Origin of the sequence: Fulvivirga sp. M361, assembly GCF_007097395.1 — a bacterium.
Lineage (GTDB): Bacteria > Bacteroidota > Bacteroidia > Cytophagales > Cyclobacteriaceae > Fulvivirga.
The window spans coordinates 1-57,545 of the sequence record NZ_VKDC01000040.1; the positions used below are offsets into that span (position 1 = coordinate 1).

Genomic DNA, 57,545 nt, shown 5'->3' on the forward strand with positions numbered 1-57,545 from the left:
ACTAGATTTGAAGTAGTACACACAACACTAAGTTAACCCTTAGTCATCAAAAAGGCCGACAGCTTCTCGCTATCGGCCTTTACTTTCTTTACCATAAAAAGAAGGTGACTTTTGAGACACCCTCCCTCTTAGTTCAAAACCGCAGAACGTCATTATAATATCTGAGCGGTGTGATCTTTCGTTTTTACTTTTTCTATTATATTAACGATCTTTCCTTCTTCATCAATTACAAAGGTCTGTCTGGCGGTACCCATATATTTTTTTCCATACATGGATTTTTCTACCCAGGTGCCGTACTTTTCATGCACCTGCTTTTCTGTGTCTGCCAAAAGCTTGAAGGGTAAACTTTGCTTTTCTATAAAGCGCTTATGTGATTTTTCATTGTCAGTACTTACACCTAATATTTCGTAGCCTTTGTCCTGGAAAGTGCTGTAGTTGTCTCTTAAATTACAGGATTCAGCCGTACAGCCTGGGGTATTATCTCTTGGGTAAAAGTAGATCACTACTTTTTTTCCTTTGTAATCAGAGAGCTTTACCGATTGACCGTCCTGGTCGTTTACCTCGAAATCGGGTGCTGCATCACCTACTTTTAATGCCATGGTTATTACTCTATTTTAGTTGAATATTCAGTTACGTTATTAACATTATCAGTGACTTTTAGTTTGACCTCCCCTGTAAATGGCTTTGACTTGTCCAGTTTTTCTGACCATATTAATGATCTTTTGTAATCATAATGCATGAGTACCCATGTGTTATTAACACTACATTCATATTTTTTTAAGCCGGATAACTCATCGTTTATTTTGAATTTAATACTATTAGCATTGACAGCTATTGGTGTTATCATAGGAGGTATGGTATCCATGGCAATTGTATATTGACCAAAGTTCCTGGTTTTAAAACTGATCTTGCCATTGTTCCAGCTCCCACCTGCAAAGCCTAACAACTCCCCGGAAGAACTGATGCCAAAAACACCCGCCTTACCAGGTTTAGCGTAGTTTTGTGTAGGTTTTAGTATTACGTTTATATTGCTTCTCAGAGGATTGGTCGGATCACCGATCTCAAAGACTTCCTTTTGTAATGTTGAGTCATAGCGATAGCCTGCTTTAAGGTATATCGTATCAAAGAGTGATCTTTTGTAAAACTCGATATCAGCTTTTTCACTATAAAAAGTATATGCTGATCCAGATGGTATCATGTCTTTAAAGTTAAGGCTTTTATAAAAGTCGCCTTTTTCTATACTAGTGGGTACACCCTTTCTTAAATCCCAAAGATAAACCTGCTGTGACGCGTCGGTACTATAGGCCTGATCTATGATTTTAGGCTGTGGGGCATAAAGTATAAGCTGGGATGAATCTTTTACACGGGCACTTACCATCAGTGTATTGTCAATCACCTGGAGTGGTATTTTATTTTGAGCTGTTTTGAGAGTTACATCAGTCCTTTCTTCTCCTATCAGTTGTAGGGTGATATAGCTATTATTGCCATAAGTGTCTTTCATGGATATTTTAAGCTCATGTTTGCTGCCGGGTACTATCTTTAATTTTCCTTTTAAATTATTCGTAGTGTAGAATTTAAGCTTATTGCCGTCATCGATATAAAGTTTATGAAATCGATTTCCCGTAGTGGATAATACATGATAGTTCATGTGCGCCAAAATATTACGCTGCTCACTGAAAGCGAATTTGTCAATTTGTTGATGAAATATACGTTCGCCATCCAGCTCCATTTGGATGGTGTTTATACCGCATCGGAAGCGTGCATTGTCCAGCTTATCATGAGCCAATAATTCCACGCCGATTAACCCCGATAAATGTATTGGTCTATCCAACACGTAATTGTTGCCTGTTCTGCGTAGTGTATATTCTTTTCTGCCAAACTGCCCTTCAATTCTCCCATTCATATCCATCGTTTTGACTGCTATTTTCTGTGCTACCGGCGGTATATGATCCTGTATTTCACTAAATCCGTAACTTAACGGATTGAGAGGGCGCTGGTACTTATCCCGTAGATCAAAGTGCAGATGCGGGCCTCCTGACGACCCACTGTTACCCGAAAGTGCAATGGTATCTCCTTTGTTAACGGGAAACTGACCTGCTCTGAAATAAAGGTTGATTTTAGGAGATTTTCTACGGTATTGCTCTTGTCTTACATAATCGGCTACAGGGCCTTTGAATTTATCCAGATGAGCGTAAACGGTTGTTTGACCATTTGGATGCATAATGTACAATGCATTGCCATAGCCTGTTGGAGAGATAGATGCTCTTGAAATATAGCCTGTTGCTGCCGCATGTACGGCCAGGCCTATACGCCCTTCGGTACGGATATCGATACCGGAGTGGAAATGCGTGCTGCGCAACTCACCCATTGTGCCGGCAAGCGTATTTCTTACCCCTGGTTTGATAGGGAACAGGTAATAATTTTCTGCAAGGTCAAGGTCTTCACTTAATTGACCAAGTACCACATGATTAAAGCAAACTAAAAACAATAAATAGGCAACTTTACTTGATCTCACACTCCAGTAATTTTTCATCTTCAATATACGCCTCAAGTTTCTGGCCAATTTTTACCGGGCCTACTCCTGCAGGTGTACCTGTAAAGATCAAATCTCCCTTTTTTAAAGTGAAAAAATTCGATGTGTAAGAAATAATATGATCGAACGGGAAAAGCATATGCCCCGTATTGCCCTTCTGCCTGATTTCTCCATCTATCAGCAGGCTGAAATTAAGGTCTTTGAGATTTTTGAAATTGCTTATATCCTGAAAATCAGAAATAGGCGCTGAACCGTCAAAGCCTTTTGCAAGTTCCCAGGGAAGTCCCTTTTCCTTTGCTGTTTGCTGTAAGTCGCGTGCTGTAAAATCTATTCCGATCCCAATTTCATCATAATATTTGTGTGCGAATTGCTCCCGGATTTTTTTTCCTTTTTGATTGATCTTTATCACCAATTCAACTTCATAGTGGATGTTCTTTGAAAAATCCGGATAATAGAAAGGATTGTTCTTTCTGAGAATGGCCGTATCAGGCTTGGTGAAGATCACCGGCTCAGAAGGCTTTTCATTATTTAATTCACGGATATGCTCAACATAATTCCTACCGATGGCCAGAATCTTCATGCAGGTTGGTTTTTGTTAACTTTATTATTATGAAGTAAATGTGTTACACAAAAGTGTTATAGATTTGTATTATTTAAAATAGAATTACGTTTAATTCTGAAAAAAAGTCAATCATGTTTAGAAAAGCCATAATGCTCTTGTTTTTAGGTGGGATGATGTACGGTTGTGCGAAAGTGCCTGTAACCGGTAGAAGACAACTTAACCTGGTGTCGAACTCGGAGATACTGCCGTTAAGTTTTGATCAGTATGCGCAGGTATTGAAGGAAAACAAGCTTTCCGATAACAAAGAATGGACTGCTATGATAAAAGAGGTAGGTAGAGACATTCAATTAGCTGCTGAACAATATATGAGGCAGATTGGAGCGCAAGATCAACTCGAAGGCTATGATTGGGATTTTAATCTAATTGAATCAGAGACTGTTAATGCCTGGTGTATGCCTGGAGGTAAAGTGGCGTTTTATACAGGCATTATGCCTATTTGCAAAACAAGAGATGGTGTAGCTGTTGTTATGGGGCATGAAGTAGCACATGCTATTGCCAATCACGGCCGTGAGCGTATGAGTCAGGGGTTGGTTACCAATCTGGGATTAGGTACGGTAGGAGCAGCTATGGGTTCAAACCCAACGCTTACTCAGCAGGTATTTATGCAGTCAGTAGGTGTGGGTTCTCAATTGGGGATGTTAAAATTTTCTCGTACACATGAGTCGGAAGCAGATAAGATAGGGCTCATTTTTATGTCAATAGCAGGATATAATCCAAAAGAAGCGCCTGAGTTCTGGACAAGAATGCAGGCCAATGCAGGAGGCGATAGGCCCCCTGAGTTTATGTCAACTCACCCTAACCCCGAGACAAGGATACAGGACCTCAATGCAGCCATACCGGAGGCCATGAAATATTATAAGAAGAAATAACAGACGGGCCGTCCTTCAGAACGATCAGCTAACCTGGCCTTCTCTGACAATACAAACCTCAAATGAGCGTAAACCACGAAATTTTGAGGTTTTAGTCTGTCTTTCGTTCATACTTTACTTTGGATGACTATGATATCAATCTCCCGTGTCCGGTCTCAGTACCTGATACGCTAGGCACTATGCCCTTTCCTCTATGCTCTTACCCTCCCAGGTTGGATAAAGCTTTTAACTTAATTTCAGTTAGCCGTCGTTTAGTATCCTGGGGAAAATCACCATTCATCATCCAGTCGTAGTAACTGGGTTCTTTTTTGAGTACTTCAGCTACGGGCTTATGGCGATGTTTCCCAAAATTGAAGACAGCTTCCCCCTGATTATTTAGCATGATCCTGCCTGCCAGATCTACCATGTTAGAAGCAGTAAGTTTGTGAAGGCTTTCTATATCATTGGCTACTACTCCCACTTTTTTCCCTAAGTTATCAAAGACCTCCTGACCATCGTAACGTACAACCTGCGCTTTAAGCACTTCGGCTGTAGCGAGTGTGTCGGCTTCCGCACTGTGTGCATCATCGAGTGTTTTATCACAATAAAATTTGTAAGCAGCTGAAAGCGTCCGTTTTTCCATCATATGAAATATCTTTTGAGCATCAACTACTTTTCGCTTGGATACATCAAATTCTACTCCAGCCCGAAGAAACTCTTCGACCAGGAGAGGAATGTCAAACTTTAGTACATTAAAGCCTGCCAGGTCTGAGCCCTCCAGAAATTTGGCCAGGCTCTTGGCCACGTTTTTGAAGGTTGGGGCATCCTTTATATCGTCATCATAAATACCATGGATCAGGCTGGTTTCTAAAGGTATGGGAACGGTTGGGTTGACCTTATTTGTTTTTACGATTTGCTCGCCATTAGGCATTAATTTCACTACGGATATTTCTACTATCCGATCTTTTACAATGTTAGTACCTGTAGTTTCCAGGTCGAAAACGGTAAGCGGATTTCGTAAATTTAGTTGCATGATAGGTTTTTTTAAGCCAGGTTAGAACGGGTGTTGTTTAATCAATTATATGCTTGAGTTCATCAAAGTCCAGATTGTCAAAAGTACCTGATGACATCATAAGCAGGTTTTTGTCTTTCCAGTTTTGATCTTTAAGATAGCCAATAAGTGCTTCTCTGTCATCAAATACTTTTAAATGACGTTCATCAAAAGCAATGGTAATGTCTTCTTTAGAAATAGGTGCCAATCCCTTGTGGGTCAAAGTGTCCGGGTTAAAATAGACTACAGGGCGATAAGATGCTCTCATAGTACCTTTGTATTCACTTAAAAAGTCTTTGGTCAAACTACTGAAAGTATGCAATTCCAGACATGCCACCAGGTCCCGTTCCGGATATTGATCGCGTAACGCTCTCGTGGTAGCTTTTACTTTGGAAGGGGAGTGTGCATAGTCTTTAAACAGGATGGAGTCCTCATTTTCTTTTACCAGTTCCATCCTTTTTGAAGCCCCTTCAAAATTTGATATTGCTTCATAGAATTGATCCGTTCGAATGCCAATTTTAGATAGCACCGCCATAGCTCCGCTAATGTTTTGCAAGTTATGCTGACCAAACACTTTCAATGGAATGTTCATGTCATCATGTAGTAAATAAGTAACACCATTTTCGATAATATGTGGATGGGTTTTATAAGGTAACCCGCTCACATCGGTACGCTCTTTACTACCTATCAGGGAGGTCATTGCATCTTCTTCACAATAAACGATGGCACCTGCTTTTGGAGTGGCATCAGCAAAAGCATCGAATTGTTTGACGTATTCATCCTCGGATGGAAATACGTTGACGTGGTCCCAGGCCACACCAGAGATCAACCCGATGTGATGATGGTATTTAAGGAACTTAGGTGTCGGGTCAATAGGAGAGGACAAATATTCGTCACCTTCTATGATGATCAAAGGAGCGTCAGATAATTGCACCATAGTGTTAAACCCTTGAATAGATGCACCGACAGCATAGTCAAACTTTCTGCCAAAGTAGTTTAATACGTGCATGATCATAGAGGTTATGGTAGTTTTACCATGGCTTCCGGCAATGACCACTCTATGTTTATCCAGAGACTGCTCGTATATGAATTCAGGGAAAGAGTAGATCTTTAGGCCTAATTTCTGTGCTTTGAGCAGTTCGGGATTATCCTTTCGGGCGTGCATCCCTAATATGATAGCATCCAGTTGATCATGTACTTTGTCCGGATGCCAACCGTTTTCAGGAGGTAACAACCCTACAGCTTCTAATTTTGATTTTGAAGGTTCAAACAACTCGTCGTCTGAGCCCGTTACTATATGCCCTTTATGATGCAGTGCAATTGCCAGGTTGTGCATAATGCTACCGCCAATAGCTATGAAATGAATGTGCTGAGGTCTGTTGTCCATGATGCTGATTTTGCGCGCCAAAAATACTGGAAAAAAAGTAAAATTTAATTCGTACTTTGATTGTTGATATATATGTGGATAACATATTTTTTTGTTGATATCATTTCTATTTTTCAACAATTGAGTCACATGACTTTTATGAAAAATGTGGAAAAGAGTAGCGGGTTCTGGTGTTTTTTGGTAGTATCAACAGCCAGCGTTAGTTTCTGTAAACAACACTGCAGATACCGGTGTAATACACAGGATTTTATTGTACATGAATTTCTTTTTAGGTTTGGAAATTGATTGAGAAGTAGTACCGAGAGATTGCCCTATGGAAAATAAATCAGCGCCTTTGCGAGTTGGTCATAAGTCGAACAGATTACATAAAGAATTAACGGAGGGACTAGGTAAAGTCCCACCCCAGGCGCTTGATTTGGAAGAAGCGGTGTTAGGAGCGCTCATGCTTGAAAAAGATGCACTTTCTACCGTTATCGATATTCTGAAACCCGAGAGTTTCTATAAAGATGCCCACCAGGAGATTTACCGATCTATTGTAGAGCTTTTTAATAATTCAGAGCCGGTAGATATGCGGACCGTAGCGGCAAAACTCCGTAAAAATGGTCAGCTGGAATTTACCGGTGGTGCTTACTATATTGCTGAATTAACCTCAAAAGTGAGCTCTGCTGCCAATATTGAGTACCATGCGCGTATTGTGACGGAGATGGCGATCAAGCGTGAACTTATTCGTGTAGCTTCAGAAATACATCATGATGCCTACGAAGATACCACTGATGTCTTTAACCTGCTGGATAAAACGGAGTCAGCGCTTTTCGAGATATCTGAAGCGAACATCCGTAAGAATTACGACAACATGCGTTCGTTAATGGCGCAGGCTATTCAAGAGTTAGAAGAGCGCAAGAACCATAAAGATGGATTAACAGGGGTGCCAAGCGGTTTTACAGCACTGGACCGAGTTACCTCAGGGTGGCAAAAATCAGATCTTGTCATTATAGCGGCCCGTCCTGGTATGGGTAAAACAGCCTTTGTGGTTTCTGCCTTACGTAATGCAGCGGTAGACTTCAATCATGCCGTTGCTATATTTTCATTGGAGATGTCATCCGTACAGCTGGTGAACAGGTTGATTTCTGCCGAAGCTGAGTTGGAAAGTGAGAAAATCAAAAAAGGAAACCTGGCTGAGTACGAATGGCAGCAACTTATCCACAAAACAAATCGGTTGAGCAACGCGCCGATCTTCATTGATGATACTCCGGCGCTTACCATTTTGGAGTTACGAGCTAAATGCCGTCGATTAAAAGCACAACATGATGTGCAGCTGATCGTGATTGACTACTTGCAGCTTATGTCGGGTGATTCTTCCAAAGGAGCGGGTAACCGGGAGCAGGAAATTGCTTCCATTTCCCGAGCCTTGAAGGGTATAGCAAAAGAGTTAGATGTACCTGTCATCGCACTTTCGCAGTTGAGTCGTGCCGTGGAAACCAGGGGGGGAGATAAACGTCCACAGCTATCCGATCTTAGAGAATCGGGTTCCATTGAACAGGACGCAGATATGGTAATGTTCCTGTACCGGCCGGAATATTATGGTATCACTGAAGATGAAAGCGGTATGCCCACACAAGGAGTGGGTGAGGTGATCATCGCTAAACATAGAAATGGCTCTCTGGAGAATGTGGCGCTTAAATTCATAGGTAAATTCACTAAATTCAGTGATTTGGATACGATGGGCTTTTCAGGAGGAGAGTTTCCATCCGGAGGAGGTATTCCATCAGAGTTTGATGATACCGGTACCATTACGTTAGGAAGTAAGCTCAATGAGAGCGAGCAAGGTACACCTGATGCCGGATTTGGACAAAGTAGTCCGGAAGATGATGAGGACGCACCTTTTTAATTATACAGGAAAGCCTGTTTTCTTTACTATAAACTATTTTCAGGTATCAGGGAATGACACAAAGTCCTGATACTTATCATGTCTGAAGTGTCATTAGCATTGTTTGTGGTATTCAATTATTTGATAATCATATTTTTATAAAATATCAATTAAAAAAATACTTCAAGACGTAATGTATATTGCTAGATAGGCTAAGTAAGTTTCTTTATTTTTATTGAAGAGTAGTTTAAACAATTAAAAGCAAAGATCTTGAAAGCATTATCCCTCGTTGAAAAAGGTAAAATTGAGATTGTTGATAAGCCAAAACCTACGTTAAAAACCGGACAGGTATTGGTTAAGGTTTTAGCAGCAGCGTTGAATAAAAGAGACCAGTTTATTCGGGAAGGAAAGTACCCTGGGATTAAGGTGGGTACTACACTCGGTTCCGATGCTGTGGGTATGGTGGAATCAGTGGGTGATGAGGTGGACACCTCGTGGATAGGGAAGACAGTTATGATCAACCCTAACATCAAATGGGGAGATAATCCGGAGGTACAATCACGTGAATATTCTATTCTCGGGCAGCCTGATGACGGGACTTTTGCGGAATATGTGGCGGTGGAGGAAAGTCGTATTTATGAAAAGCCCGGCTATCTTAATTTGACGGAAGCTGCTGCATTTCCGCTCGCAGGGCTAACGGCTTACAGGGCCTGCTTTCATCATGGTCATATCACCGCTGACAAAAACGTTTTGATTTCCGGTTTTGGTGGTGGAGTAGCGCAGTTTGCATTTCAATTTGCAGTGGCAGAGGGTGCAAGGGTCTATGTCAGTTCGAGTAATGAAGAAAAACTTAAAAGAGCTTTAGACATGGGGGCTGTCGGGAGCTTTAATTATAACGAGGAGTGGAATAAAAACCTATGGCAAACACGGGGAGGCTTTGACCTGGTCATTGACAGTGCAGGAGGAGATCAGATCAACCAGTTCATTAAAATGATGCGTCCGGCGGGGCGGATTGTTTTTTATGGTGCTACCAATGGGTTACCTGCTAACCTGGACCTCTATCGAATGTTCTGGAATCAGATCACGTTACAAGGCTCTACCATGGGAAGTGATCAGGAGTATGAAAAGATGCTGGACTTTATTGAAGATAAAAAAATAAAGCCATTAATAGACTCGGCCCGCCCGTTTGACGAAATAATTTCGGCATTTGATGACATGGCAAATAATTCGAAACTTGGGAAATTAGTAATTGAATTGTAACTATAAGTATTGGTATGTAACTTCCTGATATTAAATTATATATATTTTAAAATACTAAAAATTTTAGTATTTTAAAAATGATGTTTTGCCATAAGTAACCGCTTTGTATGAGGTAGGTGTCTTGCCCTTATTTAATCATCAAATAGAAATTCATTATAGGCATTTTGCAATTCACGTAAGGCGAGTGAATTACCTTGGGCCCTGGCCAGTTGTATCCCTTTTTTGAAAGTGCTTTCAGCTTCATCGTCCCTGTCAAGCTCAATATAGAGGTTTGCACAATGATAATAAGTAGGTAAATATTCCGGGTGTTGCTCCAGGAGTTGTTCATAATACTGTTGCGCTTTTTCAGGAGAATTTGTCCTATATTCGGTAGCAATTGCATACAGGTTGAAAGGGTCATTTGGGTCGTTTTTAAGGTACTCTAAAAGAAGGCTTAAGCGTTGCGAATTCATCTGAGATACAATTTTTATTTGCTCCATTATTCATTATCTTCACGGCAAAAATAATCTGATTATTAGAAGTTTTTTAACCTTTTTTATTTAATGAAGATATTAGTTTGTATCACGCATGTCCCTGATACTACTTCTCGGATAGCATTCACAGATGGCGATAAGAAATTTGATTCTAATGGGGTTCAATACATTATAGGGCCTTATGACGATTATGCATTGGCAAGAGCGGTGGAATTAAAAGAGCAGTTAGGGGGATCGATCACTGTATTGAATGTTGGAGAAGCGGAAACAGAGCCTACCATTAGAAAAGCTTTGGCCATAGGAGCTGATGATGCCATTCGGGTAAATGCGGAACCTGCAGACTCTCTTTTCGTAGCTAAGCAAATTGCCGCACAGGCTAAAGAAGGTGGATACGATCTGATATTGATGGGCAGAGAATCCATCGACTTCAATGGTGGTATGGTTCATGGTATGGTCGGTGAGATACTTGGGATACCGTCCATCTCTCCCGTAATGACACTGGATATAGAAGGCGATAGTGCCAAAATGTCAAGAGAAATAGAGGGGGGTAAAGAATACATAGAAGTTAAAATGCCTTTTGTGGCTGGATGTCAGGAGCCTATTGCAGAATGGAAAATACCGAATATGCGAGGGATCATGTCGGCAAGGACGAAGCCTTTGAATGTCATTGAACCAGTGGATAACGAAACAGGTACCCAGCTGGAGAATTTTGAGCTTCCTCCTGCTAAGGGAGCTGTTAAAATGATTGACCTGGACAATGTTTCCGAGTTGGTCGGTCTTTTGAAAAATGAGGCGAAAGTAATTTAATTTAGGGTAAGATTTAAAACATTAGAAATGGCAACACTTGTTTTTGTAGAAAGTGCGGACGGAAAAATTAAGAAAACCTCATTAGAAGCCATAGCTTATGCTTCCGGTATGGGAGGGGAAGTCGTGGCATTAGCACTGGGGTCAGAGACTGCCCCGGCAGCATTAGAGGCGCTAGGTAACTATGGTGCCAAGAGCGTATTACATGTAGCGGATGAACGTTTAAATGAAGGTGTGATACAGGCGTATGCAAGTGCAATTAGTCAGGCTATGGATAAGGCATCGGCTGATACACTTGTGCTGGCTAACTCTTCCCTGGGTAACCCTGTGTCAGCCAGAGTTGCCATAAAACAGAATGCCAGCCTGGTATCCAATGTAACAGAGCTGCCGGATACGTCTGTTGGATTCAAAGTAAAACGAAGTATTTATACCGGAAAAGCTTTCGCAGTGGTTGAGCTTACCAAGGGAAAAAAAATACTTGCCATCAAAAAGAATGCTGCCGAAGCGAAAGAAGTGGGAGGAACTGCTTCTGTTGAGGCTTTTACTCCTGAGCTTGGAGATGCTGATTTTGGGGCAAACATTACAGGTGTAGACAAAGCGACCGGAGAGGTGCTCCTACCGGAAGCAGAGATCGTTGTTTCAGGAGGCAGGGGATTAAAAGGCCCTGAAAACTGGGGTATGATAGAAGAGCTTGCTTCAACGTTGGGAGCGGCGACAGGATGTAGTAAGCCCGTTTCTGACATCGGATGGAGGCCACATCATGAACATGTTGGGCAAACTGGTGTTAAAGTAAGTCCGCAGTTGTATATTGCTGTTGGAATTTCAGGGGCGATACAGCATTTAGCCGGAGTGAATAGTTCAAAATATATAGTAGTAGTTAACAAGGACCCCGAAGCTCCTTTCTTTAAGGCCGCCGACTACGGTATAGCGGGAGATGCATTCGAGGTAATCCCTAAACTAACAGAAGCCTTGAAGGCAGCACAGTAAATCCGTGGAGAAGATAAAGCTAGAAATATTAGGCCTTTCATCGAGTCAATCACAATCTGGTTCGTTTGCATTGGTATTAGGAGAAACCGAAGGTAATCGTCGTTTACCCATCATCATAGGCATGTTTGAAGCTCAAGCTATCGCTATTGAAATTGAGAAGATCATACCTAACCGGCCGATGACCCATGATCTTTTCAAATCGTTTGCGCATAGTTTTGACTATAAAGTGGAGGAGATCATAATCTCTGATTTGAAAGAAGGAGTGTTTTTTGCCAAGATTATCTGTAATAACGGTGACAAAACGATTGAGGTAGATGCTCGTCCGTCAGATGCTATAGCCATAGGGTTGAGGTTTGACTCACCAATTTATACCTATGAAGCAATATTAGCCGAAGCAGGGATTGTACTTACAGATGAAAATGAAGATGAAATTGCCGAATTAAAAAGTGAGGTAAAAACCGAGCAAGCCCCGACTAAGAAGAAAGCGGATGATCTCAAAAACCAATCAGTAGATAAGCTTAATGAGCTTCTGAAAGATGCGATTGATAATGAGGATTATGAAAAAGCCGCTAAAATCAGAGACGAACTGAGCAGGCGCAACTAGCCCCTGGTTATCAGAATCAATGGATTATATCAGAGGGATAATCGGTCTGGCCTTTTTAGTAGGGGTCGCCTATCTGTTCTCTGCGAATAAGAAAAAGGTAGACTGGCGATTGGTTTTGGTGGGCCTTGGTTTACAGATCATATTTGCCCTCCTTATCACGAAAGTAAGTTTCGTAGCCTCAGGCTTTGATTTTATCAGTGAAAAGTTTGTTAAATTCCTTAGTTTCTCAACAGATGGCGCCAAGTTTCTATTTGGTGATCTGGCTACCAACAAGCTTGGATTTATATTCGCCTTTCAGGTGTTGCCAACCGTGATTTTTTTCTCAACGGTTTCTGCGGGTCTTTATTACCTGGGTGTTTTACAAAAGATCGTTTTTGGTATAGCGTGGCTTATGGCTCGTACAATGAGGTTAAGCGGGGCAGAGAGCCTTTCCGCCGCAGGTAATATTTTTTTAGGACAGACGGAGGCGCCATTACTCGTGCGTCCGTTTGTGAAGAACATGACCACCTCAGAGTTAATGTGCCTTATGACGGGTGGTATGGCTACCATAGCAGGTGGTGTTTTAGCAGGCTACGTAGCGTTTCTGGGTGGTGATGATCCTGTAGAAAGGGCCAAGTATGCTGCCTATCTACTCAGCGCTTCTATTATGAACGCTCCGGCTGCCATAGTACTGGCTAAGATCATTCTGCCGGAGACCAGGCAGGATGAAATAGATACAGAGCTTAAGGTAACGAAAGATTCACTTGGCGTAAATCTTATTGATGCGCTGGCCAGGGGAGCGGCAGACGGGCTTAAGTTAGCCCTCAATATTGGAGCGATGTTACTGGCGTTCATTGCTGTGATTTTTGCACTTAACTGGATATTGGTAGATGGTATAGGTTCCTGGACCGGACTAAATGCCTATGTAAGGGAAAGTACCCATGGAGTATTTGAAGGATTTTCACTTGAATATATTCTAGGTCAGATATTTCGCCTGTTTGCCTTCGTAATGGGTGTGGAGTGGTCAGAAGCTATCAAGGTAGGTAGCTTGTTAGGACAAAAGATCGTGGTCAATGAGTTTGTGGCTTACCTGAGCCTGGCAGAATTTAAGCAGGCCGGTGTGCTGGGAGAAAAGGCCATTGTCATTTCAACATATGCCTTATGCGGTTTTGCTAACTTCAGCTCCATCGCCATCCAGATAGGTGGAATAGGAGGTATGGCTCCCAGTAGGCAAGGTGACCTCTCACGGCTTGGGTTTAGAGCATTACTGGCAGCTACCTTGGCTACCATGATGACGGCTACTATTGCCGGGGCTCTGTTTGGATGACTTCAAGTTTAACTTGTGGCGAAAAGAATAGTTATACTACTTTATCTTTTATAATGTGGTAATTTGATACGCTTGGGTGTACTTTAAGAATCGAGTCATACAGCTTTCTGGCTATATTCATTACGAACAGTTATTACCCACATGAACAATAATCACTGCAATTGTTTAAGTGATGTCCAGATACTATTGGTTCATCAACAAAATTGGAATTCAGGTGATGAAATGAAGGAGTTGCAAAACATGTTTTACATCCCTGCATTGATATCTTATTCAGCTAGGAATTAAAAAAAAGAGGCTTTGTGATGAGAAAGCCTCTTTCAAACAAGATATGATTAGTGTTTATTTAGTCAGTAGATATCAGCACTGTCCTGTAGGTTTGTATATCTACTTTTGGTATGCTAGCTCCAAATTCACGGTTAATCAAATCGATCAATTCATTGGTTACTATAGCATTGCCTCTTGGGTTAATATGTACTCCATCAGTAGAAAAAACACCACTAGGTCTAAAATCAGGAGAGTGTGGAATTCCGTCAACCACAATTCCTACTTCTCCATCACTAAGACCTACCAGGTCTAAGAATAGTGGGTTAATATCATACAGTTTTAATCGATCGCTATTCTGTGCTACTAAGGTTGCAATGGTAGTATTGAAGGCGATAGCTCTTTCTGTAATTGTCGTAATTTCTTCTTTAGTTAAAACGAATTCATCACCCAAAGGGGTGGCAGGAGAGATACCTGTGCCTTTAGGGATTTCTTGTGAAGCAGGAAAAGGAAGAAGTTCACCGGTTCCAGGTGTTGGGTCTATGTTCCGCACTTTAGGAATGACCAGCATGTTACCCATATCGTCAATCGGTACTGCTGCATCAGACAGGCTGAGGTCCTCTATTACCAGAGGATAATTATCAAGGTCCGTATTAAGAGTTGGTCTTAATAGAGCTGCTTTTTGTTCATCACTTAAACCAGGGTTTGCCTGTACTCCCATATTCCAACCATTGATCGCGGTGTTTAACTGTGTAAGTCCAGCGCTTAATTCAGCTCTGGAAGCTTCAGGGACGGATACGACCCGAGGTACTGCCTGAAAAAATGGAATAGTTGTTACTGGAGGAATGTTGATGACAATCCCGTTTGCTTCAGTATTTGAGAGTAGTGTATTGATCAACGATTCATATTGAGCGTCAAAAGCTGTCGGAGAAGTAAAAATTGCTTCATTTGATGCACCGGAAATCGCATAACCCAGTACATCATTGTTACCTATCCAAAGTGTAAAAAAAGTAGGCTGCCGGGTGATGGCGTCACCTAGGATGGTAGAAACACCTGGATTGGAAGCAAACCTGGCATATAAACCGTTGTATAACGGATTTCCTTCGGCAGGTCCGCCAGTTGCCGGAGAAAGTACCTGGCCTAATAAAACACCAGGTACTCCAAAATTATTTAAAGTACCTTTATCACCAGTGAAAGGTGTAGGAAGTTCGCCATCCTCCAGTGCTTTTGGGCCAGCGTCTGATGTGCTGGGGTCATTATCGAGGTCTAAATCCAGTACCAATCGTCCCCGGATAAGGCCCATGCCCAAGTCAGAAAAAGCACTGTTAAAACCATTGTTAGAATTAATATCAGGTTGATTGAATGCTCCACCACCCACTCCCTCAACACGAAACTGACCGGCTAAGATATTCGGGAAGGAGTTTTGCTGTCCATCCGTATAGAGTGCATTATCCATAAATCCTGCTGTCAGTGAATTACCTATGGAAACATAAGTCGTAAAGTCAGCAGCACCAGACTCCCCTGTCGGAATTTCTTCCCCAGGTAATGGGTTATCTGCTTTTCGTTCGTCTATTAGGTCCTCTTCTGAGTCACATGCATTGAATGCTAAACTAACAGCCGCAAGTATGAGTATGTAATATATTTTTTTCATTTCAGTACAAGGTTTGAATTAGTTTAAAAATTCATCGAAGGTGATGGAAATATAGTATAATGCCCCAATTCTCGGATTAGCAAAGGAAGTAGTATAACGTTCATTAAGAACGTTAGATCCTCCTAACTTAACGATGGACTTCAAATCAGGGATTTTGTAGCTGACTTGTGCGTCGAGTGTTCCAAATGCAGGTATCACACCTGTTCCAATGGCGGATGACCATAAGAAGGCATCTTGCCAGCGATAGGTGACATTAAAGCCTAATTTATCTGTAACTTTTCTATTGGAAAAGGACAGATTGAAACGTGTTTCAGGTGTATTGAATTGTACTTCCAACCCTTGTTCTTCGAGTTTATCTTCATCTAATAATTTATTGTAGGAAAAGTTACCACCCAGAGAATATCCTTTTGGCAATGCATATTCAACCCCTATGGCAAACCCTTGCACGTCGATTTGCTCGTCTGAATTCACGTCAAAACCATACCTTTGAAGTGGTACAGAAGCATCTGTAATTTCTTGTGGTGTGGCAGGTGCACCATCATATAAAGGTGTTTGGCCTGGTGAAGGTTCAAAGTCCGGATCGGCAAACCGTCTGGCATGAGAGAAGTCTACCTCTGTAATAAAGTCGTTGTATCTGCTGAAATAGTAATATGCGTCTACCAAAACCCTATCGTTGATCAGGCCTTTATAGCCAACCTCATATGTGTTTACTTTTTCAGTTTCGAAGTCAAAATCATCCCATATCACCAGGTCATTTACATTTCCTGATGCTCTAGCGGCATTTACACTTTCAGTTGTATATACCGTATTGGTCCGGAAGTTGAATTGGTCTACTAAGGCTGAGTTACTCCCTACTAGTCTTCTGGTTGTTACGTCCAGATTGATAAATTGATCTTGGGTAGTCGGTATGCGGAAGCCACGTTGAAAAGACGCTCTGAAATTATGTCTTCCGGCAGCAGTGAATACCCCTGATATTCTGGGAGAGAACTGACCTTCGAAATTCTCGTTTTTATCATAGCGAATAGAACCGGTCAGGTCTAGTCTGTCATCTAAGAGTTTTTTTGTAATCTGAGCGTAACTACCCCATTCAGTGATAGAAAACTCATCGCCTCTATCAATATTTTCCAATGCAAATAGTGTTCCACCGGATTTCAAGTTATACTGCCTGAAGTTAGCGCCGACAACAATTTCAGCCCAATCAATTTGATTAGAGAAATTATACATGCCTTCAAAATGATTTAAACTGGTTTCGTCCAGAAACTGTGCCCCACCCTGAGAGATGGGAGTATTCCTGAGTTGATCAAATGCTTCGTTGTATTCTGCAGAGCCAACTTCTAGTCGGGCTGCTTCAGAGGCCTGAAAGGCAGTTGCATGAGCCTGATCTATTGACGCTCCCAAAAGCCTGGCACCTGCAAAGCCTTGAATATAGGCTGGAATAGATGTCTGTATATTGAGTAATGTGGCAAGGGTGTTGGCAGCATAACTGTCACCTGCATCCTCTCGTGTGGTGTAGGCCCGAACAAAGAAATTACTACCTCTCACTTCCGCCTTACCTGTCCAAATGGAGAAGTCATCCAATACGAATCTGTCATTGGCAGTATAAACTGTACTTCCGAATCCTATATTATATTGAACCAATGCTTCTATTTCATCATTGATCCTATAGTGAAGTGCACCTCCAAGTTTTAAACTTTCTGTTTCATTATCAACCAATTCACTTTCAGTAAAACCTCTAACACTAAAATTACCTCGAGCATCTGTAGGAAGTAATGCTTCTGCACTGCTTCCCTGCCCCAGAGCACCTATGTTTAAAACATTGTCTCCATAGACACTTACGCCATTGTAGGTGGTGACATTATCTCTATAACCATCCACTGTAGGGTCAAACTCTACACTCCTTTCCACAATGCCTGATTGATCTCTATAATCTACAGACCTCCAATCCTGGGCATTAAGCCAACTTGCCGTCACTTTAAAGGCAAATTTGTTATTGAAGGCCTTGGCATATCTTAATTGGTAGCTATTGTATAGGGACATATCATCATCTTCTTCATCTACATGGTTTACACCTAATTGGGCCTGAACCGTCAACCCCTGATAGTCAAAAGGGCTTTTACTATTCATAAGAACAATTCCCTGAATAGCGTTAGGGCCATAAAGTGCTGAAGCCGCTCCGGGCAGTATTTCCACACTTTCCAAGTCTACATCACTTATACCTACAATGTTTCCAACCGGGAAATTTAGTCCCGGGGCCTGGTTGTCTATACCATCGATCAATTGGACCGATCGTGTATTACCATTGGCGCCGAAACCGCGTATATTGATCGAGTTAAATGTAAGACTTTGGGTACTTACGTCAATACCTTTCAGCGACTTGATCTGGTCATAAAAGTTGGGTGCGGCTGCTTCCCGGATGGCCCGGATATCCATCTTTTCAATGGAAACCGGTGATTCCAAAATGTTTTCTTCCACTCTGGAAGCTGAAACCACTACCTCCTGACCTAACAGCGATTGTTCTGTCATAGCAATTTCCAGACCGGTGGTTGCACTATTGGTAATCTCCAGTTCCTGTGTTTCAAAGCCTATAAATGAAAAAACCAAGGTTAGGGGAGGGGCCTGGTCCACGGACAGTTTAAAGTCTCCCGTTGCGCTGGATATAGTGCCAACTACTTTGCCTTTAACAACAATATTGACTCCGGCCAGTGTTTCGTTGTTACTTTCGTTGATGACCTTACCTGAGATGGATGTACCCTGGGCATGAACAAGCCCTATGGAACTACACCAACCCAGTAGCACGAAAGCTACATAAGTAGATATCTTCTTCATAGTGTGGAGTTTGATTTGGTTTAAGTCTTAAAATTGTCAATAATCTATGAATCTACGAGAATTTTACAATATTTAGTAGGCATGCATACTTTTTCTTTCCAGATTTATGGAAACGTTTGCATTAGAGGGTGTGTTTTTTGATTTAAGACTTATTGTTTATTGTATTCGCGTTGTAAGTGTTCTGCCAGCTTTTCGCAGAGATCATTCATTTGATTTGACATGAACTCATCACCTGTACTATTGAGAATGCTTTGGGCCATGCCACCCAGACAATCTACATAAAATCGTTTCATTTCATCTACAGGCATGTCTTTTGTCCATAGATCAATGCGCATGGTATTTTTCTGCAGGTCATCCCAAAGTGCCACACTTATTGCTTTGGTTTCGGACGGGCCATCTTCGGGCTTTTCTGTAGCATCCCAATGGATGGTATCCGGGACGTTGTCATTATCTAGTTCTATGGTAAGGTTTATTTCTGATTTTTTCATCATGTTATGTTTTAAAAAGTGTGTATATTACAGGACGCGGTTTAAGGTTCTGCGTATTCTGTGAATGCGAGATACCGGAATGCATTTTTCCGGCTTAGTGTATTACAAAGTTTTAGCTAATTCAACAAAAAAACTAATCGCTTCGGGATTTTTGAGCGCGTCTTTGTTCATGGATTTATCGATATCCAGTCCCATTAGTATTTTCTTTACAGGCATTTCCGTTTTTTTTCCACTGATGGTATAAGGAATATCGTTAACCGCTATAACTTCATCGGGAACATGACGCGGTGTGTATTCTTGCCTGATGGTATGTCCTATCTTTTTGATCAATTTATCATCAAGTATCTCACCGGTCTTCATTTTCACAAACAGAGGCATGTAGAATTCACCGCCTTCTTTTTCAATACAAACTACCAAACTGTCTGCTACTTCTTCAACTTTGTCTACTGCTCGATAAATTTCACTCGTACCAATACGTATGCCACCCCTGTTTAACGTGGCATCAGATCTTCCGTAAATGATAAGCCCCTGATGGTTTGTGATCTTTACCCAGTCACCATGCCGCCATAGACCATCGTATTTTTCAAAATAACTGGAATGATATTTTTCTTGGTTACTGTCGTTCCAGAAATAAATGGGCATAGAGGGCATAGGTGCTGTAATCACCATTTCTCCTACTTCGTTATTTACTGAATTACCGGTTTCGTCCAATGCTTCTAGTTTACATCCCAGCGCCCTGCATTGTATTTCTCCCACATACACGGGCCATAAGGGATTTCCCCCTACAAAAGCGCTGCATACGTCTGTACCTCCACTGATTGAAGTTAGCCAAACGTCAGATTTCAATTTTGAATAGATCCACTCAAACCCTTCGGGAGGAAGAGGTGAACCGGTGGATCCTATGGAAAGCAGCGAAGACAGGTCATACATTTTCGAAGGTTCCAATCCTTCTTTCATGTTGGCAACGATGTATCCGGCGCTGGTGCCCAGGTGATTAATCCTGATATTTTCTGCCAGTTGCCATAGTGCATCAGTTTTGGGCCAGGCAGGACTTCCGTCATAGAGTACCACAGTTCCTCCTGTTAAAAGTGCGCTTTGAATATAATTCCACATCATCCAACCTGTAGTAGTATACCAAAAGCACCGCTCACCTTTCTTAATATTATTGTGAAACGTGAGATATTTCAGATGTTCCATCAAAATACCACCTTGGCTATGCGTGATAGCTTTTGGTGCACCTGTGGTTCCTGAGGAGTATAATACCCATATGGGATGCTCGAAGGGTACTCTGGTAAATTCAATAGTGCTATCCGAGTGGTTATTTACAATGATATCTTCCCAGGTTACTGTTCCTTCTATTTCCTCAGCATCGATCATATCAATTATAATGACTTTTTCAAGGCTGGGCAGTGCTGAAATGACTTGTTTTACTACCTCGCTTTTGTTAAAGACTTTACCACCGTATTGATAGCCATTAACAGCTACTAACACTTTTGGATCAACCTGAGAAAAGCGATCTATCACTGAACTTACTCCAAAATCAGGAGAGCAGGATGACCAAACAGCACCAAGTGCATTAGTACCCAAAAAAGCAGTGGTGGCTTCAGGCGTATTTGCGAGGTAGCCTACCACCCGGTCTCCGGGCTGTACTCCCAGTTGCTTTAAATACTGTTGGAAAGCGCTTACATTATTTTTCAGAGTAACCCAACTTAACTCTTCCGGTTCATTACCCTCTGTTTTATGAACGATGGCAGGGTATTGATCATTCTCATTACGGAAAACATGTTCTGCATAATTCAATCTCGTGCCCTTAAACCAATGATAATCCGGCATCTTAACACCTTCCAATACATTGTCATACTCACCTTCATAGATGATATTGAAATACTCCCACTGGCTTTGCCAGAACGCGCTTACTTTCTCTACTGACCATTGCCATAAGGACTGATAATCATCGAAGCTTAACTGTTTGTTTTTATTTAGCCATCGGATGTAATCGGATAAATTGGTATCGCCTTTGGACGCTGCTGAGGGGGTCCAGATGGGCTTTGCTTGTTCAAAAGACATAAGCTAATATTTTTTGAGAAGTGTTAAGGCGTCGTTCTTATCCTGAACCAATTGCTTTTTTAAAGCTTCTATATCTTCGAACTTAATCTCTCTCCGGATCATTTTTTTAAAATGAACGTAGATGTTATCGCCATAAATCTCTTTTTCAAAATCAAAGATATGAACTTCAATGGTTTTCACCTTACCTCCAACCGTGGGTCTGAAGCCTATATTCAACATTCCTTTCCAGACCTTGTCTTCATGTTGGATTATCACTGCGTAAGCGCCATCAGCAGGAATTAGCTTGTGTTTAGAGTCGATTTCGATATTGGCTGTAGGAAAACCAATCATACGTCCAATTTTTTCACCTTTTACCACCCTGCCTCTAATGCTGTAATCTTTACCAAGCAATGCACTGCTTTTTTCTACTTCTCCGGCCAGTAAAGCAGTACGGATCTTTGAAGAACTCACTCCAATATGTTCCACCTCGTGCTTGGGAATTTCTTCTACCTGAAATCCATAGGTGGATGCATTTTTCTTTAAATGCTCAAAGCTACCCTCACGGTTTTTACCAAAACGATGGTCATAACCAATGACCAATTTTTTTGTGCCTATCCGGTCTACCAAAATCCTTTTGATGAACTCTTCTGATTTAAGTTGTGAAAACTCTTTGGTGAAAGGGATCCTAAGTAAATGATTTACTCCCTGTGCCCTTAGCAAATCAGCCTTTTCCTCGAAAGTGTTAAGAAGTTTAAGCTCATTTTGTTCAGGATATAACACCAATCGTGGATGTGGCCAAAAGGTGATCAAAACGGTTTCACCATTATTTTTTATCGCAATTTCATTTAGTCGTTTTAGTATTTTTTGATGTCCAAGATGTACTCCATCAAAAGTTCCACTGGTCACCACTGCAAAGGGTAGCGGTTTAAAATCTTCTATACCATGATAGATATTCATACTGTTTTTATATCTTCAATACGCTTTGCATCTTCTACTCTGAACTCACCAATACGTGTCCGTCTAAGCGTAGTTAAATGTGCACCCACGCCCAATAATATGCCAAAATCACGTGCAAGGCTTCGAATGTACGTACCCTTAGAACAAACGATTTTAAAAGATACATAAGGCAATTCAATGGAAGTGATCGTAAATTGCTTAATTTCCACTTTTCTTGATTTTAATTTTAACTCCTTACCTTCCCTGGCACTTTCATACGCACGTTTTCCTTTTACTTTTATAGCGGAAAAGGCAGGAGGGACCTGGTCTATCCATCCTTCAAATTGACCAGGTGCTTTGAGTATGGACTCAGTAGTTAAACCACTGATATCAGTTTCTGAATCTACCTCAGTTTCCAGATCAAATGATGGAGTGGTTTTTCCCAGTAGAAACTGACCGGTATATTCTTTTTCCTGTCCCTGGTAATGTTCTATTTGTTTTGTTTTTTTTCCGGAACATACAATGAGTAAACCTGTAGCGAGAGGGTCCAGCGTGCCTGCGTGACCTACTTTCTTTACTTTAAGCTTATTCCTAAGTTTTTTAACCACATCAAAGGAAGTCCATTCCAGCGGCTTATCTATGAGCATCACTTGCCCGGGGTCTTGTGGTGCAGCGTTTGGGTCCATTAAAGGAGTGTGATTGTAAAAACCAATGCCGATACCGCAAAGCAGTAGATCGCAAAATAGATGAGCTTCCCTCTTTTTACAATGCTGATCATCCATTGGCAAGCTACTACTCCTGCAATGAATGCGGATATGAAACCAATAATTAAAGACATAGCCGGGATATCTGTATTCATTTCCGGTGTTTTAAAATAATCAATGGCTTTTAGTAAGGAGGCCCCCAGGATGGGAGGTAGAACCATAAGGAAAGAAAAACGAGCAGCTTCTGTTTTTTTTACCCCGAGCAATAATGCAGTAGCAATTGTGGCCCCTGACCTGGAAATACCTGGAAATATGGCGGCTGCCTGTGACAGTCCTATAAGGAACGACCTTCCAAAGGATATTTCCTTTTCCTTTTGTCCAATAAAATAGGTCAATAATAATAATACACCTGTAATACATAACATACCTGCTACCAATAGTACCTTACCTGTAAAAAGTGCTTCTATTCTATCTTCCAGGAGAATACCAACAAATGCTACAGGGATCATACTTAGAGCTATTTTGGCAATGAACCGGGTAGATTCATTCCATTCAAATTTGAAAAGGTCTTGGGCTAAAAGTGCAACATCTTTCCTGAAGATGACTAAAGTGCTTAAGGCCGTAGCTCCATGTACGATAATTGAAAACAGTAAATTGTCAGAGCTATTTACGGACAAAAGATGAGCACCAAGCTCAATGTGTCCGCTGCTGCTAACCGGTAAGAATTCTGTCAAACCCTGAACAATACCCAGGATGAGTGCATCAATTACACTCATTTTTATTGTTTGGGATTATGAAGTATGGCCACTATTTCAATGATGAAGCCAGCCATGACGACGATTGGCCCCAGTGTCAGACCAAGGAAACCAAAACCAAAAGGCTCAGAATCAAGGCCCATAATGACAAAACCAATTATCAATGTAATCAGTCCACCTAACATGAGCATATAGTTCCTTTTCCCGAAAGGGAGCTTCTTATTTTTTTCCATTTTAATAAAGTTGATCTAAAGACAGTTTTAAGTATTTGTTTATGGCTCTGTAGGTACTGCCAAACCCGATAATAGCACCGAGCAAAAGTAACGTCAGGGATAAGATAAAAAGCATTTTGTTATCCTGCAATGAAGCAAGATCTTCAATTTTGCTGTTGGCAAAGTTGAGTAATAAAAACAGGCCCATTGAAGCGACAATTCCCGCTAATGCACCATGTATTGATGAACGCACAAGAAAGGGTCTTTTGATGAAACCAGGTTTAGCACCTACTAATTGCATACTTCGAATAAGAAATCGTTGAGAAAAAAGAGCCAGCTTAATGGTATTATTAATTAATATAACGACAATAATCAATAATATGACTGCAAAACCGATTAGTACGAAGCCTATTTTTGTTACATTCTGATGGATTGATTTTACCAGACTTTCTACGTACACCACCTCAAAAACCCCGCTCATGCTCTCAATTTCTTCTTTAACCAAGGCCAGCTTTTCCTCACTTTGATGGTCAGGATGTATCTTTATAGTGTAAGCATCGCGTAATGGGTTTTCACCTAAAAAGTTCGTGAAGTCTTCCCCGGTATCTTCAATAAAGGTTGTTGCCGCTTCCTCCTTCGAGACAAAGCTTATCTGTAATTCTTCATTTTTTAGCCCAATGTACTCTTTGGCTGAGAGGGTCTTCTGTATTTGTATCCTTTGATTGTTGGAAACGTTTTTATTAAGGTATATCTGAACTTCGATATTCTCCTTTATTATAGCGGTCAGCTTACTGGTGTAAAGAAACAGAAGCCCGAATAATCCTATGACAAACAGTGAGAGAAATATGCTGAAAACTACACTGACATATGGGTAACTACCTAAGGTCTTTTTCTTTCGATACTTTTTTTCCACACAATCGTATTTATCTGTCAAATTTAGTAATTAAAACCAAATTCATAGGACGGTGGGATATAAAAGAAAAGCCCTTGTTTAAAAGGCGGAAAAACAAGGGCTTTTTATCAGATTCGGTAAGCAGTTAATTCATTCCTCGTGCTTCCTTTAATTTCATTATGAGCGACCTGTCCTTGACAGATTCAAGACGTACAATTTTTTCTTGTGTATTATCCAAGGAATAATAATTATTCTGGAAATAAAGGAACAGTGTTTTATCATTTCTAGGATTGAATTCAAGAATTTCGTACAGTCCACTACTGAAGTCACCATAAAGGAACAACTTACCTCCTTTGAATTGATAATGAAACGTATACTTCTTTCGTGTATTGTCAATAGCAACATCAATCGTTGAAAGATTTGATTCTTTTTTCTTTGAAGCAATAGTACCTGGGGCTTGCAGGCTGTCTGCAATTTCTTCTGCTCCATCAAAACCAGTGATCGTTTCAGGTTTTTTAATGTCAGGCTTAATAACTTCTCGCACTTCAGAAACGGATTCTTCGGATTTTAATTGTGGGTTTTCACTCGCCTCAGTATTTATCAAGGCTTCAGAATCTTTCGGAATATCGGATTCTGCAACGGATGGAGTTTCCTCTGCATCAGGTACATTTTCACTCTGGTCATCTATTAATTCTTCAACAGTTTCTTGATTAGCATCTGCTACAGGCATGAATTCCTGGGGCGTTTCATCATCATAAAGGCTATATATTCCCCATCCGACAAGTCCCAGAATAACTATTCCTGCAATTAATTTGGATAAATTAAGCGACTGACCTACACTATTTCCCCCTACGGCTACATTATCCAATCGTGCTTTCAACTCCAGCCTACGTGCTTGTTGAATACCAACGATCAATTCCTGTTGGAAACCGAGTTCGCGTTTCAACTCAGCATTACTACTCAGCTGCTGCTCGAAACGTTGCAGTTCCTCAGGATTCATGTCGTTATCCAGATAAGCGTCTATTAAATCAAAATTGTTCATAAGTGTTTAGTCCAAAAAGTCACTTTCCGTATACTGTGATTTTACCAATTCATCTAACTTTTTTTTGCACTTGTATTTTTTTGTTTTAGCGGTATTTGTATTTGCAAAGCCCAGGTCATCAGCGATATCCTGCATTGACATTCCATCAAAATAATAGTACATCAATATCTTCTTACAAGTATCCCCGAGCTGATGGATACATTTATTAATAATTTTTGCTCTTTCTTCTTTATCATGTTCGATATACTCTATCGAATCTTTCTCTTCATTGGATAAACGTTTTTTTCTATCCAGTTCTTTTCTCCATAAATTTTGACAAATGCTGTAGATGTATGTACTTATTTTAGAAGTTAACACCAAATTGCCACTTACAGCCTTTTGCCAAAATACAACGAGAGCATCTTGATAAATGTCTTTTGCTTCCTGCTCTGAACCACTATTTGAGATCACCATTTTAGTCATCATCCGATAGTATTTCTTATACAGGAATTCCAGGGTTTTTTCGTCGCCACTACATATCCGTTCGAAAATCTCCTTATCCTTCATCGAGCTCTTTGTTTTATACAATCAACTATCCGGTGGTAACCAACCATTATATTAGAAACTGCAAATATCAGTTGAAACACCTATTTAATAGTCCTGTGGTTTAATTTAAGGTTAATTTGCCTTGATCCATGTCTGAGTTCTATAGAATATACCCCAATAACCACGGATCTTCAGTTTGTCTTTTTCCAACCATATTTTGCACTTAAATATTTTACCTTCGTCAGGCTTTAAAACCGTACCATTTGCATATTCCTTACCGTCCTTTTCAAGGTTTTTTATGATTTCCATACCTATGATCTTTTGACCATATCTGGAATCATTTTTGGGGCAGAGGTCACATATGGGATCAGGGTCTTCATCCCCATTTCTAAAAAGCCTTATGATCTTACCGTATACTTTATCTTCCTTTTTATAAATTTCTACAATTGATTTTGGATCACCGGTTTCGTCATCAATGGTTTTCCACTTTCCGAAAACGCTTGTTTGGGCATTGCATAATACAGGCGAAACAAACACAAACGCCATTATTGATATTACGTACTTCATTTTACCGTAAATTCAGCTAAAGATATTCAATTCGTATAAACAAAAAAAGCCCCTGTTCAGGGGCTCTTTACATATTCTTTTTGAAAACTACTGTCTTGAGTCTGATGTAGTTGTTGTAGATTCATGAGCTTCATCTGTCAATGGCTCAGACATAGTCAACTCAACGGCATTTGTTTTTACTGTATCGCCATGGACATTCCCATGATGTGTACCGCTGCCAAAAACCTCACCTAATATTGGGGCAATGACCAGTCCAACCAGACACGTAAGTTTAATTAAAATATTCATTGAAGGGCCGGAAGTGTCCTTGAAGGGGTCGCCTACCGTATCACCTGTCACGGCCGCCTTATGTGCCTCGGACCCCTTATAGGTCATTTCACCATTGATCTCAACACCGGCTTCAAAAGACTTTTTGGCATTATCCCATGCGCCGCCGGCGTTATTCTGAAAAATAGCCCATAATACACCTGAAACGGCTACACCGGCCATATAACTTCCGAGCGCTTCTGGTCCCATGACGAAACCTATAATAATAGGCGTAACGATGGTAATGGCACCAGGTAACATCATTTCTTTGATGGCTGCCTGAGTAGAGATATCTACGCATTTTCCATATTCCGGGGTGCCGGTTCCTTCCATTATACCAGGGATCTCTTTAAACTGCCGTCTTACTTCCTGTACCATTTCCATTGCGGCTTTTCCCACAGATCGTATAGCCAATGCGGAAAATACTACGGGAATCATTCCACCTATAAACAAGGCTGCCAATACATCTGCCTTGAAAATGTTGATACCATCAATACCTGTGAACGTGACATATGCTGCAAATAATGCCAGTGCTGTAAGTGCAGCGGAAGCAATGGCAAAACCTTTGCCTATAGCAGCTGTAGTATTACCTACGGAATCCAGAATGTCTGTTCTTTCTCTTACTTCCTTAGGTAATTCACTCATTTCAGCAATTCCACCTGCGTTATCTGCGATAGGTCCGAATGCGTCGATCGCCAATTGCATGGCAGTAGTAGCCATCATAGCAGAGGCGGCAATGGCTACACCATAGAAGCCAGCGAATTCATAAGCTCCCCAAATGGCCCCTGCAAAAAGTAGGATAGGGGCAAAGGTAGAGATCATACCCGTTGAAAGCCCTGCAATAATATTGGTAGCAGCGCCGGTAGATGAATTTTTAACAATTTCCAGGACCGGACGTTTTCCCAGGCCTGTATAATATTCGGTAAAATAAGATATTAAACCACCCACGGCTAGTCCCACTAATACAGCGAAAAATACATCCAGTGAAGTCACTGAGGTAAGACCTTCTCCAAAAAAGTTCATTTGTAGGGTGGAAGGTAACATCCATTTTATGATAACGTACGAAGCAATACCCGTAAGTATAATGGAACTCCAATTGCCTAAATTCAAAGCAGATTGCACCTGGCCTTCCTTGGCAGAATTGTCTTTTATTTTGATGAAAAAAGTGCCGATTATAGAAAAGATAATGCCCAGGCCAGCAATTACTAAAGGAAGTAATATCGTACCAATACCGTTGAAATCATCTTCAATAGAACCACCCATGTCACGAATCACATAGTTACCCAACACCATAGAAGCTAATACTGTGGCTACGTAAGACCCGAATAAGTCTGCGCCCATGCCTGCTACATCACCTACATTATCGCCTACATTATCGGCGATAGTCGCTGGGTTGCGTGGGTCATCTTCGGGGATACCTGCTTCTACTTTACCGACAAGGTCAGCGCCTACATCTGCGGCCTTTGTATATATTCCTCCACCCACACGTGCAAATAAAGCAATGGATTCTGCGCCCAAAGAGAAGCCTGCCAGGGCTTCGAGCACTACAGTCATATCACTTACTCCGTTAGCACTCCATTGGCCGCCCATGAACCAGTTAAATAATATAATAAACAGTATACTGAGCCCAAATACAGCTAAGCCTGCTACTCCAAGGCCCATTACTGTACCACCTGTAAAGGACACTCGTAATGCCATCGGTAAGCTGGTTCGTGCCGCTTGAGTAGTACGTACATTGGCAGCTGTAGCTATGCGCATTCCAATGTTTCCTGCCAGAGCAGAGAAAAAAGCACCGATGACAAATGCTACGACTATAAACCAGTGTGTAGTCTCTACGACGCTGGAAACAATTCCCAGTAATATTCCGGCTATAACTACGAAAATTGCCAGGACTCTGTATTCTGCTTTGAGAAAAGCCAGCGCTCCTTCGCGTATGTGTTGTGCCAGTGTCTCCATTTTTGGATCTCCGGCGTCTTGTTTTTTTACCCAGGCTGATTTTACAGCCATTACAACGAGACCTAGTATGCCAAGGAGTGGCACCAGGTAAAGTACATTATTCATTCCGCTTGGTTCAGTTTAGGATATAACTAATTAAAGTTTAGAAATGGCCCATTGGCCCTTCGATTTGATTGGGGCAAAGATATAATAACCTGTGTTATAATGAAATAAAATAGTCGAAACAGTAAAGGAGTAAAAAGTGGTATTTTGATCAATTTTTGACAATCAATAAAATATGTAATTTTTCATATATTTAAAATATAAGTAAATTTTGTTATAAATTGTTTAGGAATAAATTAGGGGCATTTAATTCGATTTTTGAAAAATATGATTGATATTGATTGTATAAAATAATATTATTTTATAACAAAATATTGTTATTTAAAACATCTATTCAATGAACATTTTTTGCAGTGCATTCCACAGCATTTTCTTTTTACTTAAGTCATAAATAAGGTCATTCAGAGGGTCCGAAATTAGTCGCGTTTTTCCGTTATCGATAACGGTTGAATATAGCGCTGTTGGGCTTTCTGCCAGGTCATAATCCGGGTAGAATTGAAGAATTTTGGTTGCGCTCAGTGATTGTAAAATAATGTTATCTACTTTGGTAAATGCTGTGTTGACAAGAAGCATGTTCTCTTTCGAAATTCCCACTGCTTTTAATATTTTTAGAAGTAATTCTTCCTGTTCTTTATTAAGCGCTTCGTTGTTTCTATCATTTACCAGTACTATGACGCTTCCATTTTTATTTCCTTTGAAGTTGAAATCAGAAGCAGACACTTCAGCAGTCTCTTTTATATCGAGTGGAGGAGAGGTTTCCTGAGGTGCCTTGGGTTCAGTAATTGGAGAAGCTGTTGTCGTCGTTCGATTCGTTTCGGGGATGAGGTAAATGTCTTCCGTTAGCAAATACTTTAGTGTATTAAGATCCTTCATTACTATCTGAGCTAAAGTTAAACAGTGATTTTAATTCAGTAGCTTCTTCGGGATTCATACGTCCGGCAAGTACTAACCTCAATTGTCTTCTTCTTAGTGCTCCGTCATAAAGTTCTTTTTCTTCGTTCGTTTCAGGGATAACTTCAGGAACATCTATCGGTCTTCCTGTCTGATCTACAGCAACAAAAGTAAAGAAAGCACTATTACTTTCGAATTTTTTACCACTTGGGATATCTTCGGCTTCTACGTCTATACGTACTTCCATTGAACTGTTGAAAGCTCGCGTTACACGAGCTCTTAATGTTATGACATTCCCAAGCTGGATGGCTTTTCCAAATGAAACATTGTCAACTGAAGCGGTTACGACAATTCTGTTGGAGTGCTTTTGAGCTGAAATGGCCGAAACGATGTCCATCCAGTGCATCATACGCCCTCCCATTAAGTTGTTTAGAGTATTCGTGTCATTAGGTAACACCAACTCAGTCATGGTAACATATGAATCCGTTACGTATTTTTTGTTTTTTGACATTAGCTTAATTTAATGAATATGATAATCGGTTGGTGAAGCATTGACCGTTTATTGAAAAATACTCCTTTACTTTTTCAATCATTTTACGGGCATTCATTGTTGAATGTATCCGAAAGTTTTTGTCTGGATATTAATTAACTCTTCCAACCTTCATTTCCTAATAAAGGTACAAAGCTGAAATAATCGAAAGTCTCCTTTTTAATCTTTTTGTCAGTAACTTTTGTTATTCTAAACATCTTTTGCTTTGTATTATCCCCTACTGGAATTAAAAGTATTCCACCTTGTTTGAGTTGCTTAACTAAACTTCCGGGCACAGAAGGCGCCCCGGCCGTCACTATGATCTTATCAAAAGGGGCATGACGTGGCAGACCCATCGAGCCATCCCCTTGAAAAAAACGCGGTTTATATCCCATAACAGGAAGTGCTTTTTTCGTTCTTTCGTACAACACTTTGTTGTATTCTATGGTGAATACACTTGCTCCTAACTCTAACAATACGCATGCCTGGTAGCCTGATCCGGTCCCCACCTCCAACACCTTATCTCCCGGGTTTATGACTAGCTTTTCTGACTGAAAGGCCACGGTGTAAGGCTGTGAAATGGTTTGCCCCTCGCCAATAGGGAAAGCTTTGTCCTGGTAGGCATGTGCCAGTAGGGCATTATCGAAAAAGTAATGCCTGGGTACTTTGCCTATGGCAGATAAAACGCCTTGATCTTCTATTCCTTTCTGCTTCAGTAGTTGTACCAGTCTGCGCCTCATTCCCTGGTGTTTGTACGTGTCCTGCATGATGGCACGAAATTATTATTTTCTATTCAAGAAATTCAATTTTTTTAAAAAAACTAAAAAAATTAGTAATTTAACTTGCTTTTAATACCTTTTAAAACTTTATTTGTTATTGTACTAAATAAATTAGTAATGCATGATTATAAATTAAAACTTATCAGCAAACGCCTGTTGTCCGGAAAATGTCAAATCAAATTTTATGTTTCTTCATCAGAAAAGCCAAAGTATTATGGCTATTTGCTGACAGAGTCCGGAGCTACATTAAAAGAGGTAGTTAAAAAAATTGAAAATAGGTTAAGGTTAGAAGAGAGTAAGTGTGCCTTTCCTGATCATTTGTATAATTTAGCACAACGCCCCATGGTTTCGGACAGGATCGTTATGTACAATAATTAATAAGATGAGCCGCATAAGTGAAAATATAAAATTCTTACGAAAAAAAATGGGACTGACCCAAGGTCAGTTTGCTGAAAGAATCGATATTAAGAGATCACTGGTAGGAGCTTATGAGGAAGCTCGTGCTGACCCAAGGATCAGCAATCTCATAAAGATGGCTGAGCTTTTTGGTACTTCACTGGATATTTTAATTAACAAGGATGTGATGAAGTTATCTGACGCGGAGTTACTCACAAATGAATATCAACGGGGAAAAGAAGTGCTTTCCATTACAGTTGATCAGCGGGGAAAAGAAAATATAGAATTAGTTCCTCAAAAGGCAGCAGCGGGTTACTTAAACGGATATTCGGATCCTGAATATGTGGAAGAACTTCCTAAATTTCAATTGCCCATTCTACCGGATAATGCCACTTATAGAGCCTTTGAGATTGCGGGTGATTCTATGCTGCCCATTCTGCCTGGTACTATTGTTATTGGTGAATTTCAGGATGACATCCGTGACATTAAAAATGGCAAAACCTATATCCTGGTAACACAGTCTGAAGGTATTGTATACAAGCGCGTTTTTAATTATATTAAAGATACCGGCAAATTATTTTTGGTATCGGATAATCGGCAATATGCTCCATACCAGATAGATGCAGAAGATGTGCTTGAGGTTTGGTCAAGTAAGGCCTATATCAGTGTTCAATTTCCGGATATGCAAGAAAATAAAGAGGTGTCCACGGAGCAGTTGGCTTCTATTGTACTCGACCTTCAGAAAGAGATTGTACAGTTGAAAGGGCAAAAAAGTTGATTTTATTACGCATTAAACACTAAGAAATAATTGAAAGTGTTTTTTTACGGTCTATTTTTCCCGTAGGCGTTTCAGCGAATTTTTTGATAAAGAACATTTCTTTAGGTGTGTGATAAGCTGGAAGAAAAGATTTTAAAGAGATAAGTAGTGAAGAGTTTAATAATGAGGAAGCCTGACTACCTTCAAGGCATAATATCATTTTTTGACCAAGCTTATTATCTTTCATAGGGCCGACAAAAAACCTTTGGTTTATCTTTTCCCTTTTGAAGTAATGTGCCACTATTTTTTCCACTTGTTCTACCTGGATCTTTATACCGCCAGAATTGATGATGTTGTCCCACCTACCCAACCATTCAAACTCGCGATTATTGACAATTCTTACCTTATCATTGGTGACGATGGTCTTGTAATTAGTCATCGGAGCTGAAATGGTAAGGCATTTTCTTTGATCCATACCTATTTCTACACCTTCCAGCGTCCGGTAAAATTCAGATTTATCAGATCCGTTCAATTTACATAATGCAATGTGTGTGGCTGTTTCCGTCATGCCAAATGTGGCATAAACCGGACATATAAGGGATTGTAACTTCTCAACGAGTAATTCGTTCACAGGTGCTCCACCGACTATGATTGCTTTGAGTTTATTCAGAGTGGTAATAGTAGTACCATTCTTTAAAAGCCCTTCCAATTGCAATGGTACTAACGCTGTGAACCGAATGGTATCATCAATTCGTTCAGGTATATTTTTAGGTTCTTCCGCTATTATATTCATTTGGCCTGTTACCGCCCGCACAAGCATCATTTTTCCGGCAATAAAATTGGTATTAAGGCAAAGATGTATAGGATCGCCGGATTTCAGCCCAAAGGCTTTTATAGAAGCTTTTGCACTGGCCTCCATTTGATGTCTTGTGAGGATGATATCCGATGGTTTGCCAGTGGAGCCTGAAGTCTTCATTTTGAATGTGCTGGCACCACTGCACCATTCTTTGAGAAAACGTAATGTGTCATGTTCAAAAGTACTTTTAGGCGCATAACGGTTAAGGTCTTCCAACGCTAAAACATTTTCCCCGAATGTAATGGTTGCAATGCTCACAATGTCTTTAAATCGTTTTTCAGTCGGTCTATTACAAACTGCTGTACTTCTGATTTGTAATAAATCCGGGCCACTGCCTCTATCACCCTTAGGGTAGTGTCTTTTAGTTCAGGTGTGAGATACTTTTTGTACCGTCGAAACTCGTGAATTGCTTCATTATAAGCATGGTCGATGGTAGGGTGTATTTTTTCATCCAGTATTTCAAAACGACTTTCAGCAGACCAGGCATCAAAGTCCAATTCTTTTTCTATGATTTTAAAGAAAGCTTTTTTTTCATCCAGTTCATGACCGGTTTGCGCCCTGGAAATAACATAGGCAAGTTCGCCTATCGCTCGGTGGATCTCTCTTTTTTCATACATCTTGTTTGGCTTCTGGTGTATAAGAAAGTTAGAAAATTTTCACTAGTTTGAGGCTGATTAATATCAGATTTTTAGTCTGATCTTTCAAGGAAATCCAAGACTTTAGCCTCACTTTAAAAATCTATGGAACAGTACTGAAATTTTTGAACTCTTTCAGAATGCGAGTGTTCTCGGCTGCGTCGCTTTCAATTTCGAGTATTTTCGCTTTTCCGTTGTTTTCAAAGAATTGCTCAAGGTAGTTTTTAGCCTTACTTTTTTTATCACAGAGCAAGTAATCAAAATCAAATTCTTCTGCCAGCGCTTTGGCCGTCAACGTCTGCTTTGTTTCAAAGAACTCTTCCATTTCGGGAAGTTGGTCCGGGCCGGGGATCATTCGAAAAATGCCACCACCGTGGTTATTCAATACCAGTATTCTAAGGTTGGGTGTAGGATAATTATGCCAAAAAGCGTTACGATCATAGAAGAAGGCCATATCACCGGTGATAAGTAGATTTATTTTATCACTTTCCAATGCGGCACCCACGGCCGTACTATTGCTTCCGTCTATCCCACTGGTGCCACGATTTGAAAAAACTTCCACCTGGTTTTTAGGGCTTTCCAGACCTATAAAATTAGCATATCGTACGGACATGCTATTGGCAAGATGAAGATTTATACTGTCGGGAGCTGCCTGGATGGTTTTATGTACCATCTCCAATTCACCCCATGTATCGGTACTAAAGAATTTTGCAATATTACGACGTGCTTTTCGCTCTTCTATTAACCAGATGTTGCAATAGTTTTCCTGCTTTTGAAAATCAAACGATTCTTCATGTATAACAGATGAAAAATGTTTGAAGAAGTCCTCCGGTTGTACTCTGATTATTTTTGTTAATGAGTTGTAGGTATCAGGTACATCGCCGGCAAATTGTATGTGCCAATGTGCATCAGGACTATACTGACGTAAAAGTAACTTAAGATTTTTGGAGATCGTAGATAGTCCAAATGTGATCAGTAAGTCCGGCTGAAGGCTTTCTTTGAGGCCCTTTTTATTACTTCCTGCAAAAAGATCAGTATGTGCTACTACTTCTTCAATGGAATGGAGATTCGATAAGATATCTCCAACTACCGGGACCTTTTTTTCTTTATAAATGGTGGATAAAGCATCCGTTAGCGCTACATTTTTTGGCTGTTGACCAGCTACTATTAATTTCTTTTTATATTGATTCCATTCTTTTTGCACCCCTTCCCAGTCTAGCTGAGACGTTTTGGCCGGAGTGGTATGTATTACTTTTATATTTTCTTGAAATGTCGGCATTTCTTTCCTTTCAGGGTAAAAAGGCTCTCTGAATGGAATGTTTACATGTGCAGGTCCGTATGGATATTCTTTTGTGCAATTTATAGCCTCATTGATAATGCGATAAGCATGTGTTTCGGACGGAGGTAAGTTAAGGTCTACAGGAAGGGTGAAGCTCTTTTTTATATGATTACGGTACAGATCATTTTGACGAATCGTTTGTCCGTCAAGTTGGTTAATCCATTCCGGGGGACGATCAGCGGTGAGGATAAGAAGTGGTATGTGTCTGTAAAAGGCTTCTGCTACAGCTGGAGCATAATTATAAGCAGCTGAACCCGAGGTGCAGCTCAGGATAACAGGTTCTTTAAGTTGTTGTGCTATGCCCAAAGCTATGAAGGCGGCAGATCTTTCATCGCTAACAGAACGACAGTGTATGTCAGGGTGACGCGTAAGAGCCATGGTTAGGGGAGCATTTCTAGAACCGGGAGAAATAATGGCTTTGGTAACTCCCAGCTTATGGCAGATGTCAACTATATTAAAAATCGGTTGTAGGTTCAACTATTGATAAGGTTAAGGAGTGTATTCATTTTCATTTCGGTTTCCTGGTATTCCTTTTCTGGGTTGGAGTCTTCGGTAATGCCTGCTCCAGCATATAATGTTGCATGATTTTCACGAACTTTCATACATCTAAGGTTAACAAAAAGGCTTGTTTTGTGCCCTATTTTAACCGGCCCCAGGTAGCCACTAAAATATTCCCGGTCATAGGTTTCAAAGTTCCGTATGAATTCCTGGGATGCCTCCAATGGCATGCCGCATATAGCTGAGGTAGGATGAAGGAGTTCAAGCATAACAGATCCCAGGTCAGGAAAATTGGTGGCTTCCATATCTACCACATACTCGGTTTTTAAGTGGATGAGGTTCCCCGCTCGTGCTGTTTTAGGCCCATATTCTTCAAATTCCCTTAACCGGATCTTTTTGAAACAATTGATGATATACCTACTCACCAGGGCTTGCTCTTCTATCTCTTTTTGTGTCCAGGCTACCTCTGACATGGGCATAGCCGGATCATAAGGCTGAGTACCGGCTAAAGCTACTGTTTTGAACTCATTTTTATCCAGTTCCAATAATAATTCAGGTGTAGCACCCAACCAAATGCCACATTCAGGGCTGTAGACCGTGGAAACAAATGCATTTGGGTAAGCTTCACACAACTCAAAGAAAAGCCTGTTGAGTTGCAGCCCTTCGGGAAGCTCAATTGTTTTGGAACGGGAAGGTACTACTTTCTGTAATTCGCCACTTTTTATGCGATTGATGCCTTCTGTCACAAGTTTGGTAAACTGAGCATTACTCTGTTCATTCGAACTGATGGCACTGCCATCTTCATTGTTATTAGCGGTAGTTTTAGACGGGTCTTCGTTGCCTGATATATAAGCCTGAAACTCATCAATTTTATCAGAACTTCCAGTAAGGCCTTTGGTATTCAGGTTAATATGTATCTCTTTCTCAATAAATACCGGGGACTTTTTTTTATCAAAGGGAGAAAACATGAATCCTGATGGAAGGTCTTCGAGGGAAGTTCCTTTGACTTTGTCCTGTACAGCCGAACCTATGATCAGGTGAACTTCATCCTGGTTTGGTATTCGCCATGAAGCCATAGATGAACCCAATTCTTTACAAAAATCAAATGCATAGGCCTGGAGCTGACTTTTAGACAAGCTACCTATCTTATTTTCAGTTATTATACCACCCATCTACTTTCTTTCAATCACTGCCATGGTTAATCTACTAACACATACCAATTCATCCTGTTCATTCACTATTTTGATTTCCCATACCTGTGTTGATTTACCTATGTGTAGAGGATGTGCTGTCCCTACTACAAAACCTGACCGAACGCTTTTCATGTGGTTTGCGTTTATCTCTAAGCCAACCGTTAATTTATTGGGATCTTTTACAGAATAATGTGCGGCCACACTTCCCAATGTTTCGGCTAAAACCACACTGGCACCTCCATGTAGCAAGCCATATGGCTGATGATGTCTGTGATCAACCGGCATTTTAGCACGTACGAAATCTTCCCCTACCTCCGTGAATTCAATGTCCAGATGTTGCATCATGGTATTTTTAGACATCTTGTTAAGCTGCTCTATGGTTACGTTGCGTTGGATCATTTAAGATTGGTAAATTATTCTATTTTTGCGCTCTAAAATAAAGACAAATTGAAAACCAAAAAAATATACCTTGTTCGTCACGGTCAAACCGATTACAATTACAAAGGCATTGTACAGGGAAGTGGGATTGATGCTGACCTAAATGAAAGAGGACAGCAGCAGGCTGTTGCTTTTTATGACGCATTCAAAAACGTACCCTTTGACAAGGTATATACTTCAGCTCTCAGGCGTACCGTGCAGTCAGTGAAACGTTTCATAAGCGATGTGCCTCATGAGTCGCTGGCAGCGTTGAACGAGATCAGCTGGGGCACACGCGAGGGATTAGTTATTACACCGGAAGAAGATGCCTATTATTATAATGTGATCAAGCGATGGCAGAATGGGGAAACGGATCTGAGAATAGAAGGAGGGGAGTCTCCACAAGACGTATATGATCGTCAGAAATTGGCATTGGATCATATACTGGCCCAGGAAGAAGAGCATACCATACTTATTTGCATGCATGGCAGGGCCATGCGTGTTCTTCTTTGTCAAATACTCAACTACCCGCTGAAAAGTATGGATATGTTTGAACATTCTAACCTATGCCTTTACCAATTGAATTATACAGGCAGTATGTTTACCGTAGAAAAATTTAATGACGTAACACACTTGAAAGAATTGGCTACAATTTAGCCAGCGCGTTTTTTGCTTTTTGATCCAGGCTACGTTTGTATTCATGTTTGGGATAGCCGCTTACTTTAGTAAGGTAAGCTTTAGCTTTTTTCGTTTGCCCTAGCTCTGCGTATATCAGTCCTAATTGCAGGCATGAGTTTGGAGCGTAATAAGAAGCTGTTTTGAATGTAGTAGCGGTTACTTTCTCATAAAATTCTATGGCTTTGCTTATTTTACCTTGCTGGTGCGCAAGGCGGGCTTTTCTATAGGTAAATTCAAGTTGCTCTTCACTGTCGTTAAACTGATGATGCTTTTCTGTTTCGAGCAGGCTGTCTGCTACCGAGTAATAGCCACCATCCGTCAATAAGCGGATGCGCATGATCAACACATTTGGCCATTTATCTTTTTTAAGTGATTTATTAGCGTGTTTATCAGCCTCAGTTTGTGTATTCCCTTTTTCCTTTGCTAGCAGATAGTATTTTTGGGCATTACTTGCTGAACCACTTAAGTGATAGGCCAGGAATATTTTGTAATGCGCATCCTTTACGTTGGCTTCACCCTTAGCTTGTTCAATAAAGTGTTGGTATTGTTTGACGGCATTTACAAAGTCTCCTTGCCGCAGGTATGCTTCGCCAGCTAAATAATAGGTGACCGGGTAATCCCACTTGCATTGCTTCAGGGTATTATATGATTCAATGGCTTTCGGTCCGGAATTGCTTTTTAGTGCTACGAGTAAGTTAACAAAGTGTTGTAATGCAGAAACAGACTTCTCTGCTTTGTTTGATATGTTGGAAGATCTACCTAATAAATAAGCCTGAAACAGGCTAAGAAGCATAGCCGATTCAGAAGCTGTAGCGTCTGCAGAAGCAGCATGTATACTTAAAGCGCTCAGGCCTTCATCAATAGAGCCCTTCATTCCCAGCACTGACAACAACCAGTGATAATCCTCCGGAACGGAACCCATTAAAACTTGTAACAGTCCCCAGGTTTTTAGATAAGGAAGGTAATCGGGAAAGTTGTTTTTCTTTTTCTTTATTAATCTCAGGCTCTGGCGTATTGACCAGGCCGATTCCAGTTCATAGCCAAATTTCAAATGAACAAATGCACTTTGTAACAGCAATTCAGCTTTGATGAAAGAGTAGATAGGGTCCGTAATATTCGACTCTTCAAGTATTTCGAGCCTGGCCTCTTGGGCTTCCTGGTATCTTTCAAATTGTTGCGGATCATTTGATAATATCAGTTCAATGCTATGATGAAGGTTGGCAATATATATGGAAGCAGGGGAATCATGATCCGTAGTTCGCCGAAGGTATGTATGGTCCATTTCTCCAAAAGCAAGGTAATTTTGTTGTTCGGTTTTGGTAAAGGTGATAAATTGCTGAGTGTACCCGGTCAGCACTGTCCATAAAAAAAGGCAAGCTAGTAAGCTTGCCTTTTTGTAATAAAAATTGTAATGGTATAAAGCCAATTAATTATGCTTCTTTCTTTTTTCTTGTAGTACGCTTCGGTTTTTCTTCCTCGTAAGAAGTTGTATCCACATCGGCAAGTATTCTGCCAGAATGCTCATCGATCACTATCTTCTTTTTCTCGCGTATCTCAGCAATTTTCTGAGGTGGGATAACTATGTTACATCCTTCTGCTGCTCCTCTGCGTACGGTTACTACTGCCAAACCATTGGAAAGATTAATTCTTAATTTTTCGTAGTATTTAAGGAGTTGATTTTCTATTTTTTTGGTGGCCTTTTCACGGTCTGTCATGAGCTTAGATTCTTCTTCCTGACTATCATTCAGGATTTCATCTAGCTCTTTTCTTTTCATATCGAGGTCGGCATTCCTTTCATCTATTAAAGCCTGTACTTTATCTATATCCTCTTTCTTAGCTTCAATGTTAAATCCCGCTTCTTTAATTCTCTTTTCAAGAATTTGAATTTCCAGTTCTTGCAATTCTACCTCTTTCGTTATAGCATCATACTCTCGATTGTTTCTGACGTTTTTTTGCTGATCGGTATATTTTAAAATCAGCTTTTCAGCCTCCTTAATATTAGTCTTACTCGTTTTAATGCTATCTTCCAGCGCTTCGAGTTCGCTAATAAATCTTCCGGATCTTGTGTTATAACCTTCTATTTCATCTTCCAGGTCACGCACCTCATCAGGAAGGTCTCCTCTTAATTTTTTTATTTCGTCAAGTTTTGAGTCAATGGCCTGGAGTTTTACTAAAGCTTCAAGTTTCTGTGCTACGGTGTTGCTTTCCATTTATGATAAATAACTGATCGGATTCGTTACGATACTAGATAAATTGAGTGCGAAGTTACTGAATTTTTCCTTTAAAATGTCATATAATAACTCTTTTGTATATACTTCACTTTCATAATGACCAATATCGGCGATCATCAGCTTATTTTCTGCATCAAAAAATTCATGATATTTGAAATCTGCAGTGACAAAGGCGTCAGCCCCCCTGCTTTTGGCCGCACCGAGCAGAAAGCTTCCGGATCCTCCGCAAACGGCTACTTTATTGATTTTTTTATGGATCATGTGAGTATGTCGAATACAGGTGAGATCCATTTGTTTCTTTAAATGGTTAAGAAACTTTTCTGCGTTCATCGACTCTGGTAAGGTTCCTATCATGCCAGCACCTATTTCCTGGTTTTCGTTTTTCAATTCAGTGAGGTAGTAGGCTACTTCTTCATAGGGGTGCGTTCTGTTCAACGCGGTGATCACATCATTTTTTTTATGTACAGGTAATATGACTTCAATACGTTGCTCTTCTACATGTTCCTCTTTATTTGCCTTGCCGATATGTGGATCAGCTTTGTCATTTGGTTTGAATGACCCTTTTCCGGCAGTTCGAAAACTACAATTACTGTAATTCCCAATGTTGCCAACACCAGCGGCGTAAAGACTTTGCAATACGGATCCTTCATTGGTTTTAGGTACAAATGTCACGAGCTTTAATAGCGTGTTCTCTTTAGGGGCAAGTATGGAAGTTTCAGTTAAGTCAATTTTATCACATATCTTTTTATTTACTCCAGTATGAATATTGTCCAGGTTAGTGTGAATAGCATAAATAACGATGTCATTTTTTATTGCTTTAATGATTGTCCGCTCTATATAATTTTTGCCTGTCAACGATTTAAGCCCTTTGAATACAATAGGATGATGTGCTACAATAAGATTACAGTTCCTGGAAATAGCCTCATCTACCACGGATTCTATGGCATCTAAACTGATCAATACGCCTTTTGCCATTTGATCGACATCTCCGCAGATCACCCCGGAGTTATCGTATGCTTCCTGGTATGTCGGAGGGGCATAGATTTCTAAATGCTGAAGTATATCTTTTATTTTGAGCATAAAAAGGCAATTTTACAGCTGTCAAATTTATACAATTAATTACGTAAACAGGCTTATCTGATATTTTGTGTCAGAGATGATAAGTAACTATACCTGTTAACAGGAAATATTTTTGGACATGAAATTCATTTCGATTTTGCTTTTCCCTTTTGCTTTATTGTATGACCTGGCTACACGGTTTCGCAATCATCTTTATAATATCGGATATAAGCGGTCTTTTGAGTTTGAGGTCAATACTATTGCCGTAGGTAATTTATCGGTTGGTGGTACGGGTAAATCACCCATGATAGAATACCTGATACGCTTGCTGAAAGATGATTTTAAAGTGGCAACATTGAGTCGCGGATATGGACGCACTACCAAAGGTTTCCGTCTGGCGGGTGAAGAGGATAATGCGATTACCCTGGGTGATGAGCCTTTCCAATTTTATAGAAAATTCAAGGAGCAAATACGTGTGGCAGTAGGTGCGGAGCGTGCGCTGGCTATTCCATTTATGCTGGCAGAAAATGACGATATCGAAGTGATACTCCTGGATGACGCTTATCAGCATAGGTCAGTGAAAGCGGGGGTCAACATACTTCTAACGGATTATAGTCGGCTTTTTTATAAGGACTGTATTCTGCCGTCCGGGCGACTTCGTGAGTCAGGGAATGGGGCCAAAAGGGCAGATGTTATTATTGTTACCAAATGCCCCCATAATTTGGGTGAGAGTGACATGAAAAGCATCAAAATACAACTGGAAAAATACAATGCAAATGCCCCGATTTTTTTTACAGGGATTCAATATGGTAACTTGAAACCATGTTTTAAAACTGGCAATCCTATCGAAATGCCGAACAAGCTTTACCTATTTACCGGGGTTGCAAACCCGCGCCCTCTTCACAACCATCTAAAAGATCAATTTATATTGACAGATGAGAAAATATTTGCCGACCACCATCAATATTCGGAAAGTGATATACGAAAACTTGCAGATGAGATAAAAAAAGATCATTCCGGAATGACGGGCTTAGTGACGACCGAAAAGGACATGGTGAAATTTTTGAAGCGTGATTTTAGGAATATTTTAGAAAACTTACCGGTTTATTATGTGCCAATAGAGACTTGTTTTTTACAAGATGGCAAACTATTTGATGATCTTATTTTAAAATCAATCAGGCAGTATTCCAATTAGACCTATTTCTTTAGCTTTGGGGGTGTTTTTACGTAGAGCGACATTTTTATTTTTTTGTATCTCATTGTTGGGTGTTGAGGTATTTTCACAAATCCCTGACCTTGAAGAGCGTGCTCCTCAGGATCGTCGCGGATCCAGTATTCTGGATGATAGTACCAAGCAGGTCTATGGGCCAACTACCAGTCGCTTTACTTATCTCAAAAACATTAAATACAATCTACCTCATTACTGGACGATCGATACCACCATTCATAACTGGCACAGGTTTCAATACCCACCACGTTACGAATACGGTTATCATGACCTTGGAAATATAGGTACGGCGATAAATCCTGTTTTCCCCCAGACCCCGGAGGTGATTGGAGCGTCTTCAGGATTTACTTTATATGACCTGTATGCTACTGACCCTAACGACGTAAAGTACTATGATACCAAATCGCCGTATTCAAATTTTAAGATCATTTGGGGCGGAAAAGGCAGGTCTGTTACACACGCCAACTATACGCGAAATATTGATGAGCGCTCGAACATGTTTTTTGACTATCGGGGAATGTTCATCGATAAGCAGATCGGCCGCCAGGGAAGAGGAGATCGTAATGTTCAAGGCATCAATTATCGTATGGGGGGTAATTATGCTACTAAAAACCTTCGTTATCAGCTTTATGGTAATTTTACCCGCAACAGGCAGGCTGTAAGTGAGTCGGGCGGAGTTTTTGTGGACGACGAAAATGACCTGGCAGCCTTTTTTGATGACAGCCGGCGCCAGCCGAACCTCCCTGATGCGGAAACCTCGGAGCTACGCACAAACTATCAACTTTACCACCAATATAAAATTAAAGAGGGGCTTCAGGTGTACCATGAATACAATCGCTATAAACAACAGAATGATTTCCCGGTTGTGCAGACGAACGATGTGTTCTTTGATTCGGCGGTAGACTCAATTTCCACATTGGATCGATCTAAAATAGTATATCGGCAGAATGAGTTTGGGGTGAAGGGAGATTGGGGAAAGTCCTTTTATAACTTCTATTATAAAGTGAAAGACATAAATTTTGATTATGCTTATTTAAGTCCCGATTCTGTGGAAACGGATCTTTTGGAGAATTATGTAGGTGTTAACTTACGATTTGGAAATGATTCGGTGAGTTACATTGAAGCGTATGGTGAGTACCTTCTTGATGGTAACTTTAGGCTTGGCGGAAGCATTCGCAATAGCTGGTTTGAAGCAGAGGGGTCTACTTCATTGACGCAGCCTACTTTTATGCAGCGAGGCTACCGTGGCCGTTATGACGAATGGCTCAACAGCGATTTTGATGACCCTATCACCACCAGTGTGAAAGGTAAGTTGTTGCTAAACTATGGTCCGTTCTCTATTCAACCGGCAGCCTCCTATACGCTTTTGAACAACTACATCTACTTTGAAGATAAAAGTACTTCCGAGGCGCGTAATATTTCTCCAACTCAGGTTTCTTCTGAGATAAGTATCCTGACCGGGGAAGTCAGGCTCAGTGTGGATTTCCTTCGCCATATGAATTTTAGTGCCGAGGCAGTCTATACCAATGTCTCCGGTGGGTCAGCACAAGCCGTACAGGTACCGGATCTGCTTACAAATGCACAGGTGTATTATACCCGTATATCGTTCAATGGAAACCTGCAGTGGCAACTAGGGGTAGATGCGCATTGGAAGACGGCTTATTTTGCTGATGGATATGACCCCGCGATTATGCAGTTTTTTGTTCAGGATGCGTCCGAAATTCCGGAATATCCCATCATTGATGTTTTCTTTAATGCAAAAATGAACCGTGGCCGCTTCTTTTTAAAGTATAACAACTTATATGAGATTGCGAATGGCACAGGCTATTTTGCTACACCAGGCTATCCTGGTCAGGGGCCAATCTTTGACTTTGGATTTGACTGGACCTTTTACGATTAACCCTGGCCAGGGGGGATGAAATAGAGTGCACGGACATAAGTGGAAGGCATACCGAATAATAGAATTATGGAAAAGCATGTTTTGGGGCTGGAACTGCCCACCGACCCTCGCTGGGTAAATATTGCGGAAAAGAAAATCGAAGATATTCTGGTGGATCATGCCTACTGTGAGCAGAAGGCTGCTACCTCTTGTATCTCTATGATTGTTAAGTTTCCTGAAAAACAAAAACTTGTGGATTTGATGACCCCTGTAGTGGCGGAGGAATGGAGTCATTTTGAGCGGGTACTGGAGCAACTTAAGAAAAGAGGGTATGCACTCGGGAAGCAACGTAAAGATGAATATGTTGTGCGGCTTACCCATATTGAAAAAAAGGGAGGAAGCCGGGATGAACAACTGGTAGAAAAATTACTGATCAATGCACTGATCGAAGCCAGAAGCTGTGAGCGATTCAGGTTGTTATGGAAAAACATTGAGGATGAAGAACTTCAAACGTTTTATTATGAATTAATGGTGTCGGAGGCCAGTCACTACAAAAACTTTTTGCAGTTGGCTAAAGAATACATGCCTGAAACGTATGTGATGGAGCGCTGGAAAGAAATTCTGACAGCAGAGGCCGAGATAGTAAAAACGCTGGAAGTACGCGGCGACAGAATGCATTAAATACTGCAACATTTGATTTTTCTTTGGATTCAGGTCCAACCTGTTTCTGTTCCATTCGCTGGCTTGTTATTACCAGTATTTGATACCCTGATTACCGGAACCCACATTGATTTAGGCTCGGTGCTCTTCGAAATGTGCTCTTCTTCGAAGAGGTCAAAATAAGTTTTGAGCGAAGTCCTGATATTATAGTGATTACAGAATTTAGGTCTTTTGCTTTTTTTTCTTAGCGGCCGGAAATAATATGTTATTCAGAATAAGACGGTATCCCGGAGAATTGGGATGAAGATTCAGGTCAGTAGGTTCTTCATTTACCAGGTGTTGGTAATCTTCCGGGTCATGTCCACCATAAAATGTCCAAAAGCCTTTGCCAAACACTCCGTGGATGTATTTCACCTCTTTGATCGACTTTGTTTCCCCCATGATCACCACATCTGATTTTACCAGGCGTTTTTTGTAGCCTGTGGTCTGACCGTAGAACCCTTTGATTACCCGTGTGTGGTTCTGTGTAAGCATCGTAGGGATAGGGTCCCATTTCGCGGAGAATTCAAAAAGATTAAAAAAGTCATTTTCTTCACGCAGACCACGTTCCGCATATTTATTGTCAATGTTGGAAAACTCGTATTCAAAAGGATCACGTTCTATCTTAAAGTTTTCAAAAGCAAAGGTATTGGTGTAGCTAAGCTTCTCCTGCGCTCTGGGATCAGGAGGGTCTCCGTCAAACATCCGGTCGATCATGTCTACACCTTCCCCTGCCAGTGCAATATCATACGTATCTGTGGCTGAACACATGGCGAAGAGAAAGCCGCCACCACTTACGAATTCACGAATTTTCTTTACAACAGATGATTTTAGATGTGATACTTTACTAAAACCATGCTTTCGGGCGGATTCCTCAAATTCCCGTTGCTGCTCAATATACCAGGGCATATTTTTATAGTTCCGGTAAAATTTTCCATACTGACCTGTGAAGTCTTCATGATGCAGGTGCAGCCAATCGTATTTGGGAAGATCCATACTCAGTACTTCGTCATCAAAGATCACGTCATAAGGAATTTCGGCATAGGTTAAAACCAGGGTGACCGCATCATCCCAGGGTAGTTTACTTTTAGGGGAGTAAACGGCTATTTTGGGGAACTTATCCAGCCGCATTACATCTGAATTGGATGAGGGGCTGGCAATGTTTTCCAGTATGCTGTTAGACTGCGCATCAGACACCACTTCATAGCTTATTCCCCTGATGATAAGCTCATTTTCAAATTTTTGATAGTATTTAAATAGAAAGCTGCCCCCCCTGTAGTTGAGCAACCAGTCCACTTCTATATCATTTTGTAATACCCAATAGGAAATACCATAGGCTTTGAGATGGTTGGTTTGTCGCTCATCCATAGGTACCAGCAAGTAACTGCTGAAAGCAGACGAGGCAAACAACAAAAGAAGGAATGTTAAAACGATCGATCTCATATGCATACTTCAACCCTTGAAATTACCGATAAAACTTCTTATCGTCTAATTAAATGATTTACAATTTGTCTAACGGAATTGTTTACTACTTTAGTTTCATCAGTAGATGAAAAACCTGTAAAGACCATGAATTTAGCAGAGAATATTCGAGAAGGGTTACGATCTATTAATGCTAATTTACTGAGAACCATTCTTACAGCGTTAATCGTAGCGATTGGAATTACATCTTTGGTTGGGATACTTACGGCTATTGATGGTATACAAAGTTCTGTAACGGATTCACTATCGGATTTGGGGGTCAATACTTTTGACATTTATTCCAAACGTAATCGTCGTGGGCGCCGTGGAGGTGTTTCAGAAAAAGCCCAGCCGCCACTTAAGCTGAAACAGGCTTTACGGTTTATTGATAATTATCGTTACCCGGCAGAAGTGAGTCTTTCTACTTATATAACAGGTACAGCAGAAATTAAGCGCGGATCTGAAAAAACGAACCCATCGGTTCGCGTCTTTGGCGCTAACGAGCATCATGTAGCATTAGAGGGTATGGATATTGAAAAGGGGCGTAATTTCTCCTCTGTAGAGATCCAATATGGATCAAATGTGGTGATCATAGGCCCGGATGTGTATAAGGCGCTTTATAAGGATAATGAGGAAGTCATTAACTCGGAGATCTCCGTTTTGGGTGGTAAATACAAGGTGATTGGCCTGTTGGTAGAACGAGGGGAGGTAGGGGGCGGATCTCCGGACAATACCGTTATCATGCCTGTTTTAAGTGCCAGCCGACTGTCATCCAGACGTGTACTGCGGTATTCGATGACTGTGGGCATAAAAAATGTACAAGACCTGGACTATGCTATGGGTGAAGCTACCGGACTGATGCGAAAAATACGCAGAGATGAGCTTGGCAAGCCAAATTCGTTTGAGATAGCTAAAAGTGAATCTTTGGCAGAACAACTGGCGAAAGTCACTGGCGCGATGAAAATGGGTGGTTTTGGTATTGGTTTTATCACCTTACTCGGCGCCTCTATAGCGTTAATGAACATTATGATGGTGTCGGTCACGGAACGTACCCGGGAGGTAGGTGTACGAAAGGCGCTGGGTGCTACACCAAAGCGTATCCGTCAGCAGTTTCTTATCGAAGCCATTGTAGTTTGTTTGCTTGGCGGAATTGCTGGTGTGTTCATGGGAATTGGTGTGGGGAACCTGATGGCACAGGCCCTGGATATTGATGGTTTTGTTGTGCCCTGGATGTGGATATTTATTGGTTTGGTAGTGTGCGTTGTAGTAGGGCTTATCTCAGGCTACCTTCCTGCAAATAAAGCAGCGAGACTGGACCCGATCGAATCATTAAGGTTTGAATGACCGAGCGGAGCGCATAGAGCATGGAGCGAAGAGGAAAGAGCATGGTGCATAGAGCAAAATTTGCTTTGGAGTTTAGTATAGAGGGTTAATTATCCAATCTATAATCTCACGACTCACGACTACAGACTAAGTACTCACGACTAAAGACTAACGACTTAAACCCAAGCACTTGCATCAAAGCGAATAATTGACCTATTTAGCAGGCACCTATGCGTTGGATCATTTTATCTTTTTTTTATCTCATTTTTAGCAACGTAGCTTTCAGCGGTGAAATTGTACTTTCCGGAGCGTATCAGGGACGTGATATTTTTGTTCAAAACCCTTATAACAGGGCAGCTTCTGGCTTTTGCACCCAGGCAGTATTTGTAAATGATCGCTTGGTGTTAGAGTCCCCGAAAGTATCTGCTTTTAAGATTGACCTTTCTTACCTCCGTACCAATGATCTGGTAGTGATCCGTATAGAGCACCTGGAAGGGTGCCGGCCTACTATTATTAACCCGCAGGTGCTGCATCCTGTGGATAATTTTCAATTTCTGAGTGCAGAAGTGGACCATAACAGCATTCGCTGGGCTACTTCAGGGGAAAAGGAAAGCGGGCAATTTGCCATCGAGCAGGAACAGGAAAATGCCGAATGGACAATAATTGACAGGGTCGTTGCTAAAGAAGAGCTTCAGGGTAGTCAATATGCTGTGTCTACTCAGCATCACAAAGGTGAAAATAAATACAGAGTGATGTATGAAACGGACGAGGGGTTCCAGGCGTATTCACTGGAATTATATTACACACAGACCGATACCTTGATCACTTTCCGTCCGCAGATCGTTACCTCACAGATCACTTTATCAGATAGTGCGAATTATCAGGTGTTTGACTTTCAGGGTAAGGTGATAAAGAAAGGTGTCGGCCGCGAAATTTTTTTATCAGACCTGAAACCCGGGGAGTATTACCTTGAGATACAGAACAGGAAAGAGAAGTTTATTAAGAGGTGATTAATAAAAGATCGTTACTGTGCAGGAGGGCACAAATACAGTCTCCTGATCGTGTGATGTGCAGTGATTTATTCTACACCCAACCGATTATGAGATTGCTTTGTCCTCCGCACAATGATGTTAGGAAGTGAAAATATCATCATAATTAATTACGCCAGCTTCTTAATCATGGATAATCACTAATCGTTGTTTCACCAATTCTCCATTAGGTAAGTCCAGTTTAACGTGGTACATGCCCGGTACAAAGGTGCGGGTATCTACTTTAAATAAGCTGGTGCCTGCAGCTACTTCTTTTTCGAATACCAGCTTACCAAACGTATCGAAGATGACCATTGGAGTCATGCGCTGTAACGGTTGTTTGAACCGGATGATCATCTCTTCGTTTGCCGGGTTAGGGTAGAGGCTGAGCAATGAATGGATTAGCTCTCCTTCGACACTTGTAACCAAAGAAGGAAGGGTTACATTGGCAATTCGTTCAGTCTGGTATACCTCGCGGGTCACTTCATCTTGCACGAAAGCTATGATGGTTACATTAGCGGGATCAAAGATCTGGGTGGTGGGTTGCCAGGATACTGTGAATGCTCTGGTTTCACCTTCCGGGATCTGGTTTTCAAACTTGGTTCCGGCCGCTGTAGGCAGCATTTCTCTTACCACGGCATTTAATGTGGTCTGGCCGCTGGGTACGCTGGCTCGATTATAATCGTCCGTAATGGAAATGTCATTCTCAACAATAGCTACATGCACCACTGCATTTGGAGCAATATCCTGCAGTGTAGTGAAACTGATATTTATGTCCAATACGTTTCCATTGACCTGGGGATCTATGGAAAGATTGATCGGTGCATTTGACAGGGTCCGGATACCATATTCGGACGTTCCCCATTGAGAAAAGAGATCACCCAAGTCATCTCTGAAGGTGCCGTCCATTCTTGCCCTGGGTACTTCTGAAATACCATAGTATAGCGCCCGGGCGCTGGTTGCAGCTGTGTTATCCGCATTAGCAGGGTCTTCCCCCGGGAAGGCTGTATGATAATTGAGGACGACACGTTCCTGCGTGGTGCCTATAAAGTTGTCTAAGGTGGTAGCCTCGTCGAGTGTATTCGCTACCTGGCTGGTATTGGTGAAATTCTCTATTAGTATGATACGGGTACGATTGCCAATAAATACATTGTCAATGGCAAAACCGTCCGGTTTATCCACCGCATCAGAACCTTCTGTGCTTTTGAATGAAAAACGGAACAATACCTCTTGTCGCTCGCCAGATGGGATCTCATCCAGGCTATGTTTAGATTCCAGCCATCCTTCTGAATTTCCTGACCATCCAAAGAAACCTACAGACTGATCTCCCGGGTTAGCAGAAACATCGCGCTGATTGTACCAATTGATACCGGATTGTATACCGTTGTCAAAATTACCAAGCCGCTGCCAGGTACCGTTGATGCCTGTTGTGGAATATTCTACAATTACACCATCTTCACCGTTAGCGGTATTCACCCAGTAATCAAAGGATAATAAAGGTCTATCGAGGTCACTCAAATCAAAGCAAGGACTATAAAGGAACGATTCTTCGTTCTTATTGTAAGGGCCATCCAAACCGGTAATCCAGATGACAGAACCGCTGTTTGGACCGAGGTTGATGGAAGTATTGCCAGCTCTGGGAGAGCCGTGTGCCCAGGTATTGTTTAATCCACTTCCTACCCAACCACTACCATTATTATCTTCGAAGTTTTCGAAATAAGTAATATCGTTTGTAGCTGTTTCCTGTGAGGTTACTACAATGGGTTTACTGATAGAATCTATACATCCATTTGCTGTAGAGATTTCCAGTTGAACGTCATACAGTCCCGGCTCTGGAAAATTGAACGTAAAAGATGGGACAACAGGGCTGATTTGTGTACTAACCACAGTATTATTTACTTTCCATCTGAGCTGTGATACAGGGCCGGTGGTTTGTGTAAATTCAATACCACTTGAGGGGTTCAGACAACTACCATTAAATGCAAAATCAAAATCATCTACTTTTTCTATCACCAGTCTGACAGTTTCACTTAGGCAACCATTAACTTCTTGAGCAACAAAAATTGTTTCGGCACCGGTAATGTCTTGAAGAATAGTTTCACTTAGTTCATTTCCATCATCAATATTTACCCCATTTTCATTAAACCACCGTATGGAAACAGTGCCTTCTATAGTGACATTATTTGTAACATTCACACCAACAGCGCTTACACGAGGAATATCATCACCAATAATGCACACTTCAGTGGCATTGACCAATGGTCTAGGTGGTTTTTGGTTCACGATTACCTCTTCCGTGATCAACGTATCACATCCTGTTGAGGCCGTATATTGATAATTTACAATAACCGTTTGTGGAGCAAAATTATTATCAGGATCATTTCCTGGCATTGGAAACATTACATTTCCCGGGATGAATTCAAATGTGCCCGCATTGATTTGGCGAATAGTATTTGCCTGGTTGGGTGAAGATATCAGTGCAGTTTCTCCGCCGCTGATCACGTTATCCACTAAGAGTGTTACTGTATCAGCGTCTTCACAGAAATTTCTTCCTCTGACTTCTCTCAAAGTCTCATTAGGACTGGGCTTGGCATTAATGGTCACAGTTCTTTGACCCAATCGCCTGACTTCGCGAGAGGCGCCCCTGGTTACTGAATCTTGATAAAAAATTGTAATTTCTCTTACCGGCCCAAGTTCACCTGCATCAGAAAATGCTTGTTTAGGATTCAAAACTGCCGTAACCTCAACGTCGCCACCCCCAATCACATTTGTCACATTTTGATCTATTCCAGGCCCTCTGAAAGTAAATGACCCGTCCGATTGTGGCATTATACCAGAGGATGGGTTTAATGTGATGGTAAATGAATTTGCATCTTCACAATATTCATCCAGGACTATGGTCAGGTCACTAACATCGAGTAAGGAGGATTGTCCATCCCTAACTACAAAATCTTCAGATACTGATCCGGTACAACCATTAGCGTCTGTGTGTAAAAATGTGATTTGATGCTCATTGCTTGGTGTAGTAAGTCCGGCACTGCTTGGATCGAAAAACCATCTTGGACCACCGTCATTAATAAAAAAGACGCTTGTACCCATGAAATCTCCATCCACTTCGTTAGGAGGGGATGGGGAGCCCAAGGGTACTATGCCGCCAATGAGCTCAACCGGATCTGCATTGATATCAAAAGCCCTGATGTTGGGTGATATGAAAGTTAGATCAGGCAGGTCATTTATTACAATCGGTAAAACTTCAGGGTTGCTTATACATCCATTTAGATCTGTTTCAACGACTTCAACGCTGAAATTTCCAGGAGTGCTTTCCCAGTTCAAAAGTATCGCGCTAGTTCCTTGACCAACAATGTCATTCCCTGAAGTTGTCGCTCCGGTGACCATCCATTCGTAACTACTTCCTATCCTGTTTTGCACTTGATAAACTACCGCTGCTTCATTAATACAAACATTGCCTTTTGGAGATTGAAACGATGGGTCAGGAATTTCTATGGGGACAATTCTTAAATCGGATGTCACCCCGCTCCCGCAGCTACCTCCATCCGGAGTAAGTCGAACGGTTGCCTCACCGGCAACTACGTCATTTGGACCAAAAATGTATACAGGATTATTAATATTTGTAATGTTGCCTTGAAACGAACCGTCACTACCGGAGGCAACAGACCAAAGTGGACCGGACCCACCACTGACAGAGCCGTTTAGCTGTACCTCGGGATTGCTCACTCCATCCCAGCAGAAATTTAACTCACCGCCAACACCACCGGGATTGGCTGTTGCGTTGGAAATGAAGTTTACTGTTAAGGTATCGATGACGAATTCGCATGCTGTTGGATTATTGGTACTTTGTAAAGTCAGTTTTACAAATCCATTCAACAAATCGTTCGTACCTATGTCATATCGTGCATTAAGTAGTGTGGTTGAGTTCGTGAAAGCTCCATCACCACCGTCTGTAGCCCATAATACACCACATCCCGGCCCTGGACAGCTCCCAACATCAGTTAAAGAAGGTGTTTCTGTTCCAAAAAAAGCATTATTAAGAATTAATGTAGTTCCTTGTGCGGCAGGACAATAGTCTATAGACCCACCAGCACCTGCATCTATGGAGGGCCTTTGGTTTAAGGTTACATTAAAGGTTCCTAAAAGTTCTGTAGCAGGAACAGGACAACCTATGGCTCCGGAATTATCCGAAACAGCATTCAGCCTGAAAGTATTTGTTCCAATGTTAGGAGGGGTAACACTTTCAATTTGGTTATTTATGTAGTCATTATTAAATGAACCTACATTATAGTCTATAGAATATGGTCCGTTACCTCCAATAATTTCTATTTGAATTTGGGTTTGGGTTGTTGTTCCTGAAGAACAGACTGGGTTATTAGCGGGCGGAGCCTGTGTGATAGTGGCTCTTGATGGACCGACCTCAAGCGTTTGGGCTGAAGTGGCACTTCTCGGATCACCAGGATTATCATTGTTTGGTTTTTCTATATAAACTTGTCCATTCAACGATGAACCGTTGTAAAATGGTACTCCGGCAGTAATCTGGGTATCGTTAATAATAGTAAAGTTTGCGGCATCTAACCCTGCAGGCCCATTGAATCTAACAATTGTGACACCAGTAAGAAAGTTTCCGTTTATGGTAATATTTTGCCCTACACAACCGGCGTCAGGAAGGCCATTACCATTGATTATAGGGGTTGCGAAGGTGGTGAAATCCCATATGGTTTTATCTGAAATGCCTGCAAAATCATTACCTGCCGCATCTCTTACCGCATCATTATCGATTAGTATGTAGTAACTTGTCCCTTCTGTGAGGCTAGCACGAGCGGTTCGGTCAATAGTAAGCTCATTTGTACTAAATGTAAGTTCACCAGGATTATATGTTTCAATTTCACTATCGTCACTGGTTAAACGAAGTCTAATAGTGCCGACTCCCCTTCTGATATCTTCACTGAATCGGACCACCAGGTTCGTATTCACAGAGTTGTTAAACGAATCATCAGCCGGAGAGAAGGGAGAAATTGCTTGAATTACCGGAGGAGTATTATCTAACTGGTAAGTTTGCCCTGAATCGAAGTTAGCCACATATGCATTACCGGCAATGTCAAATATGGAGGCAGGCGTACCTGAGGGAGGGTTACCTAGTACATGTAAACCAACATCTGCTGTTATTCCAGCCAAGCCACGGACTGTTACGATATAAGTATCCCCTGTGCCTGTAACATCTCCAGTTGTTACCGTACCGGCAGTTGGTCTAAAATCACTTATATCAACACCTGTTACATCTTCCTGGAATACTACCTGAAACCGGACACTGGTAGCATTGGTTGGATTGTCGTCTAATGTTGTGATCGTAGATACTGTAGGAGCCGTATTGTCAATGGTGTAAGAAGTGACACCGGTAACCGTGCCAAGCGGGTTACCTACTCTGTCTGATGCTGTAATAGTAATAGCGGCTGGGCCATCATTGCCGCCAGGCACGGTCCATTCAAAGGTCCAGTTTAGGTTATTATCACGTACCATGGGCTGATTAGTTATTACACTGCCTATGGAGATCATCGGTGCAAGAGTTTCATTGATTTGATCGTTTTCAGTGAATGCAACGGCTATATTTACCACATCATTCTCTTTTACGATCTTATCAATGGCCTGATCATCACTTATTACGGCTGTAGGTGCAGTCCCATCTACAAATACAGAATTACTGACCACGGAAGATAGTGGGGAACTGGCTACTGTTAATGTACCATCCCCCTCTCCGTCGTACTGAAAGCCTGAAAATGTTAACGTTCCATTGCTATAACTGGCTGGTACGTTTACCATAGACAGGTTATCTGTATTGGTGACGGTTACAGTCCCATTGTAATCCAGGTCCTGAATGTTATTAATATCCTCCGCTATGACCACAGGTTGAGTAGGTATAGGAAATCCCTGCCTTACCGGACTGTCTGGCTGCGTTGTGAAGCGTTGTCTTGTGGCTATTACTTCTATTTTGTTGTCATCACCGGTAACAGATGAACTGGCATTACCCGCATTGGATGTGGCAAAACCGGAACTTGCCGGATTAGCTTCAGCCCGGTCAATCGTGAACGAGAATTGCTCATTATCTTCTACCGTATTGGTAAAACTAGCTCTTAATACGAAATTTTTATTTCCATCATCCGGGGCAGTAATCGATATACCGGTGAAAGTTACAGTATTGCCGGAAACTACTGCTTCGGCTATTTCTGTTTCATAATCAGGGTTCAGGTCCTCATCCACATAAAGCGCCAGCCTGCGGATATATGTAGGATTGGTAAGTGTAAACTCGATTTCAGTAAGTTCGGTATCCAACTCGTCCCCATCGTTTGCGCCTGAACCTCCATCACGAATGGTAAATGCTGCAACCTCTATGCTGGATCCGCTAACCACAATATTGCCTGCCTCCTGGTGGTTGATATAAGGGATGTTTTCGGCGTATACAAACCCCCCGTCAGCTACGATATCTGAATTAGTAACCGGGGCAAAGACATTGAATGGGTTGGATGGACCGGCTTCTGTCAATAAAGGGTTTGAATTGGCAGTAGATAGTGTACGTCCCGTTTCAGCTACAGTATGTATAACCTCAGTGCCGGAAACTGTACCATAAGTTCCAAGGCCGGCAACAAAAGAGGCAGTGGGTGTAGCCTGTAGTGTTCCCAATGATGTGATATCAACAGTACCCGTATAATCTAAATCACGGTTCCCGTTAGCGTCGGTAGCTTCTAACGTTACATCGGGTGACATAGTGGAAAACACAAACACATCACTAGGTTGTTGAATAAACCTTAGTTCGGTCGCTTCCACAACTATTTCGTTATTGGGCGCCCCAATAGCATCAGAATTAGTGCTTTGGCTTGGAGCCAGTGAACTTTCCGAGGCTTGCGTTTGGATATCCGATGTTTGTACGGAGAAAATTAAGTGTCTTCCATCTACCACCGGACCAAGACCACCCATTAATGGATTTTTAAACAAGATGCTCAGTGTATACGTCTTACTTGTGCCTTCGTCTACATTACCCAGTGTTCCTTGTCCGGTTGGTATATTACTTATCGTAATTTGATCTCCACTGATTGTGATATTGCTCTGTGTGAAATTAGCATCATCATCTCTGAGGTCTGCACTACGGATCAAGTTACTCAGGTTAGTACTTGTAAAGTCTACACCAATTTGTGTGAAAACTATTTCTTCAATATTGGTATCCCTGCCATCATCCCCCTGATCTTCTACGGTAAAGGAAAACACAGCAATTCGGCTACCTCCACTCGCTGTAGCCGGTAACTGATCAGGGCCTGTGCCTCCTGAGATTGTCGAGGTACTACTTGGAGCGTTAGTTGCATTGGACCCGGTGAGCGGTCCTGCCAAATTGTAACAATTATCAGTATCATTATATTCATATATGGCAAAATGGTAGGTAGTACTGGCATCCAAGCCTGTTACTAAAACATTATTACCATTGCCACGAAAAACAATCTTAGTGTCCGTTCCAACTGCTGAAGCGTTGTCGAAATTGGAATCTACCCCTGATGGATATCCATTTCCATTGGCGGGCACAAAAGTCACTGCGGCACCTTCTCTGGCAATGACGATCACTCCGTCGCCGTCACCCCTCTGCCAACTAATGTTCATTGAAGCGGCATTAGTTGCACCAAAGGCAATATTACTGGCCTGGACTGCAGGTGCCAGGCAATCTGTGGTAACAGTTTCAATTTCATCATTACTTTGCCGATACTCCCAGTTACTATTAAAATTATTGAATGGAAGTATTCTGAACCTATATTCAGTCAGTGCATTGAGCCCCATGAACGTGTAAGAATTGGGGCCAATTTGATTATCGAGGATAACTACCGCGTCTCCGTCACCAACATCCGGATCTTCTATGGTTCCGGGATCGTCACCATCACTTGCTACGTCTCCGTCCGATAAGTTTGAAGTTGAAGAAGCATAAAGCAGATATCTTTCTCCATTATTTGTAGCACCTGTCCAATTCAGTTGAACAGAGTTTCCCGTTACTGTGCCAACAGCAAGGTTTGGGACTGCTCCCGGAGTACCTGCGTCCGCTGTATTGAAAATACTACTTTCATTGGTAAATGGTACTTGAGCTGCCTGCGTTTCTACCTGAGTACCGTCAAACGCCACATAGTAATTTCTTCGGCCAAATAATTTATTTTCTGATACAAGCTCATCCGGCACTATAGTGATTTCGGTTTTAGCTGCGTTTATTGTTGCGGTAAACCCGGCGTCATCCCCCGACATATCATCGAATTTGAATGTGATCAAACCTGCGAGGTCCGTGTTGACAAGTGCACTATTATCAATTTTTTGAACAGCTTCACTGAACGTAATTTCAATGTCTCTGTTCAGGCCTACATTATTAGGGTATGAACCTCCGGAATCATCAAACGCAATGGAAGGGGCAGGGGTGTCGTCATCTGTGATGGTAATTGTTTCCTCTTGTGGCGTACTGTCTTCCACACCGTTGGTGACAGAAGCTATTTCTACCGTGAAGCTTTCATCTCCTTCTACGTCGCTATCATCCTGGCCTGTAATAGCTGTAGTAGCGTTCATATCACCGGCTGGAATAACAATGCTGGTTGCTCCCGAGTAGTCGGCCGCTGTGGTGCTGATATTTAT

The 57,545-nt window shown here is 41.3% G+C and carries 47 protein-coding genes; 15 read left to right on the top strand and 32 right to left on the bottom strand.

The genetic code is table 11. The features are described from left to right. Positions 1–152: 152 nt before the first annotated feature. The 3 genes from bcp to FNH22_RS26960 are packed head-to-tail and all read right to left on the bottom strand — an operon-like array spanning position 153 to position 3,113. On the bottom strand, positions 153–599 hold the full coding sequence (gene bcp, locus FNH22_RS26950; RefSeq protein WP_143401629.1) for a thioredoxin-dependent thiol peroxidase: 447 nt from the start codon (positions 597–599) through the stop codon (positions 153–155). A gap of 5 nt (positions 600–604) precedes the next feature. Then, a complete protein-coding gene (locus FNH22_RS26955) occupies positions 605–2,515 on the bottom strand; it encodes a M23 family metallopeptidase (protein WP_185154435.1) in 1,911 nt (636 codons plus the stop codon). Further along, the gene (locus FNH22_RS26960; protein WP_143401631.1) at positions 2,502–3,113 is read right to left on the bottom strand and encodes a fumarylacetoacetate hydrolase family protein; all 612 of its coding nucleotides are present in this window, start codon (positions 3,111–3,113) and stop codon (positions 2,502–2,504) included. Before FNH22_RS26960 ends, FNH22_RS26955 begins: the two co-directional genes overlap by 14 nt. A gap of 113 nt (positions 3,114–3,226) precedes the next feature. On the opposite strand from FNH22_RS26960, the gene FNH22_RS26965 reads away from it, so the two are divergent. Then, entirely contained in the window at positions 3,227–4,024 is a 798-nt protein-coding gene (locus FNH22_RS26965) for a M48 family metallopeptidase (protein ID WP_143401632.1), read from the top strand. 199 nt (positions 4,025–4,223) lie between these two features. Here the strand turns inward: FNH22_RS26965 and FNH22_RS26970 are convergent, their stop codons facing one another. Both FNH22_RS26970 and murC read right to left on the bottom strand, forming a co-directional pair. After that, positions 4,224–5,036: a 3'-5' exonuclease gene (locus FNH22_RS26970; RefSeq protein ID WP_143401633.1), complete on the bottom strand. Its 813-nt coding sequence runs from the start codon at positions 5,034–5,036 to the stop codon at positions 4,224–4,226. A gap of 37 nt (positions 5,037–5,073) precedes the next feature. Next, a complete protein-coding gene (gene murC, locus FNH22_RS26975; RefSeq protein ID WP_143401634.1) occupies positions 5,074–6,441 on the bottom strand; it encodes a UDP-N-acetylmuramate--L-alanine ligase in 1,368 nt (455 codons plus the stop codon). A 313-nt stretch (positions 6,442–6,754) separates the two neighbouring features. Between murC and dnaB the strand changes: the two genes are divergently transcribed. Both dnaB and FNH22_RS26985 read left to right on the top strand, forming a co-directional pair. Next, the gene (gene dnaB / locus FNH22_RS26980) at positions 6,755–8,329 is read left to right on the top strand and encodes a replicative DNA helicase (protein ID WP_143401635.1); all 1,575 of its coding nucleotides are present in this window, start codon (positions 6,755–6,757) and stop codon (positions 8,327–8,329) included. Positions 8,330–8,578: 249 nt separating this feature from the next. Next, positions 8,579–9,568: a zinc-binding dehydrogenase gene (locus FNH22_RS26985; protein WP_143401636.1), complete on the top strand. Its 990-nt coding sequence runs from the start codon at positions 8,579–8,581 to the stop codon at positions 9,566–9,568. A 131-nt stretch (positions 9,569–9,699) separates the two neighbouring features. On the opposite strand, the gene FNH22_RS26990 is transcribed toward FNH22_RS26985, so the two are convergent. Further along, positions 9,700–10,047, bottom strand: a complete 348-nt coding sequence (locus FNH22_RS26990) for a tetratricopeptide repeat protein (protein WP_255518170.1) — start codon at positions 10,045–10,047, stop codon at positions 9,700–9,702. A 63-nt stretch (positions 10,048–10,110) separates the two neighbouring features. On the opposite strand from FNH22_RS26990, the gene FNH22_RS26995 reads away from it, so the two are divergent. From FNH22_RS26995 to FNH22_RS27010, 4 genes are read left to right on the top strand one after another with little or no spacing between them, the layout of a single operon-like run. Next, entirely contained in the window at positions 10,111–10,848 is a 738-nt protein-coding gene (locus tag FNH22_RS26995; RefSeq protein WP_143401637.1) for an electron transfer flavoprotein subunit beta/FixA family protein, read from the top strand. 27 nt (positions 10,849–10,875) lie between these two features. Then, positions 10,876–11,832 (top strand): electron transfer flavoprotein subunit alpha/FixB family protein, encoded by a 957-nt coding sequence (locus FNH22_RS27000; protein ID WP_143401638.1) that lies wholly within the window; start codon positions 10,876–10,878, stop codon positions 11,830–11,832. A gap of 4 nt (positions 11,833–11,836) precedes the next feature. After that, the gene (locus tag FNH22_RS27005; protein WP_143401639.1) at positions 11,837–12,436 is read left to right on the top strand and encodes a bifunctional nuclease family protein; all 600 of its coding nucleotides are present in this window, start codon (positions 11,837–11,839) and stop codon (positions 12,434–12,436) included. 19 nt (positions 12,437–12,455) lie between these two features. Then, positions 12,456–13,742 carry a NupC/NupG family nucleoside CNT transporter gene (locus FNH22_RS27010; protein ID WP_143401640.1) on the top strand — a complete coding sequence of 429 codons (1,287 nt, stop codon included), beginning with the start codon at positions 12,456–12,458 and terminating at the stop codon, positions 13,740–13,742. Positions 13,743–14,085: 343 nt separating this feature from the next. Here the strand turns inward: FNH22_RS27010 and FNH22_RS27015 are convergent, their stop codons facing one another. From FNH22_RS27015 to FNH22_RS27090, 16 genes are all read right to left on the bottom strand, one after another. After that, complete coding sequence (locus tag FNH22_RS27015) at positions 14,086–15,654, bottom strand: hypothetical protein (RefSeq protein ID WP_143401641.1); 1,569 nt, start codon at positions 15,652–15,654, stop codon at positions 14,086–14,088. 18 nt (positions 15,655–15,672) lie between these two features. Next, positions 15,673–18,480, bottom strand: a complete 2,808-nt coding sequence (locus FNH22_RS27020; protein WP_143401642.1) for a TonB-dependent receptor — start codon at positions 18,478–18,480, stop codon at positions 15,673–15,675. A gap of 149 nt (positions 18,481–18,629) precedes the next feature. Next, entirely contained in the window at positions 18,630–18,968 is a 339-nt protein-coding gene (gldC, locus tag FNH22_RS27025) for a gliding motility protein GldC (protein ID WP_143401643.1), read from the bottom strand. A gap of 102 nt (positions 18,969–19,070) precedes the next feature. After that, positions 19,071–21,035, bottom strand: coding sequence for an acetoacetate--CoA ligase (locus FNH22_RS27030; RefSeq protein ID WP_143401644.1), 1,965 nt, complete (start codon positions 21,033–21,035; stop codon positions 19,071–19,073). Between the two features lie 3 nt (positions 21,036–21,038). Then, the gene (locus FNH22_RS27035; RefSeq protein ID WP_143401645.1) at positions 21,039–21,971 is read right to left on the bottom strand and encodes a bifunctional riboflavin kinase/FAD synthetase; all 933 of its coding nucleotides are present in this window, start codon (positions 21,969–21,971) and stop codon (positions 21,039–21,041) included. Then, positions 21,968–22,636: a tRNA pseudouridine(55) synthase TruB gene (gene truB / locus FNH22_RS27040; RefSeq protein WP_143401646.1), complete on the bottom strand. Its 669-nt coding sequence runs from the start codon at positions 22,634–22,636 to the stop codon at positions 21,968–21,970. Before truB ends, FNH22_RS27035 begins: the two co-directional genes overlap by 4 nt. Then, on the bottom strand, positions 22,636–23,430 hold the full coding sequence (locus FNH22_RS27045; RefSeq protein WP_143401647.1) for an undecaprenyl-diphosphate phosphatase: 795 nt from the start codon (positions 23,428–23,430) through the stop codon (positions 22,636–22,638). The genes truB and FNH22_RS27045 overlap by 1 nt, the downstream gene beginning before the upstream one ends. Positions 23,431–23,432: 2 nt before the next feature. Continuing rightward, a complete protein-coding gene (locus FNH22_RS27050; RefSeq protein WP_143401648.1) occupies positions 23,433–23,642 on the bottom strand; it encodes a DUF3098 domain-containing protein in 210 nt (69 codons plus the stop codon). Between the two features lies 1 nt (position 23,643). Continuing rightward, the gene (locus tag FNH22_RS27055) at positions 23,644–24,534 is read right to left on the bottom strand and encodes an ABC transporter permease (protein WP_255518171.1); all 891 of its coding nucleotides are present in this window, start codon (positions 24,532–24,534) and stop codon (positions 23,644–23,646) included. A gap of 124 nt (positions 24,535–24,658) precedes the next feature. After that, positions 24,659–25,555 (bottom strand): anti-sigma factor, encoded by an 897-nt coding sequence (locus FNH22_RS27060; RefSeq protein ID WP_143401650.1) that lies wholly within the window; start codon positions 25,553–25,555, stop codon positions 24,659–24,661. 6 nt (positions 25,556–25,561) lie between these two features. Further along, positions 25,562–26,101: an RNA polymerase sigma factor gene (locus FNH22_RS27065; RefSeq protein WP_143401651.1), complete on the bottom strand. Its 540-nt coding sequence runs from the start codon at positions 26,099–26,101 to the stop codon at positions 25,562–25,564. Between the two features lie 111 nt (positions 26,102–26,212). Beyond that, entirely contained in the window at positions 26,213–26,647 is a 435-nt protein-coding gene (locus FNH22_RS27070; protein WP_143401652.1) for a DUF2147 domain-containing protein, read from the bottom strand. Between the two features lie 87 nt (positions 26,648–26,734). Next, entirely contained in the window at positions 26,735–29,014 is a 2,280-nt protein-coding gene (locus FNH22_RS27075) for a sodium-translocating pyrophosphatase (protein ID WP_143401653.1), read from the bottom strand. Positions 29,015–29,341: 327 nt separating this feature from the next. Then, on the bottom strand, positions 29,342–29,884 hold the full coding sequence (locus tag FNH22_RS27080; protein ID WP_143401654.1) for a hypothetical protein: 543 nt from the start codon (positions 29,882–29,884) through the stop codon (positions 29,342–29,344). After that, positions 29,871–30,413 carry an acyl-CoA thioesterase gene (locus FNH22_RS27085; RefSeq protein ID WP_143401655.1) on the bottom strand — a complete coding sequence of 181 codons (543 nt, stop codon included), beginning with the start codon at positions 30,411–30,413 and terminating at the stop codon, positions 29,871–29,873. The genes FNH22_RS27080 and FNH22_RS27085 overlap by 14 nt, the downstream gene beginning before the upstream one ends. A 134-nt stretch (positions 30,414–30,547) precedes the next feature. Then, entirely contained in the window at positions 30,548–31,198 is a 651-nt protein-coding gene (locus FNH22_RS27090; protein ID WP_143401656.1) for a protein-L-isoaspartate(D-aspartate) O-methyltransferase, read from the bottom strand. A 129-nt stretch (positions 31,199–31,327) separates the two neighbouring features. Between FNH22_RS27090 and FNH22_RS27095 the strand changes: the two genes are divergently transcribed. After that, positions 31,328–31,588 carry a hypothetical protein gene (locus FNH22_RS27095; RefSeq protein WP_143401657.1) on the top strand — a complete coding sequence of 87 codons (261 nt, stop codon included), beginning with the start codon at positions 31,328–31,330 and terminating at the stop codon, positions 31,586–31,588. 4 nt (positions 31,589–31,592) lie between these two features. Then, a complete protein-coding gene (locus FNH22_RS27100; RefSeq protein ID WP_143401658.1) occupies positions 31,593–32,384 on the top strand; it encodes a LexA family transcriptional regulator in 792 nt (263 codons plus the stop codon). Between the two features lie 19 nt (positions 32,385–32,403). On the opposite strand, the gene FNH22_RS27105 is transcribed toward FNH22_RS27100, so the two are convergent. From FNH22_RS27105 to FNH22_RS27125, 5 genes are all read right to left on the bottom strand, one after another. Next, a complete protein-coding gene (locus FNH22_RS27105; RefSeq protein ID WP_143401659.1) occupies positions 32,404–33,477 on the bottom strand; it encodes an AMP-binding protein in 1,074 nt (357 codons plus the stop codon). Next, positions 33,474–33,836: a hypothetical protein gene (locus tag FNH22_RS27110; protein WP_143401660.1), complete on the bottom strand. Its 363-nt coding sequence runs from the start codon at positions 33,834–33,836 to the stop codon at positions 33,474–33,476. Before FNH22_RS27110 ends, FNH22_RS27105 begins: the two co-directional genes overlap by 4 nt. A gap of 121 nt (positions 33,837–33,957) precedes the next feature. Next, positions 33,958–35,670 carry a 2-succinyl-5-enolpyruvyl-6-hydroxy-3-cyclohexene-1-carboxylic-acid synthase gene (gene menD, locus FNH22_RS27115; RefSeq protein ID WP_143401661.1) on the bottom strand — a complete coding sequence of 571 codons (1,713 nt, stop codon included), beginning with the start codon at positions 35,668–35,670 and terminating at the stop codon, positions 33,958–33,960. Beyond that, positions 35,667–36,863: a chorismate-binding protein gene (locus FNH22_RS27120; RefSeq protein WP_143401662.1), complete on the bottom strand. Its 1,197-nt coding sequence runs from the start codon at positions 36,861–36,863 to the stop codon at positions 35,667–35,669. The genes menD and FNH22_RS27120 overlap by 4 nt, the downstream gene beginning before the upstream one ends. After that, on the bottom strand, positions 36,864–37,283 hold the full coding sequence (locus FNH22_RS27125) for a hotdog fold thioesterase (RefSeq protein ID WP_143401663.1): 420 nt from the start codon (positions 37,281–37,283) through the stop codon (positions 36,864–36,866). Between the two features lie 48 nt (positions 37,284–37,331). Here FNH22_RS27125 and FNH22_RS27130 point away from each other — a divergent pair, with 48 nt between their 5' ends. Next, complete coding sequence (locus tag FNH22_RS27130) at positions 37,332–37,958, top strand: histidine phosphatase family protein (protein WP_143401664.1); 627 nt, start codon at positions 37,332–37,334, stop codon at positions 37,956–37,958. Here the strand turns inward: FNH22_RS27130 and FNH22_RS27135 are convergent. Genes FNH22_RS27135 through FNH22_RS27145 form a run of 3 tightly spaced genes read right to left on the bottom strand, consistent with a single transcriptional unit; the run spans position 37,948 to position 41,290 of the window. Beyond that, positions 37,948–39,405 carry a lipopolysaccharide assembly protein LapB gene (locus FNH22_RS27135; protein WP_143401665.1) on the bottom strand — a complete coding sequence of 486 codons (1,458 nt, stop codon included), beginning with the start codon at positions 39,403–39,405 and terminating at the stop codon, positions 37,948–37,950. The genes FNH22_RS27130 and FNH22_RS27135 overlap by 11 nt on opposite strands. Positions 39,406–39,409: 4 nt before the next feature. Beyond that, positions 39,410–40,189: a zinc ribbon domain-containing protein gene (locus FNH22_RS27140; protein ID WP_143401666.1), complete on the bottom strand. Its 780-nt coding sequence runs from the start codon at positions 40,187–40,189 to the stop codon at positions 39,410–39,412. After that, positions 40,190–41,290: a Nif3-like dinuclear metal center hexameric protein gene (locus tag FNH22_RS27145; RefSeq protein WP_143401667.1), complete on the bottom strand. Its 1,101-nt coding sequence runs from the start codon at positions 41,288–41,290 to the stop codon at positions 40,190–40,192. Positions 41,291–41,408: 118 nt separating this feature from the next. On the opposite strand from FNH22_RS27145, the gene lpxK reads away from it, so the two are divergent. The 3 genes from lpxK (at position 41,409) to FNH22_RS27160 (ending at position 45,057) form a co-directional block, all read left to right on the top strand. Next, a complete protein-coding gene (gene lpxK / locus FNH22_RS27150; RefSeq protein WP_143401668.1) occupies positions 41,409–42,464 on the top strand; it encodes a tetraacyldisaccharide 4'-kinase in 1,056 nt (351 codons plus the stop codon). Positions 42,465–42,531: 67 nt separating this feature from the next. Beyond that, positions 42,532–44,397 (top strand): putative porin, encoded by a 1,866-nt coding sequence (locus tag FNH22_RS27155; protein WP_185154436.1) that lies wholly within the window; start codon positions 42,532–42,534, stop codon positions 44,395–44,397. Positions 44,398–44,463: 66 nt separating this feature from the next. Beyond that, positions 44,464–45,057: a tRNA-(ms[2]io[6]A)-hydroxylase gene (locus FNH22_RS27160; protein ID WP_143401670.1), complete on the top strand. Its 594-nt coding sequence runs from the start codon at positions 44,464–44,466 to the stop codon at positions 45,055–45,057. A 201-nt stretch (positions 45,058–45,258) separates the two neighbouring features. Here the strand turns inward: FNH22_RS27160 and FNH22_RS27165 are convergent, their stop codons facing one another. Next, positions 45,259–46,518 carry an asparagine synthetase B gene (locus tag FNH22_RS27165; protein WP_143401671.1) on the bottom strand — a complete coding sequence of 420 codons (1,260 nt, stop codon included), beginning with the start codon at positions 46,516–46,518 and terminating at the stop codon, positions 45,259–45,261. 126 nt (positions 46,519–46,644) lie between these two features. Between FNH22_RS27165 and FNH22_RS27170 the strand changes: the two genes are divergently transcribed. Further along, positions 46,645–47,880: an ABC transporter permease gene (locus tag FNH22_RS27170; RefSeq protein WP_143401672.1), complete on the top strand. Its 1,236-nt coding sequence runs from the start codon at positions 46,645–46,647 to the stop codon at positions 47,878–47,880. A 209-nt stretch (positions 47,881–48,089) separates the two neighbouring features. Further along, positions 48,090–48,869 (top strand): T9SS type A sorting domain-containing protein, encoded by a 780-nt coding sequence (locus FNH22_RS27175; protein WP_143401673.1) that lies wholly within the window; start codon positions 48,090–48,092, stop codon positions 48,867–48,869. A 162-nt stretch (positions 48,870–49,031) separates the two neighbouring features. Here the strand turns inward: FNH22_RS27175 and FNH22_RS27180 are convergent, their stop codons facing one another. Continuing rightward, complete coding sequence (locus FNH22_RS27180; protein ID WP_221420362.1) at positions 49,032–57,479, bottom strand: Ig-like domain-containing protein; 8,448 nt, start codon at positions 57,477–57,479, stop codon at positions 49,032–49,034. Between the last annotated feature and the right edge of the window lie 66 nt (positions 57,480–57,545).

Excerpts from the sequence above, each read along its gene's own strand:
- FNH22_RS26970 (WP_143401633.1), bottom strand. The coding sequence starts at position 5,036 with ATGCAACTAAATTTACGAAATCCGCTTACCGTTTTCGACCTGGAAACT.
- FNH22_RS27100 (WP_143401658.1), top strand. The coding sequence starts at position 31,593 with ATGAGCCGCATAAGTGAAAATATAAAATTCTTACGAAAAAAAATGGGA.
- FNH22_RS26960 (WP_143401631.1), bottom strand. The coding sequence starts at position 3,113 with ATGAAGATTCTGGCCATCGGTAGGAATTATGTTGAGCATATCCGTGAA.
- FNH22_RS27080 (WP_143401654.1), bottom strand. The coding sequence starts at position 29,884 with ATGAAGGATCTTAATACACTAAAGTATTTGCTAACGGAAGACATTTAC.
- murC (WP_143401634.1), bottom strand. The coding sequence starts at position 6,441 with ATGGACAACAGACCTCAGCACATTCATTTCATAGCTATTGGCGGTAGC.
- lpxK (WP_143401668.1), top strand. The coding sequence starts at position 41,409 with ATGAAATTCATTTCGATTTTGCTTTTCCCTTTTGCTTTATTGTATGAC.
- FNH22_RS27070 (WP_143401652.1), bottom strand. The coding sequence starts at position 26,647 with ATGAAGTACGTAATATCAATAATGGCGTTTGTGTTTGTTTCGCCTGTA.
- FNH22_RS27160 (WP_143401670.1), top strand. The coding sequence starts at position 44,464 with ATGGAAAAGCATGTTTTGGGGCTGGAACTGCCCACCGACCCTCGCTGG.
- FNH22_RS27000 (WP_143401638.1), top strand. The coding sequence starts at position 10,876 with ATGGCAACACTTGTTTTTGTAGAAAGTGCGGACGGAAAAATTAAGAAA.
- FNH22_RS27045 (WP_143401647.1), bottom strand. The coding sequence starts at position 23,430 with ATGAGTGTAATTGATGCACTCATCCTGGGTATTGTTCAGGGTTTGACA.
- FNH22_RS26965 (WP_143401632.1), top strand. The coding sequence starts at position 3,227 with ATGTTTAGAAAAGCCATAATGCTCTTGTTTTTAGGTGGGATGATGTAC.
- FNH22_RS27110 (WP_143401660.1), bottom strand. The coding sequence starts at position 33,836 with ATGTATGAAAAAAGAGAGATCCACCGAGCGATAGGCGAACTTGCCTAT.
- FNH22_RS27020 (WP_143401642.1), bottom strand. The coding sequence starts at position 18,480 with ATGAAGAAGATATCTACTTATGTAGCTTTCGTGCTACTGGGTTGGTGT.
- FNH22_RS27015 (WP_143401641.1), bottom strand. The coding sequence starts at position 15,654 with ATGAAAAAAATATATTACATACTCATACTTGCGGCTGTTAGTTTAGCA.
- FNH22_RS27090 (WP_143401656.1), bottom strand. The coding sequence starts at position 31,198 with ATGCAGGACACGTACAAACACCAGGGAATGAGGCGCAGACTGGTACAA.
- gldC (WP_143401643.1), bottom strand. The coding sequence starts at position 18,968 with ATGAAAAAATCAGAAATAAACCTTACCATAGAACTAGATAATGACAAC.
- FNH22_RS27175 (WP_143401673.1), top strand. The coding sequence starts at position 48,090 with ATGCGTTGGATCATTTTATCTTTTTTTTATCTCATTTTTAGCAACGTA.
- bcp (WP_143401629.1), bottom strand. The coding sequence starts at position 599 with ATGGCATTAAAAGTAGGTGATGCAGCACCCGATTTCGAGGTAAACGAC.
- truB (WP_143401646.1), bottom strand. The coding sequence starts at position 22,636 with ATGGACCCAAACGCTGCACCACAAGACCCCGGGCAAGTGATGCTCATA.
- FNH22_RS26990 (WP_255518170.1), bottom strand. The coding sequence starts at position 10,047 with ATGGAGCAAATAAAAATTGTATCTCAGATGAATTCGCAACGCTTAAGC.
- FNH22_RS27035 (WP_143401645.1), bottom strand. The coding sequence starts at position 21,971 with ATGAATATCTATCATGGTATAGAAGATTTTAAACCGCTACCCTTTGCA.
- FNH22_RS26995 (WP_143401637.1), top strand. The coding sequence starts at position 10,111 with ATGAAGATATTAGTTTGTATCACGCATGTCCCTGATACTACTTCTCGG.
- FNH22_RS27075 (WP_143401653.1), bottom strand. The coding sequence starts at position 29,014 with ATGAATAATGTACTTTACCTGGTGCCACTCCTTGGCATACTAGGTCTC.
- FNH22_RS27085 (WP_143401655.1), bottom strand. The coding sequence starts at position 30,413 with ATGTCAAAAAACAAAAAATACGTAACGGATTCATATGTTACCATGACT.
- FNH22_RS27180 (WP_221420362.1), bottom strand. The coding sequence starts at position 57,479 with ATGAACGCTACTACAGCTATTACAGGCCAGGATGATAGCGACGTAGAA.
- dnaB (WP_143401635.1), top strand. The coding sequence starts at position 6,755 with ATGGAAAATAAATCAGCGCCTTTGCGAGTTGGTCATAAGTCGAACAGA.
- FNH22_RS27170 (WP_143401672.1), top strand. The coding sequence starts at position 46,645 with ATGAATTTAGCAGAGAATATTCGAGAAGGGTTACGATCTATTAATGCT.
- FNH22_RS27140 (WP_143401666.1), bottom strand. The coding sequence starts at position 40,189 with ATGGAAAGCAACACCGTAGCACAGAAACTTGAAGCTTTAGTAAAACTC.
- FNH22_RS27010 (WP_143401640.1), top strand. The coding sequence starts at position 12,456 with ATGGATTATATCAGAGGGATAATCGGTCTGGCCTTTTTAGTAGGGGTC.
- FNH22_RS27030 (WP_143401644.1), bottom strand. The coding sequence starts at position 21,035 with ATGTCTTTTGAACAAGCAAAGCCCATCTGGACCCCCTCAGCAGCGTCC.
- FNH22_RS27095 (WP_143401657.1), top strand. The coding sequence starts at position 31,328 with ATGCATGATTATAAATTAAAACTTATCAGCAAACGCCTGTTGTCCGGA.
- FNH22_RS27060 (WP_143401650.1), bottom strand. The coding sequence starts at position 25,555 with ATGAACAATTTTGATTTAATAGACGCTTATCTGGATAACGACATGAAT.
- FNH22_RS27165 (WP_143401671.1), bottom strand. The coding sequence starts at position 46,518 with ATGAGATCGATCGTTTTAACATTCCTTCTTTTGTTGTTTGCCTCGTCT.
- FNH22_RS27120 (WP_143401662.1), bottom strand. The coding sequence starts at position 36,863 with ATGGGTGGTATAATAACTGAAAATAAGATAGGTAGCTTGTCTAAAAGT.
- FNH22_RS27050 (WP_143401648.1), bottom strand. The coding sequence starts at position 23,642 with ATGGAAAAAAATAAGAAGCTCCCTTTCGGGAAAAGGAACTATATGCTC.
- FNH22_RS27125 (WP_143401663.1), bottom strand. The coding sequence starts at position 37,283 with ATGATCCAACGCAACGTAACCATAGAGCAGCTTAACAAGATGTCTAAA.
- FNH22_RS27145 (WP_143401667.1), bottom strand. The coding sequence starts at position 41,290 with ATGCTCAAAATAAAAGATATACTTCAGCATTTAGAAATCTATGCCCCT.
- FNH22_RS27065 (WP_143401651.1), bottom strand. The coding sequence starts at position 26,101 with ATGAAGGATAAGGAGATTTTCGAACGGATATGTAGTGGCGACGAAAAA.